Below are 55,646 nucleotides of genomic sequence, written 5' to 3' on the forward strand. Positions count from 1 at the left end.
GTCGGCGGCCCAATTACCCCAGATCGTCCAGCACTCCCGCCAGTTCCTTTTTCACGCACGTAAACATAGGCGTGTCCTGCAAGGTGTACATGCTGGCTTCCGTGTAGCGCAGGCGGTGAACCAGATCCACGAATTCCTGCGGGTAATCGCTGTCAAAGGACACCACGAATTCCTGATCGTCGATGCCGTAGCTGTAAGAGGTATTGATCCGCACGCCCTTGAACGGCACCGAGGCGTGGATATGCTCGTCCATCATGCCCTGGCGGCTGTGGGGTGTCAGGTCATACCACGCCCGCGTCTTCACGAAGGGGTAGATGAACAGGAATTGCCCCTGCCCCGGCAGCACTTCCAGGCCGTGCCCGCTGCCGTCCACGCGGTTGACATACTGGCTGCGTTTGTTCATGGACACGAAGTTGTACGGCTGCGTCAGGTAGCCCATCAATCGGGTGCGGTTCAGGCGGGCCTGCGCCTCGGTGAACTCGCGCACGTCGAAGGCGATGCGCCACAGCATGAAATCCACGTCGCCGCGCACGCCCACCAGCGAGTACGGGCGCAGGATCAGGCCCTTTCTGGCCGGGGCGTCGGCAGCCCAGCCCTCGGCGGCGGCCAGAAACTCGGCTTTCAGCTCGTCGCGCTCGGCCTGCGGCAATCGGCGGAAGGCGGGGTCTAGCTTGAAAAAGGCGTAGTTCATGAACTGGCGGTTGCTGCGGTCCGACTCGCGCCCGGTCACCTGTCCGCTGGGATCCATGTCCACCATCATCTTGGGGCGGCCCCCACCTGCGGGGCGTCCGGCGGGTGGCGTGGCCGGGGTCTGAGGCGTCTGCTGCTCGTCGCTCACCTTATTTTCGCTCACTGGGTTTTCGCTCATTGGGCCACCGCCTGACCGCGCAGATCATGTTCTAAACCGAAGTTGGCGCGGTAGAGGGTCTGGATGGCGTCGTACTCGTCCTGCCCCAGCGGTCTGGCACCGAAGGCGGCGACGTATTCCTTCAGCCCCTTGTCGTCGTAGATGTTGGGCAGGATGCTCGCCATCATCGGGGAATGCAGCGCGAACTGGATGGCAAGCTGGCCGATGGTGCGCCCGTCCACGAAGGATTGCAGGTCCTCCACCTTCTTCAGGCCGTCTTCCATCCACGCCTTCTTCTTCGCGTTGGTGGTCATGCGCCAGTTGCGATGGTCCCCCGGCTCAAATTCGGTGTCTTTCGTCATGAAGCCTTCCATCAGCCCGGAGGCGTGCGGCACGCGGGCCACGATGCTCACGCCCACTTCCTCGGCCACGGGCAGAATCTGTTCGCCCAGCACCTGCTCCAGCAGGTTGTAGATGATCTGGGTGGGGGCGTGGCGGTCCCGCACGGTGGCGATGCCCTCCTCGATCTGCCGCTCGTTCAGGGCCGGACCCAGGGCGGTGCCGTAGGCGCGGATCAGGCCCTCGGACTTCAGCTTGTCCAGTTCGGCCCACAGGTCGTCCAGCGCAATGGCGTCCACGCGCGGGTTGTGAAGCTGGTAAAAGTCGATGTAATCGGTGCCCAGCCGTTTGAGGCTGCCTTCCAGCGCCTTGCGGAGGTAGGCGGGCGTCCAGTCGTGCGGGCGCTCCTGCTGCCCTGGACGGTCCGGGTTGTTGTAGATGTCGTAGCCGAACTTGGTGCCGATCACGATCTTCTCGCGCACGTCGCCCAGTGCCTCGCGCTGCATTTCCTCGGCGCGGCCAGAGGCGTAGGTGTCGGCGTTGTCGAAGTAGGTCACGCCCAGGTCATACGCCTCGCGCAGCAGCCGCTTGCCCATCTGTTCGTCCTTGACGCCCCACCAGGTCGTGCCCACCGTCCACACGCCAAAGCCCACGGCACTCAGCGTCAGATCCGTTCCCTGCAACTTGCGGTATTCCATAGGCTGCACTCTTCCACTGCTGCCGGGGCGGGATGACCCCGAACGAGCGGTCAGGCCGGGACAGGAAAGCGGTCAGGTCTCATGAACCCGGACTCTGGTCTTAAGCATTTCACATGTAAGAAAACTGTCATACTGCGACATCCTTCCCACATCCCTGACCCAAAATCTGCGTACTGCCCGATTGATCTGGAGACCCATGACTGGAAAGTTCGTTCCCTTTGCCCTCGGCTGCACCGCCCTGTTGCTGGCCGCCTGCTCCCAGACGCCCACGCCCATGCCCGCGCCTGAAGGCAATCTGCCCGCTGGCAGCCCCTATGCCGGGGGCAAGCAGTATCCCTGGACAGACCGCCTGGACGCTCCCGGTGCCGATCCCTACGCGAACGGGCGCAATTACGACTGGTCCTCGCCCGTCGCCGCATCCGGCGCGCAGGCGCAGGCGCTCAGCGGTGGCCAGAACTTCCTCTCAGACCTGGACTGGACCTCGGCCACCAGCGGCTGGGGACCCATCGAGCGGGACCGCAGCAACGGCGAGCAGGATGTCCGCGATGGCACCACGCTCCGAATCGGCGGGCGCACCTTCGCCAAGGGCCTGGGCGTCCACGCCGCGTCCGAGATCAAATACGCGCTGGGCGGGCAGTGCAACACCTTCACCGCCTTCGTGGGCATCGATGAAGAGGTGGGCAAGCTGGGCAGCGCGCAGTTCAGGGTCTTCGGTGACGGCAAGATGCTGTTCGACAGCGGCGTTCGGCGCGGCGGGGACCTGAGCCTGCCGGTGGACGTGAGCGTGGCCGGAGTGAAAGAACTGCGACTGGTGGTCAGTGACGGCAGCGACAACAACTTCTACGATCACGCCGACTGGGGCGAGGCGGCGCTGAATTGCGTGGCCGCGCAGCCCACGGGCAACGTCGTGCTGTCTGGGCTGCCGTATGTCTCGGCCACCAACGGCTGGGGTCCGGTGGAATTTGACCGCAGCAACGGCGAGCAGGCCCAGTTCGACGGCAAACCGCTGACCATCGGCGGGCAGGTCTTCGCCGGGGGGCTGGGGATGCACGCCTCGTCCACCATTGCCGCCGGGCTGAACTATGACCTGGGCGGGGCCTGCGCCACCTTCACGGCCAGCATCGGGATCGACGATGAGGTGGGGGACCGGGGCAGCGTGGTCTTTCAGGTCTACGGCGACGGTCAGAAGCTGTTCGACAGCGGCGTGGTGCGCGGCAGCGACGCGGCCCGGAGCATCTCGGTGGACGTGAAGAACGTCGGGGCGCTGCGGCTGGCCCTGACCGACGCGGGCGACACCATGAACTTCGATCACGCCGACTGGGCCGACGCGAAACTGGACTGCGTGAAGCCCGCACAGGCCCAGTCGCCCGGCACCCTTGATCCTGGCTTCGGCAGCGGCGGGCGGGTAGGTGTGGGCGGTGTGGACGTGGTGGCCGAGGATGGCGGCGGGGTGGCCGTACTGGACGCGAACTTCAAGATTACGCGGCTGGCCGCTTCCGGCGCGGTGCTGGCCCAGAGCGCGGCCATGAGTGACGGCGAGGCCAATGCCATCGCCCGTCAGCCCGATGGCAAACTTGTCGTGGCAGGCCAGATGGACGGCGAGATGGTCGCCGTGCGTTACCTGAGCAACCTGACCCTGGACCCCAGCTTCGGCGCTGGCGGTGTAAAGAAGCTGAAAGTGAGCCGGGCAGGCAATCTCAATACCACTTCAACCAGTTCTGTTGCCACCGATGTGGCCGTTCAACCCGACGGCAAGATTGTGCTGGCAGGGTCGGCGGAAGCGCCCAGCAAGGCCCTTGGCGGCGGCGGCTATCAGCCGATTACTTCCGATTTCGCCGTGGTGCGCCTGAATACAGACGGCACCCTTGATCCGGGCTTCGGTGATAGTGGCCAGACCACCACCGATCTGGAGGGAATTGTCCCTAACGATGGTTATGACACCTCGCAGGATTTCATTTATGGCCTGACACTTCAGGGCGACGGCAAAATTCTGGTCGCAGGACAGGCAGGAGAGGCTGGAGGGTCCGCTGCCGTGCTAGCCCGATACCTGACCAGCGGACAACTCGACCCCTCTTTCTCCGGTGGTGCAGTCACGAGCGGAAACGAAATCTACAGTACGTTCAGGGCCGTAACGGTTGGGCCTGATGGGCAGATCACAGTGGGCGGGGGAACGGATCGATTCTTCGTCACTGCCCTTCTCCAGCGTTTCAATCCCGATGGGACTGCGGGGCCGCGCGCAACGTTTCATGTCAGCGATTCCCGTATCCCGCAAACCGTCGTCACGTCGCTGATTTCTGAGAATGATGGCAGTGTGGTGGTGGGCGGTTATGTCAGCGAAAGCACTTACGTCGCCCGTTTCGCGCCTGCACTGACACAGGACGCCTCGTTTGGCAATGTTCCTGGTGGCAATGTTTTTCTGGGTAAAGGCACTCTTCTTTCTGTGGTCAACACCACGGACGGCAAGATCGTCGCAACCACTGCCGCCTACGCATTCGACGCCAATTTGGTAGGTTTCCGTCAGGGTCAGGCAACGTACCGCCTGTTTCGCTGACCGCCCTGTCCGACATCTGTTCGATCTGAATTCACGCCGTCTGGGTTGATGCCCAGGCGGTTTTTGTCGTTCCTGATTGCCGGGAAACCAGAAAGACTCTGCTGTGCCTCGACTTTTTTCTGGGAAGCCGGACCTGAAGCGGGCCGTCGAATCTGTTCTCTCCCCAGCATTCATGAGGGCGACGCGAATCTTTTTGCTGCCCAGAGGAAAGCCCACGGTCAGGAACCTGTGGTCTGATCAGGGGTGCTGCCAGAGTCGCAAACGCCCCATCGGTGGGGCGGTGTCCCCCTGATGAGGCGCATGGAAGCGGGGCCATTCTTCTGCCATTCGCCTGGGATGGGGCGGTGGAACGCGGGCCGCCTCTGCTTCCCCACCTCATCCTCCTTAAGTCTGTATTCAGTCCACTGCCCTGGATGTACCCTTTTTTCTAGACACCCTTACGGGAACGCTTTTCTACGGGAACACTTTTTACGGGAACACTCTCAGACCCATCTGCCGGACGCTTTCCTTTCGTTGACCTGTTCCCTGCTCTGGCTGGAGGCTTTCATGAAGACATCCCTTGCCCCATTGTTTTTTGTCTGTGGCCCCCTGCTGCTGGCGTCCTGTTCGGGCAAGCAGCCGCCTCTGCCCCCTCTGCCTGATCCCGTTCCCCCAGTAGACACCACGCCCGCCGACAACCCCTACGCCGGGGGGAAGCAGTATCCCTGGACGAATCGGCTGGAGCTGGCGGTGGCCGATCCCTACGCGGCGGGGCGCAGCTACCCCTGGGTCTCGCCCACGGCGGCGTCCAGCCTGAAGGCGCAGGGGCCAGCGGACGGTCAGAACTTCCTGTCCGGGGTGCAGTGGACCTCGGCCACCAACACCTGGGGACCCGTGGAGCTGGACCACAGCAACGGCGAGCAGAACGCCGATGACGGCAGCGCCCTCAGCGTCGGGGGCAGCACCTTCGCCAAAGGTCTGGGGGTTCACGCGGCGTCCGAGATCCATTACGCGCTGGGTGGGCAGTGCAACACCTTCACGGCCCGTGTGGGCGTGGATGACGAGGTCGGTGCGCGGGGCAGCGTGCAGTTCAGGGCCTTCGGTGACGGCAGGATGCTGTTCAACAGTGGCGTCCGGCGCGGCGGGGACCCGGCCCTGCCCGTGAACCTGAGTGTGGCGGGCATCCGGGAACTGCGGCTGGTGACGGGGGACGGCGGCGACGGTATCGAATACGATCACGCCGACTGGGGAGACGCCGCCCTGAGCTGCAAGGTGGCCCTGCCCGGCAAGGACGTGTGGCTGAGCGATCTGGCGTATGTCTCGGCGCAGAGTGGCTGGGGTCCGGTGGAGTTCGACCGCAGCAACGGTGAGCAGGGCCTGCGCGACGGCGGGGCGCTGACCATTGCTGGCCGCACCTTTGACCGGGGCATGGGTGTTCACGCGCCCTCGGCCCTGGACTACGATCTTGGGCGCACCTGCACCGCCTTCAGCGCGCAGCTCGGTCTGGATGGGGAGGTGGGGAAGCGGGGCAGCGTGGTCTTCGAGGTCTACGGCGACGGTCAGAAGCTGTACGACAGCGGCCCCCTACGTGGTGGTGACCCGGCCCGGCAGGCCGTGGTGGACCTGCGTGGCGTGCAGACCCTGCGCCTGAGCGCCACCGACGGCGGCGACGGGCTGGCCTACGATCACGCCGACTGGGCCGACGCCCGGCTGCAATGCGGAACGGCAGTGACGGGTCAGCCGGGCACCCTCGATCCCGGTTTCGGGGAGGCGGGCCGCTCCAGCGTGGGCGGCGTGGCCACCGTGACCGAGAACGGCGGCACGCTGGTGGTGCTGGGGGGGCATTTCGGCCTGACCCGGCTGTCGCCCTCCGGCGTGGTGCTGGCGCGTGGTGCGGCCACCCCAAATGGCGCAGCAACCCTGAATGGCGCGGCCAGCGCTCTGGCCCTTCAGCCGGACGGCGCGCTGATCGCCGTGGGCTACCTGGACGGCCAGATGGTGGCGCTGCGCTACCGGCCCGATCTGACATTGGACCCCGGCTTTGGCGTGGGCGGGGTGGTCCGGCTGCGGCTGGGGGTGGCGGCCAGCCAGTACGACAGCGATCCGGTGCGCTCGGCGGCCACCGCCGTGACCGTCGCCCCGGACGGCCAGATCGTGCTGGCGGGTTACGCCTCGCGGCCCTTCTCGCCCGCGCCCGGCGTCACGCTCTCGGACGACGATTTCGCGCTGGTGCGACTGGGCAGCGACGGCAGGCCGGACCTCACCTTCGGCAAGAGTGGCGTCGTGACCACCCCACTCAATGCGCTGCTGGCAGGCGGCGACGCCTCCACCGACAAGCTGTACGGCGTGGCCCTGCAACCGGACGGCAAGATCGTGGTGGCCGGTGAGGCCCAGTACGACGCCAACAATTACAGCTCCGTGGTGGCGCGTTATCTGGGGACGGGCAAGCTGGACCCGTCCTTCTCGGGCGACGGAATTGCGCTGGGCGGTCTGGGCGAGCGCAGCACCTTCCATGCCGTGGCTGTGGAAAAGGGCGGCGCGATCCTGCTGGGCGGCGGCACCGGACGCTTTTTCACCAGCGCCCTGCTCCAGCGCTTCAGCCCGGTGGGAGAGGCTGGGGAAGGCGTGAGGTTCCAGTTCAGGGTGCCGGAAAACGCACAACTGTTCCAGACCGTCGTGACCGCCCTGCGGCCCCAGTCGGATGGCCGCGTCGTTCTGGGCGGCTACGCGGGCGATACCACGTTCGTTTCACGCTTCGGCGCAGACCTGACGCAGGACCTGACCTTCGGGGCCACGTCGGGGGGTGCTGTGTCGGGGGGAAATGTGCCCGTCGGGTCCGGCTCCTTGATCGCCCTGACCCAGGATGCCGAACGCCGGATCATCGCCACGACGGCCCAGTTCACGGCCACGGGCATAGAGGGTGACGGCACCGTCCGCCTGTTCCCCTGACGTCTGGACATTCCCCGACCCGGGTGGTGGCCCTCGTTCAGAGGCGGCCACCTGGATTTATGCAACTCCACCAGATAGCTGCCTGGTAAAAAGTGCCTCCAGGAGAGCTTTTCCAGCTTCCAACGCATGAACTTGACAGCGCCTGCATTTCACGCTATATTTTTCCTATCACCGTCCGAGAGGGCGGGTTTTTCATTTCGACTCCTCCTGTGGGCTGGAGCGTCTGCCCTTTAGCCCCGACTGCTCTAGGCTGTGGACATGCTTAAACACGTCTCGTTTCTCACCGCCGATCTGGACGCCGTGCTGGCTTTTTACGTGCGTCTGGGCGGCGTGACCGAGAAGAACCTGACCACCCCGGAAGGTTATCTGCGCGGTGTGGTTCGCCTGGGCGGGGAAGAGGGGGGCCGCCTCCAGTTCTTCCAGATTCCGGGCGAGTCGCCGCACCCGCACGCGCACTGGGCCGAACACATTGCGCTGCATGTCACGGGCCTGCGCGCCCTGTTGCCGCAGCTCCGGGCGGCGGGTGTGACGGTCAGCCGGGACCTGACCCCCAGCCCCGGCGGGCGCGACATGGCCTTCGTGCTGGACCCGGACGGGCGGCAGGTGGAACTGCTGGAGGCCGGGCCGGGCTGAGCTGGTCTGGTTTCAGCGCACCGCGTTGCGGCCCGCGTTCTTGGCGTCGTACATGGCCTGATCGGCGCGTCCGAACAGTTGGTCGGTGGTGTCCTTGACGCCCCGGTAGGAGGCCACCCCGAAACTGGCGGTGATGTTCAGGTCTGCCAGCGGCTGATCGCAGATTTCCCGGCGCAGCCGCTCGGCGACCACCAGCGCGTCGGGCTTGGCCAGACCGGGCAGCAGCACGATGAATTCCTCGCCGCCCCAGCGGCCCACCATGCCGCCGCCGCCGCCCACCGCGCGCCGCAGCCGCTTGGCCACCGCCCGTAGCACATCGTCGCCTGTGGCGTGGCCGTACTGATCGTTGACGCTCTTGAAGTGGTCGATATCGGTCACGATCACGCTCATGGGCGTGTTGTTCTTCTGGGAGTAGCCCATCGCCCGCTCCAGTTCTTCCTCGATTGCGCCGCGTCCGTAGACCGTGGTCAGGGCGTCCTGCCGGGCGGCGCGCAGTTTGCCCTGATCTTCCTCGTGGGTCAGCAGGTTGCCCTCGATAAAGGTCATGATCAGGTACGAGACGTAGGCGGTGATCGCCAGGGTCAGGCAGACCGTCAGCCAGTCGGCCAGTTGTGCCCCCGTGAACGGCCCCCGCAGCATCAGCGAGACCAGGATGGTCAGCAGGGTCAGCACGTTGGCCCCCAGGCCCCAGCGCGATCCCAGCAGCAGAAAGGAGATCATCACGTTGGCGCTCTGCCACAAGAACAGTTGCATGACGCTCAGATCAGCCGACAGCAGGCGCGGAATTTCCAGCGCCAGCGACAGCAGGCAGCCCACGTAGGCCACCAGATACACCGTGCGGATCCACAGCGGCCACAGGTAGACCGCCAGACAGGTGAGGCCCGTCAATAGCGCAAAACCGTACTTCGGCGTCTGGAAAGCCTCTGGGAAAGAAGCGGGTGGATTGACCAGCGCCCCCAGCAGCACGAACACGACGTAGGTCAGGCTGGCGGCGTACACCACGTATTGCTGGCTTTTAAGAAGACGTTGTTGAAGTGTGCTTTCGCGGCTGACCATGACTTCACAGGAGTTTAAAGCGTGAAGCATGACAGGAAGGTTTCAGAGCGGCCTGCGGCCCTGGCCCCGGCTCTCCCCGCCCTTCCCGTTTTCTCCACAGCCCCCGGATGTGGTCCGCCGGAAATGCCGGAAAATGCATAGACAGCGGTGCTAAGAGGAGGCGGGCGGGCAATCTGTCGCCCCATCGCCACCGACTGCTATCGCCTGCCTTTCCCTGGAATCTTAATGTGGCCTGCTGCTCGAAATGCCTCCTGCTCGCCTAATGGACCCGCTCTCCCGGCAGCTAATCTGGATCATCTCAATAGCAGGAGCCGCCGGAATGCTGTCTTCCCGGCGGCTCCTGCTATTGCGGTCTGGTCAGCTCAGCAGTTCGCCGTCTGCGAAGAACAGGCCCAGTTCGCGCGCAGCACTCTCACTGCTGTCGCTGCCGTGGGTCACGTTCTCGCCGGTGGTGGTGGCGAAGTCGGCGCGGATGGTGCCGGGGGCGGCGTTGGCCGGGTTGGTGGCCCCCATCATGGCCCGCCAGCCCGCGATGGCCTCGTTGCCCTCCAGCGCGATGGCCACCACGGGGCCGCCCGTGATGAAGTCCACCAGTTCACCGAAGAAGGGACGCTCCTTATGTTCGCCGTAATGGTTCTCGGCAGTCTGGCGCGAGATGGTCATCTGCTTGAGGCCCACCACACGGTAGCCCTTGCGGGCGATGCGGGCAAGGATTTCGGGGGTCAGGCCACGGCGCACGCCGTCGGGTTTGATCATTGCAAAAGTTCGTTCCATAGCGTCAGCGAGAATAGCAAAACGGGGACGGTCCGCCGCGCCCCGGGTTTTCGCGGCGCGGGCAGGTCCTGGGCGCGCACGCCGCCAGCCCCGCGCGGGACTGCCCACAACCCTGTTTTTGCCCCGTACAATGGGCCGCGTGACCCACAACACCCACTCTCGTCCATCCGGGGACGCGTCGCGCGTCGCGCTGATCGCCTGCGCGGTGGCCGCCGCCGGTATGCTGCTGTTTCCACTGGCCGCGCTGGGCCGGGGCTTCAGCGCCGACGCCGTGCTGCTGCACCTGAGCGGCAGCGTCCTGAATCTCGCCAGCAACCAGCAGGCCCCGCAGGCCGCGCCCGGCAGCGCCCTGATCCTGGGCTGGGCCACGTTGGCCCTGATCGTCGCCACCCTGATCGGGGCTGTGCGCCGCGCGGGCTGGTTCTGGATCACCGGCCTGCTGGCCACCGTGCTGGCGGTGGCGGCGGTGCTGGTGCTGGACAGCGGTCTGGCCGCCCAGATCGAGCGGGTGGCCGCCGACAGCACTCTGCGCGCCGGGGCCAAGCGGCAACTCCGCAACTTCTACGACGGCGGCGGCATGAACCTGGGCCTGTTTCTGCCCATGCTGGCCGGGCTGATCGCGGCGGGCGCGGGCCTGAGCGCGCGGCCCTGGGTGCTGGACCGCTTCAACCGCATGCGTGGGCTGCTGGTCCCGGTCTCGGCCATCACGCTGGCGGTGCTGGTGGGCGCGGTGGTGGTGCTGGTGGTGCAGCCCATCGTCAATCCCTCGGGCCGTGAATTGACGCTGTGGCAGGGCTGGCTGGCCAAGAGCGACGTGGTGTATTTCGTGTATTCCACGCTGTTCGCGCCGGTCACCCGCCTGTCGCCGCTGCTGTCGAGCCTGAAGCTGGCCACCCCGCTGATCTTCACTGGCCTGAGCGTGGCCTTTGCCTTCCGCACCGGGCTGTTCAACATCGGTGCGCCGGGGCAACTGACCATGGGGGCCATCGGCGCGATGCTGATGGGCGTGTACGGTCCCCCCAGCCTGGGCTGGGCGCTGTTGCCCCTGTCGGTGCTGGCGGCGGCGGCGGGCGGGGCGCTGTGGGGCGCGATTCCAGGCCTGCTCAAGGCCAGATTCGGCTCCAGCGAGGTCATCAACACCATCATGCTCAATTACGTGGCCTCGGCGGTGTTCATCTTCATGATCGGCAGTGACTCCTTTCCCTTTCTGGGCAAAACCTACCCCCTGCCCTTCAAGGCCCCCGGCTTTGAGGCCAAGAGCCAGGAATTGCAGCAGGCGGCCCAGCTTCCCACCCTGCTGGACGTGTTCAACGTCGGCCCGGCGGGCGGCGGCTACGTCCTGAGCATCGGCATCGTGGTGGCGGTCGTCGCCCTGCTGGTCGCGCGGCCCCTGCTGAAAGCCGTTAAAAACGGCGGGCTGATCGCCATCGTGGTTGCGCTGGCGGCGGGCGCGCTGACATGGCGCATCGGGATTCCGGCGAACATCAACGGCAGCCAGCTCAACGCGTCCTTTCTGATCGCGCTGGCCTGCGTGGCGCTGTTCGGCACGTTGATGTGGCGCACGGCCACCGGCTACGCGCTGCGGGCTGTGGGGCTGTCGCCGCGCGCAGCGGAATACGGCGGCATCAGTGTGGCGCGCGGGACCATCCTGGCCATGACGCTGGCGGGGATGTTTGCCGGGCTGGCGGGCACGCATTACGTCAACGGCGGCGCGCTGGACGAGTACCGCCTGAAGGGCAACATGCCGGTCAACGTGGGCTTCGACGGCATCGCCGTGGCCCTGATGGGCCAGAACACGCCCACTGGCGTGGTGCTGGCCAGCCTGCTGTTCGGCACCGTGGACACGGGGGGCGTGGACGTGGACCAGCAACTGGACGGCGTGAACAAGGACATCGTGACCGTATTGAAGGCGCTGATCGTGCTGTTCATCGCGGCGGGGGGCTTCCTGAGCCGCCGTCTGGTGGACCCGCCGCCGCCGCAACTGGTGGCGGCCACCGATAAAACCGGGACCGACGACGGTGGCAAACTCTCGCCCGGCGTGGCCGCGCAACAGGCCAGCACCCCCAGTCCCAATGTCGGACAGAGCAGTGAAGAGAACACCCGCGAAGGGGGCAAATAATGGACGGGCTGTTCGCACAATTGATCACGGCGGCGTTTCTCGCCACCTTTATCCGCAGTCTGGTTCCGCTGCTGCTCACCGCCCTGGGCGGGCTGTTCAGCGAGCGCAGCGGCGTGGTCAATATCGCGCTGGACGGGCTGATCATCTTCGGGGCGCTGGGCGGGGCGGTGACCACCCTGGTGCTACAACCTGTGCTGGGGGACGCCGCGCCGTGGGCAGGCTGGGTCGGCGGGGCGCTGGTGGGCGGGCTGATCGCCTGGATTCACGCGGTCATCAGCATCAAGTACCGCGCCGATCAGGTGATCAGCGGCACGGCCATCAACCTGCTGGCGACGGGCGTGCCCGCCGTGATCCTGACCGCGATGTACGGCAGCTCTACCGAAAGCCCCAAGGTCGCCAACGCGCTGCCGCTGTGGGGCGTCGGTGAACTGCGCTTCTCCCCGCCCGTGTACTTCGCGTTCCTGGCGGTGGCAGTGACGTGGTACGTGCTGTACCGCACGCCGTTTGGCCTGCGTCTGCGCGCCACCGGGGAGCAGCCTGGGGCGGCGGCCAGCATGGGCATCAACGTCAAGCGGATGCGCTACACCGCCGTGATCCTCTCGGGCGTGCTGGCGGGGACGGCAGGGGTGTTCCTGAGCATCGGCAACCTGGATTCCTATGTCCGCAACATCAGCGCGGGGGGCGGCTTCATCGCGCTGGCGGCGCTGATCTTCGGGCAGTGGAAACCGCTGGGGGTGCTGGGGGCCACCATGCTGTTCGGCTTCCTTCAGGCGCTGTCCATCGCGCTGGGGGGCGGAGACCTGCTGCCGCCTACGCTGGTGCAGGCGCTGCCGTACCTGATTACCATCCTGGCCCTGATCTTCACCGGACGCAGCCGCGCCCCCAAAGCGCTGGGCAAACCCTATGAGGGATAGGCGGGAGCTGACGCTTTTCCGTCAGCCTGGATTTTCAGATTGAACACTGGGTTTGGAGACCGTGAGTTGAAGACTGTGAGCTGGCAACCATGACCAGGCCACTGCGCCCAGAAACCACCCTGGGAGGGGACGCTGCGTCCACCGACGCTACATCTGCCAACGCTGCGCCCACAAACACTGCGCCCATAGAGCCCACAAACACTGCGCCCATAGAGACTGTGCCGCCGCGCTTCGGCCCGGTCCTGCGGGAAGCGCGGGAGGCGCGTGGGCTGACCCTGCGCGAGCTGGCGCAGACCACCGCCATCCGCCGCGATTACCTGCAAGCGCTGGAGGACATTCAGCTTGGCAGCCTGCCCGAGGCCACCTTTGCCCGCGCTTACCTGCGAACCTACGCCCGCGAGCTGGGGTTGGACCCCACGCCGCTGCTGGCCGATTTTGACCGATTGATCCGCCCCATCCCTCTGACCACCCCCTCCCCGAAACCCGTGCAGCCGCAAAGGGAGGTCGCCGTGCCCGGTGGGCCACCCTCAGCCGAGGCCCGCGAGCCGACGCTGGGGCCGGTGCGAATCGCCCTGATCGCGGTGCTTCTGCTTCTGCTGGTGGCCGTCGGTGCGGTGCTGCTGAGCCGCCCGGCCCCAGCCGCCGCCGTCCCCCCGTCGCCCGTTCCGGTTCCGGCTCTCCCGACGCCTGCGCCTGCTCCGCCTCCAACGCCGCCCACAGTTTCGCCAGTTGCCCCGCAGGGCACCGTGCGCCTGAGTGTCAAGAGCGTGCCGGACGGCGCGGCTGTTTACCTCGACAACCGCAATCTGGGCCAGACGCCGGTGCTGTCGTTCCCCGTGGATGCCCGTATCAGGGCCGAACTGCGCGTGGAAGCGGCAGGCCGGATGCCTCTGAAACAGACCATCGATCTGAGACAGAGTCGCAATCTGCGCGCCACGTTGCCCGCCAGCATCCTGCCGCCCGGCCGCCGGCAGCCCAGCGTCCTGACCGACCTGAACACCGGAGTCAACACGCTGACGCCGCTACCCCCACTGCCCGCCGCTCCGCCCGCTTCCGCCTCTCCTCCTGCTGCCGCTGGCACTGTCGCCCTCCGCTTCGTGGGCCAGTCGTGGGCGCGCGTGACTGGTGGAGAGGGGAAGGTGCTGTTCGAGGGCATTCCAGCAGTGGGCAGTGTCCAGACCTACCCGCCGGGCGTGAGCGTCCGCGCCGGGAACGCGGGGGCGGTGCGGGTACGGGTGGGCAACACTCCCGAACAGGCGCTGGGTGAGGCCGGGCAGGTGCTGACCCGGCAGTTCTAGTTCTAGCGGGAGTTGATGTGAGCTGACGTGTGGTTCATACCCCGGTGCTGGGTGACGTACAGTGAATGGCAGTGAATCCCAACAATCCTCCCCCTGAATCTTCCGGTTCCAGTCCGTCCAATGCCGGGCAGGCTGCCTCCGCCCCTGGCCCATCCACCACGGGGCCATCGGTGCTGATCTCGCCTGTCGTGGGTCAGGACGCGGCTCCACCTACCAAATTGCCGCCTGCTCTGGTGTCCTCCAGCAGCGGTGGGCCGATCAACCCACCACTGCACGCGTCGCCGCCCAACGCCTTCCAGTACCTGTGGCGCAATCCCTGGGTGCGGGCCGTGGCGTTCGCCGTGGTCGCCTATATGACCTACCTGCTGGCCGGGCAGGTCCATACCGTGATCGTGGATTTCCTGGTGGCGTTTTTGATCGCCTATCTGGCCAATCCGCTCCTGAACTGGCTGCAACGCGGGCGGGTAGCACGGGGGCTGGGCGTGTTCTTTGTGGTGCTGCTGTTCTTCGGGCTGTTCGCGCTGGTGGGGCTGCTGCTGGTCACGGTGTCGGGGCAACTGGTCATGCTGGTGCAGAAGCTGCCGGACCAGATCGGCACGCTCGGCAACATCCTGGACCGCCTGACGGGCTGGCTCACGGACCGGGGCGTGGGCGGCCTGACCAACGCCCGCGAGCAGATCATCACGGCGGCGCAGAGCTACGTGCAGAATCTGGGCGACAACCTCGTGCCGCTGCTGAAAAACGCGCTGAATTCCACTGGAACGCTGTTCAGCAGCCTGATTCAGGTGGGCGGCGTGGTGGGTCAGGTCGTGTTGATCCTGCTGCTCAGCATTTATCTGATGGCCGATTACAGCCGGGTCAATGCCACGCTGCTGGCCATCTTTCCGCGCCCCTGGCAGCCGCGCGCCCTGGAATTCAGCGGTCTGATCGGCACGGCGGTGGGCGGTTACGTGCGCGGGCAACTGCTGATCGCGCTGTTCATCGGCGTGTTCGTGTGGCTGGGCCTGACCCTGATCGGCGTGCCCAGCGCCGCCGCCATCGGCTTTATCGCCGGGGCATTCAACATCGTGCCGTATCTGGGGCCAATCATCGGGGCCACGCCCGCCCTTTTGCTGGGGCTGACCATGCCCAACGTCCTGTTCACTGAGATTGCCGTGGTCGCCGTGTTCGTGATCGCCAACCAGATCGAGGGCAATTTCCTCAGCCCCTACATCCTGAGCCGCACCACCGACCTGCACCCGGTCACGGTACTGGTGGCCATTCTGATCGGCGTCTCCTTGCTGGGTTTCGTGGGTGCGCTGCTGGCCGTGCCCCTGGTGGCCCTGGGCAAACTGACCTTGCAGAAGTACTACTATCCCAGCCGCATCTACACTGAAGGGCCGTAGCGGGAGGGCGAAAAAGAGGGGGAGCGAGGCCAGACAGCCCGCTCCCTCTTTTCGTGCAGACCACGCTCAGCGCGCCGCAAATGCCTTCAGGAGGGCAGGGTCGTTCTGGGTCACGTAGGCGCGGGTCAGAACGCTCATGCTGTCCTGGCCCGTGGGCACGATCAGCACGTCTTCCAGCCGGGTGCCCTTCGCGGGCCGCCAGCCCTGGCCCTGCGGGGTCTGCACCTGCGCCGCGCCCTCGCCTGCCAGCGACTGGGCCGTGAACTGCGCGCCGCTCAGGTTCAGAAACCAGGACAGGGGCCGGGCGTTGCTGTCGTACTGCAACACGATCTTCTGGACGGGCAGGGGCGGTTTCGTGGTCCAGGTGGTGCGGCGCAGGCCCGGAATACGTTCCTTCAGGTCTGCCTGCGCGTCGTAGGAGCCGGTGGCGGTGAACAGCACTTTCGAGACCAGATCCTCGCTGCCGTCTGCCTGTGCGGCTTTGCGGCAGCCCGTCAGCGAACACAGTGCAAATGAACACAGCGCCAGCGCGGCCAGCAGAGGGGGGGCAGGCTTGAGATTCATCATCACAGACCATACGCCCACAATGGCCGGGCCGTGCAGGCGAATATCCTGACTGGGTGAGCCTGTATCACCCTGCCCTGCTGCTGACCGGCGTGTTATTGACCGCGCTCGGCCTGCTGGGCCTGTCGCTGCAACTGGGCTGGCGCAAAAACGCCTCGCGCCGCCCGCACCACATTCTGTTTTTCGCCGTCTGCGCGGGTGTGGTGGTCTGTCTGGCGCTGGCCTTTGCCGTGGGGCAGAGGTGGTGGGCGTTGCTGCCCGCGCTGGCGCTGCTGTTGCTGATGCCGCGCACCCGTCCGGGCCGTGCGGGACACTGGCGGCTGGCACTGGCCTGCGCGTTCGCTTACGGGCTGGGGGCGTGGGGAGCGTGGTGAAAACGTGTCAGTCAAACCAGAGTCGGACCCAGCCTCAGCCTCGGGAAAGTGACGCGGGCGGGCACGAAGTCGGTCCGCCATATGCGCCGGGCATGGGCGTCACGCTGGCGCAGGTGCTGGGGGTCTACACTCGTGGCAGGATCACGTCCGTCAGGCCGACTTCACCCGCCTGGGCGCGGACCCTTCACCACCCAACTCTTCCTGTTGCCGGACATTCCGGTGCGCGGCGCAACCATTGCCAAAACAGTTGTCGCCGAAAGCGAGGCCCCATGACCACACTCCAGAACGATCCCGTGACCCGCAGTAAAGCCTACTTTGACGGCGAGTGGCGCAGCACCCCCCAGACCTTCGAGGTCTTTCACCCCGGTACGGGCGAAAGCATCGGCGCGGTGGCCGACTGCACGGCAGACGACGCCCGGCGGGCCATTGACGCCGCCGAAGTCGCCCTGGAAAGCTGGCGCAAAGTTAATCCCTACCAGCGCGGCCTGATCCTGCGCAAATGGAACGACCTGATGTTCGTCCACAAGGAAGAACTGGCCCGCCTGATGACACTGGAAATGGGCAAGCCGATCACCGAGACGCGCGGCGAGGTGCATTACGCCGCCAGCTTTATCGAGTGGTGTGCCGGGGAAGCCGGGAACATCAGCGGCGAGCGCGTCAACATGCGCTTTGACCACAAGCGTGGCATGACTGCCAGCGGGCCGGTGGGCATCGTCTACGCCGTGACCCCCTGGAATTTTCCCGCCGGAATGATCACCCGCAAGGCCGCCCCCGCGCTGGCCGCAGGCTGCGTGATGGTCCTCAAGCCCGCCGAGCAGAGTCCCATGACCGCGCTGTATCTGGCCGAACTGTGGCTGGAGGCGGGTGGCCCGCCCAACACCTTGCAGGTGCTGCCCACCAATTCCGCCGCCGAATTTTCCGCACCGTTCATGGAGGATGCTCGCGTTAGAAAACTGACCTTTACCGGTTCCACCGCTGTCGGCAGGTTGCTGTACCAGCAGGCGGCGAAGACCATCAAGCGCGTCAGCCTGGAACTCGGCGGCCACGCGCCGTTTCTGGTGTTCGCCGACGCCGATCTGGATAAAGCCGCCCGCGAGGTGGTGGGCAGTAAGTTCCGCAACGCCGGGCAAACGTGCATCAGCACCAACCGCGTGTACGTGCAGCGCGAGGTGGCCGAGGAATTCACCCGCATCCTGACCGAGAAGACGCGGGCGCTGGTGCTGGGCGATCCGCTGCTGGACAGCACGGGTGTTGGCCCGGTGGTGGAGCAGGCCGGGCTGGACAAGGTCAGGGCGCAGGTGGAAGATGCGCTGCGGCTGGGCGCGACGGCCACTGTGGGCGGCGAGGCGGCGGGCGGCCTGTTCTTCCAGCCTACCGTGCTGACGAACGTCCATCCCGATTCCCTGATTCTGCGCGAGGAAACCTTCGGCCCGGTGGCCCCCGTCGTGGTGTTCGACACCGAGGAAGAAGGGCTGCGCCTCGCCAACGACTCGGAATACGGGCTGGCTGCCTATGCCTATACCCGCGATCTGGGCCGCGCCTTCCGGGTGGCCGAGGCGCTGGAGTACGGCATCGTGGGCATCAACGACGGCGTGCCGAGCGCGGGTGCGCCGCATGTGCCCTTCGGCGGCATGAAAAACAGCGGTGTGGGCCGCGAGGGCGGGCACTGGGGCCTGGACGAGTACCTGGAGACGAAGTTCATCAGCTTCGGCGTGGAGTAGGCGGGAGGCTGGGCTGCTAAGCCCCCGAAGGCGAATGCAGTCCGAAGCGTTGCCTCAGCAGGTTGATCACCAAATAGCCCGGATGCGCCGTTTCCCGCGACTGGAAAACCAATTTTCTGAAGTGTCAGGTGCGGGGCTTCGAACGGAAAAAATGCCGTTCAGGACTCCGCCCATTTCCATTCGTCCAACTCTGGAGTTCTCAAGGTGCATCGGCGCGGCGATCACTGGCTGATCTGGCTCCAGTCGCCACCGCCTCGCGGGGACAGGCCAATTTGCCTGCAACGGTTCAGCTCCCCTGCTAGCCTGCCTCCATGACCTCTCTGCCCGTTGCCCCTCCATCCACCGTTCCGCCCCCAGTGATTGAGGGGATGCTGCGGCGGCGCACCACCAACGGCCCCTTTCGCCCCGATCCGGTCAGCCGCGAACACCAGCACGCGCTGATGCGGGTGGCGCAGGCCGCGCCCAGCCATTTCAACTCCCAGCCGTGGCGTTTCGTGCTGATCGAAAGCCCCCAGACCATCGGGCGGGTGGCCGAACTGTCGGGCCAAAGCATGACCGAATTGATCGACGCGGGCCTGTTCTTCGAGCGCTACCGCCGCTATTTCCGCTTCTCGCAGGCCGAGATGGAGGCCAAGCGCGACGGCATCCACATCGATCATCTGCCCGGACCGCTCAAACCCTTTACGCGGCAGGTGTTCAGCGACGCGGGCCTCAAAGTGATGCGCCAACTGGGCGTTCCCAAGAAACTGGGTGAGGACAACCGTCAACTGGTGGCCGGAAGCCCGTTGCTGCTGGCCGCGCTGCTAGACAAAACCGAGTACCGCCCCGGCGAACTGTCGGGCTTTTACAGCGTGTTCGGGCTGGGCGCGGCGGTGGAAAACATCTGGAACGCGGTGGGGGCGCTGGGTATGGGCATCCAGTTCGTCAGCACCCCCGCCGAGATTCCGCGCCACTGGCAGGAGGTCAAGGAACTGCTGGCTGTCCCCGACGATCTGGAATTGATGGCTCTGTTTCGCCTGGGCTACCTGCCCGCAGACCAGAGCCGCCCCACCATCGACTGGAGCAGCCGCCACCGCAAACGCCTGGAACAGTTTGTGTACCGTGAGACCTGCGCCGTGTCGGAGGCCGACTGACCGCTCCAAACCTCTGGACACGCTCAACCCTCACCTCTCCCCGCCTGTTTTCAAAAAGGCGCATATTCACAGATGGAGGCACCACCCATGACCGACAAATCAACGACAACCCAACAGTCCAACGCTGACCAACCGAATGCGGCCCAACCAAATGCGGCCCAACCGAATGCAGCACAGAGCGGCACTTTCAAGATCGGCGGAGACCTGAGCGTCAATCGCCTGGGCTTCGGTGCCATGCGGATCACGGGCGACGGCATCTGGGGCGATCCGGCTGACCCAGAGGGCGCGCTGGAAACCCTGCGCCGCCTGCCTGAGCTGGGCGTCAACCTGATCGACACCGCCGACAGCTACGGCCCCGCCGTCAGCGAGGAACTGATCCGCGAGGCGCTGCACCCCTACGACACCGTGGTCATCGCCACCAAGGCCGGCCTGACCCGCACTGGCCCCAATGTCTGGACGCCTGTGGGCCGTCCCGAGTACCTCAAGCAGCAGGCGTACATCTCACGCCGCCGCCTGGGCGTGGACCGGATTGACCTGTGGCAACTGCACCGCATTGATCCCAATGTGCCGAGAGACGAGCAGTTCGGGGCCATCCGCGAGCTGATCGAGGAGGGCGTCATTCGTCACGCCGGACTCTCGGAGGTCAACGTGGAAGAAATCGAGGCCGCCCGCGAGGTGTTCCCGGTGTCCACGGTTCAGAACCTCTACAACCTCGTGAACCGCAAGTCCGAGGACGTGCTGGACTACTGCGAGAAGGAGAACATCGGGTTTCTGCCGTGGTTCCCCCTGGCGGCGGGCAGCCTGGCAAAGGACGGCAGTGTGCTGGACGAAGTGGCAAAGCGCCTGAATGCCAGCCCCTCGCAGGTGGCCCTGGCCTGGGTCCTGAAGCGCAGCCCGGTGATGCTCCCCATTCCCGGTACGGGTAAGGTGCGTCACCTGGAAGAAAACGTGGCCGCCGCCAGCCTGACCCTGACCGACGAGGATTTCAAGAAACTCGACGAGGTGGGCAAGCAGGAGTGGGAAAAGAACCAGAAATAAGTTGCAGGTTGTAACGGGGGGGCGGGTGCGATTCAGCCCGCCCGTTTCCTGTTTTTCCCCACCACTTCGCGCCACAATGGCCGAATGAGTTCAGCCGTTTCATGTCCCGTCCTGCGTTCCCTGGTCACCGGATCGCCGCCCTATCAGGTGGCCCAGTCCGAGATCAGGGAGGCAGCCCGCACGCTGTTTCCCCGCATGGCTGCGCGCCCGCATCTTCTGGACGTGTTCAGCAATGCCCAGATCGAGTCGCGTGCCTTATCACGCCCGCTGGACTGGTATCTGGAGCCGCGCGGCTTTGGCGAGAAGAATGCTGTCTTTATCGAGCAGGCCCGCGCCTTGATTACCCGGCTGAGCGCGGAAGCCTTGGCCCGCGCCGAGCTTCGCCCCACCGAGATCGATGCGGTGATCGTGGTCAATACCAGCGGCCTCAGCACGCCCAGCCTGGACGCATGGCTGATCGAGTCGCTGGGCATGGGCCGTCATGCCGCGCGGCTGCCCATCTGGGGTCTGGGCTGTGCGGGCGGCGCGGCGGGGCTGGCGCGGGCCGCCGATCTGGTGCGCGCAGGCTTCAAGCGCGTGCTGTACGTGGCGGTGGAACTGTGCAGTCTGACGCTGGTCAAGGGCGACGAATCCAAGAGCAACTTCGTGGGCACGGCCCTCTTTTCCGATGGCGGCGCGGCCCTGGTGGTCACGTCGCTTGACGTTCCCGGCCCGCCGCCCCTGCTGTCCCTCCACGGCGCGTACAGCACGCTGATCGAGAACAGCGAGGACATCATGGGCTGGGATGTGGTGGACGACGGCCTGAAAGTGCGCTTCAGCCGCGATATTCCAGCCCTGGTGCGCGGCATGATGCACGGCAATGTCGCTGAGGCGCTGGCCGCCCACGGCTGGACTCAGGAGGAGATCAGCACATTCATCGTCCATCCCGGCGGCGTCAAGGTGCTGAGCGCCTACGAGGAAGCGCTGGACCTGCCGTCAGGCGCACTGGACAGCAGCCGCACAATCTTGCGCGCCCACGGCAATATGAGCAGCGCCACCGTCCTGTTCGTGCTGGAAGAAGCGTTGAAAGCCGGGCCGCAGGGCAAGGCGCTCCTGAGCGCGATGGGACCGGGCTTCAGCGCCGAGCATGTGCTGCTGGAAATCTGAAAGATGGACCGGGGAATGCTATCCCCGGTCCATCTCTATTTTTCGGTAGTCTAGATTTTCTCGTCTGCGTCCACGGTCTTGTCCGGGTCCGCCGGAGCGCCGCTGGCAGGCAGGCCATCTTTCAGGCCGCCGAAGCTGGACGGGTTGATCGCGTCGCCGCCCTGCTCCTCCGCGCGGGGGTCCAGGGTGCTGGACACCTGCTGCGCGGTGGAGGTGGTGGACCCGTCCCCGGCGTGCCTGTCGCTTATGGCGTCCACCACGGCCTGCGCCTCGGCGTCGCTGGGGGTCTTGGGGGTGCCGGTCTCCCACTTGTCGGTGGTCTGCACATCGGTCTGTGCAACATTCGTTTCGGCCTGTGACTGCGGTTTACCTTCTCCCATATAGACTCCTTTTCTGGCTTGCGGTTTACGAGCGCTGGTTGGGGTTTTTCAGGGTATCGGTGCCGATGACGCTCTCGGGCAGGTTCTCGGCCTGCTTGGCCTTTTCCTGCATCCCGGTCTTCTGGACGCCCTTGATGTCATGCAGATCGTTGGTGTCCTTGCTGCCGCCCTGTGGGCTGTGGCCTTCCTGGGCGGGGTGGTTGGCCTGGTTCTGGGTGGTGTCTGGTTTGCCTTCTCCCATGATTGGAACCTCCTGAATTTGAGTGGCTTCAGGGTAGAGGAGGCGGGGTGGGCGGTGGTGCGGGGCGGGTTTACAGAGCTTTGGGGCTTGGGCGCAGGTTCGTCCCTTGACGACGCCTGACATAAACTGCGGCGAATGCAAACGTGGATGGCCGTGGTTCAGGTGGCGCTGCTTGTGCTGGGGGTTCCACTCTGTGCCGGGGCTGTTGTCCTGGCCCTTTTTGCCGGCGGCGAGGGAAGCCCGGCAGGTCAGCATCTGCTCGTGACCCTGATGGCTGTTCCGGTGGTTTACCTGATGTGTCTGCTTGTCTCGGTATGGCTGTTTGCAAGGGAAAGGTACGGTCATGCTCTGATGGCGGCAGTGATTCCGTTTCTCTATTTCATGCTCGCATTTGTCGCGGCTGCTGTCTGGACTGGCCTCACCTCATCCTGATGGGCTAATACGGACTCCGAATAAAAAGCGCAGACTGGCGCATCGCTGAATTCTATTCAGCCATCATTTTTCGCCACAGTGCCGCCGACAACCCGATCTCCTCACCCAGCACACCCTGTTCCACTGGTGGCCTCTATACGGTAATTAAGCGGAATCCGTATAACCAATGGTTCGGACAGTTTTCAGCAGGTACGCTGCCAGCAGAACGGTGTTTTTCAACCGTTGCCCGAATTAAACTCAATCCGACACCGATACCTGGATTGATATTATTTATTTGCCCTGCCAGACAGCCCTGTTGATCAATCGGAGACACATCACCTGAATACAGAGCATTCTGTGTCCAGCAGAGCCTTGGACGTCTCGCGACACCCTACTTTTTCTCCTCTCCATCCAGCACGCGACGCCACCCAAAACTGTCCGAACCATTGATAACCCGGCCAGTGGTCCAGGACTACCTCCTTTATAGTGGTTGCAACGATGAAACTCTGGTCCATCCTCGGCCTGATCGCCCTGTTGCTGCTGGGGGCGGTGATGAGCTTCTTTACCCTCGTGGCATCACTGTTTGCCAGCGACAGCGGCGCGCAGGACCCGATAGGCGCGCATTTTTCGGAGACCATGTTCACCATGCTTTACGTCTATCCCGTCTGCGTGATCGCCACGGTGGTGCTGATGATCCTGCGGCGGGGCAGGCTGGCGTTGCTGGCAGCCGTCTTTCCGTTCATCTACGTTTTCGGAGCGTTCATCTACACCGCTGTAGCTACGAGAAATCTCTGATACGGGTTCCGTCTGTTTCGCGCAGAAATCGGGACAGCGCCGATTCCCGCACTCCACGCCCGGAACCCGTTTTTCTCCTTCTCGCTCCGCTCGGATTACGGGTGTTTTCAACACCCTCTAATCGAAGTTCGTATGATTTCATCTGCATCGGTGGGAACGCCCCGATCCGAAAGGAAAAGACCCTCTCCACGGTGAAGAGGGCCAGAGGTGGACTGGACCGTTCTACAGCCGGTGCCCCAGCAGGCGCAGCCCCATGAACACCACTAACACGGTGCCGCCCTCGTGTGCGATGACGCCCAGCGGCAGCGGAATGTGCCCGGCCACGGCCAGCGGCGCGATGATCAGGATGACCCCGAAGGCGAAGGCCAGATTCAGGATCACGGTGCGGCGGGCATCTTTGGCCAGTTTCACGGCTCCGGCCAGCTTGCCCAGATCGTTTTTCATCAGGACCACGTCGGCGCTCTCGATGGCCACGTCGGTGCCGCTGGCGACGGCAATGCCCAGATCGGCGCGGGCCAGGGCCGGGGCGTCGTTCACGCCGTCGCCCACCATTGCCAGTGGGCCGGGCAACTCGCCCATGATCCGCAGCTTGTCCTCGGGCAGCAGTTCGGCGCGGTACTCACTCAGGCCGATCTGGGCGGCCACGGCCTGGGCCACCTCCATTTTATCGCCGGTCAGCATCACCTGATGTTCCACGCCTGCCGTCTTCAGACTGGCGATGGCTTCAGCGATGCCGGGGCGCAGCGTGTCGGCCACGCCCATCACAGCCAGCACGCGGCTGCCCACGCCCACGATCACGGTGCTGCTGCCCTCGGCATTCAGCTCGCGCAGGGCGGCGTCCTGAACGGCATTCAGGCTGGCTCTCTCCCGCTCCATCAGGCGAAGGTTTCCGGCCCAAGCTCGCTCACCGCTGTCCAGCATGGCCTCGATGCCCATTCCGGGTACGGCCTGAGCATTTCGCACGGGGATAAAGGAAACATCCTGCGCCCGTGCCGCCGTCACCACCGCCTGTGCAATGGGGTGTTCGCTGTGGCTTTCCAGTCCGGCGGCCAGGGCCAGCGCCCCCGCCTCGTCGTCGGCCACCACGCGGGCCACTTTCATTTTCGCCTGGGTCAGTGTGCCGGTCTTGTCGAAGGCGATGGTGTTCACACGGGCCAAGGCGTCCATCGCCGCGCTGCTCTTGAATAGCACGCCGCCGCGCGCCGCCGCCGCCATCGCGCTGAGCATCACAGCGGGCGTGCTGATGACCACCGCGCAGGGACTGGCCACCACCATGAAGGTCATGGCGCGGTACCACGAGGTATCGATGGACAGCTTGAAGCCGTAGTGCAGCAGCGCGAACACCAGCGGCACGGCCACGATCACCACCGTCGCGTAGGGACTTTCCCAGCGCTCGGTCAGGGTCTCGGTGCGGCTCTTGGCGGTCTGGGCCTGTTCCATCAGCGCCACCAGGCGGGCCAGGGTGCTGTCGCCTGCCGGGCGAATGACCTCGGCCTCCACACTGCCGTTCAGGTTGACGGTGCCGGAGGCCAGTTCCGCGCCCGCCGCCTTATCAATCGGCAAGCTTTCCCCGGTGATCGGCGACTCGTCTACCGCCGTATGCCCCAGCGTCACGCGGGCGTCGGCGGCAATGCGCTCGCCGGGCTTGATGACCAGCAGGTCCCCGATGCGGATGTCATTCAGTTCACACCAGCGTTCGCGCCCGTCGCGGCGCACGGTGGCCCCCGCTGGATTCAGGTCCATCAGGGCGCTGATTGCATGCTTGGTGCGGCCCATCGCCCAGTCCTGGAGGGTGTTGCTGAGGCTGAACAGGAACAGCAGAATCGCGCCGTCCGCCGCCTGCCCGATGCTCGCCGCACCTAGGGCGGCCACCACCATCAGCAAATCGACGTCCAGCTTCCTTTCCACGAACAGGCTGTGCAGCGCCTCACGCCCGGCAGGAATGCCCCCCGCCAGATACGCGACGAGATAGCCACCCCACATGATGGCAGGCACTTTCAGCAGGTACTGGCCTGCTGCACCGACCAGCAGGCCGAGCAGGGTCAGGCCAGTCAGGAGGACAGCGGAGCGCAGTTCGGGCGAGAGGTTAAAGCGGGGTTGGCGTGTCGGCGCGGCAAAACTTGTTGGTGTGGCTGTATTGGGGGTGGTCATGGAGCCTCCTGGCAGAGAATCCTTAATGGGAATAATTCTCAATAAGCCCATTCTATCTTCCCGCTATTACAAACTCAACGCCCCATCCTGAGCGGAGAAGTCAGGATGGAGCGGGGTTTTTCGGAGGGGGTGTTCTGTCGCTTTCCCCAGGGTGTACGCTCAGTCATGAGACATCTGCTGACGCTGACCCTGGCCGCCACCGTCACCCTTGCTGCGGCGAACGAGCGTATTCCGGTCGATCAGGTGCGCTTTTCTTCCACCTCGGCGCGGGTGATGGTCCTGAGTTCGGGGGTGCAGGACGGCTCTGGCTTTGGCACGGCCAGCCTCAAGGTGTTCAGCACGGCGACGGGGGCGCAGCTCTACAGCCGCCAGAAAACGGCAGACGCCCTGCCCAACACGTTGCGCTGGAATCTGTTGACCACGCCGCCCACCCCGGCCACGCTGTCTGCTTACGGCCTGACGCCGGGGGCCGTGTCCGCCGCGAAATACAACCGCGTGTATCCGCAGCCGTTTCCGCAGTGGAGCGACGGTCTGGGCGCGGGGCAGACTGGAATCACCAACGTGGCCCTGTGGTCCATGCCCGTCCCGATCAAGCTGAGCGTGTATGCCCTGCCCTCGGCTTGCCCCTACGGTGATCTGCTGGGGCCGGGGAATGCGCCCACCGGATTCAGCCTGACCGTCAACACGCAGACCATCCACCAGGATCTGAGCCTGCCCGCAGACCGCAAGTGCGCCGCCCGTTACTCGCTGGAGCGGGTGGACGTGCGCGGCAACCGCGTGCTGGTGACCGTGCGCGCCTACGGGCCGGGCTTCGAGGGGCTGGATGCCACCCCGGTTTTTATCGCGGCCACACTCCGTTAAGACCCCTACGCCTGCCCCACCACCGCCTGCATCAGCGCCCGCATGGCGTCCAGTTCCTCGGCGTTGATGGCGTGGCCCAGTCCCGGAAACACGCGGGCGTCCACCGATGCGCCGCGTGACCGTAGCAGTTCCTCGCTGGCCTGGAAGCGGTCCAGCGGAATATGCGCGTCGTCCGGGGCATTGCCCATGAACACGGGCAGGCCGTCCAGATCGCCCGTCTCGTCCAGCGTGATCAGTGCGCCGCTCAGCGCCACCACGCCGCCCAGTCTGACCCCGCTGCGGCTGGCATATTCCAGCGCCAGACACGCGCCCTGGCTGAAGCCGCCCAGCACCACGTTCTGCGGCCCGATGCCCTGCGCTTCCAGTTCAGCCAGAAGGGCGTCCACCGTGGCAAGCGCGGCGTCCAGATGCGGCTGATTCTGTTCCAGCGGGGCCAGGAACGACTGCGGATACCAACTGTTGCCGTCCGCTTGCGGGGCCAGATAGGTGAAGGCGCTCAGATTCAAGTCTCCCTCCAGCGAGAGGATGTCCTGCGCTGTTCCGCCGCGCCCGTGCAGCAAAATAGCCGCCACCCGCGCCTCGCCCAGCGGGCGTCCAGCGGTGAGAACCTGAATGCCGGAGGGTGCGGTTTCCTCCTGAATGGCCGGAGCCGTTCCCAGTTCCCGCGTTCCCAGCGTCACGCCGTATTCGGGACTGACGATGCGCGGCAGGTGCGCCTCGATGGTAGGGCGGCGGGCCTCGTACCATTCGGGCAGCTTGAGGTGCTTGCCCAGCTCATCTACCGCCTCGTCGTCGGGAAAGCCGGGGGCGTCGGTGGCGATCTCGAACAGGATGCCGTTGCTCTCGCGGAAATAGATGCTGTGGAAGTACTGGCGGTCCTGCACGGGCGTGGGCCGGAAGCCCGCCGCTGTCAGTTGCCCCATGTACGCGGTCTGCTGCTCGTCGTCGCGGGTCCGCAGCGCGACGTGATGCACGCTGCCCGCCCCAAAGGAGCCGCGCGCCCCGCCGGGCCGTTCCACCACATCCACGAACAGGCCCACGCCCGCGCCCCCATCGTCATCGCCGCTGCCCCGGAAGCGGGTGCGCTGGCCCTCGGCGTCGTCCTCGGTGCCCACTTCGGTAAAGCCCAGTTGGCCCACCAGCAGATCGCGCACGGCCCCGGTCTCCCTGACCCAGCCGGTGACCGAGTGAAAGCCGCGCAGGGCGTGTTCGGGCGGGATGGGCGAGGCGGGCCACTCCTCCACAGGTGCGCCGTCCTCGAAGACCAGTTCCACCCACGTTCCGTCCGGGTCATCCACCGTCAGCGTGGGCTGGCCGAAGCGCTGGTCCCCGCGCACCTCCAGCCCCAGCCCGGTCAGGCGGCCCAGCCAGTAGTCGTACGAGGCCGCCGGGGCGCTGTAGGCCGTCGCCACGATCTCGCCGTTGCCGCGCACGCCGCGCGCCGCAGCGGGCCAGGGAAAGTGGGTCATGATCGTGCCCGGCTGCCCGGTGCAGTCCCCGTAGTACAGGTGATAGGTGCCGGGATCGTCAAAGTTCACCGTCACCTTGACCATGCGCTGCCCCAGAACGTTGGTGTAAAAGTCGATGTTGCGCTGCGGATCACTGGCCATCACCGTGATGTGGTGCAGACCCTGGACGGGGGAAATCTGGCTGGAAGGGGAGGAAGTCATGCTGCAATAATAGCTTAACATTAAGCGGTTTTCAAGCGGAGTCTGGATAGAGGCTGCTCTTCGGAAGACCAGAGACTATTTTCTCTGGGGGTGCGTTTTCTTTGTGCCAGAGAGCAGTTCTGTCTGTCTGAAAAACAGGGTGAGCGCTTTCTAAACCTTTGCTCTCCGTGTCGGTGCGGCCTCGCCCCGCTCCGCATCCCGGCGCTGGGCTTCCAGTCCAATCTTGCGGGTCAGGACGCTGAGCTGCTGCAATTCTTCCGGTTCCAGCACGCCGAACAGTTCCCGAATGCCGCCCACATGGCCGGGCAGAATCCGCTCGATCAGGCCGCGTCCTTCCTCTGTTAAAGAAATCTGGAAGGCGCGGCGGTCTGCGGGATTGCGCTCCCGGCTGACCTGTCCGTCTCGCTCCAGATTGTCGATGACCATCGTCAGGTTGCCGCTGGAACGCAGGATCTTGTCGGCCAGTTGGCGCTGGCTCAGCGGTCCCAGGTGGAACAGCGCCTCCAGCACCGCGAACTGGCTGAGGGTCAGGCCGTGGTCTGCCAGATGCCGGTTGGCCGTGACTTCCACGGCGTGAGCGCCCCGCCACAGCTTGATATAGGCGTCCAGTGCGGCGCGCTCGTCGGCGTTGCCCGCGAAGTGGTTAGGCATGACGGGCATCCTGGGCCACAGGGCGCAGGGAAATCAAGCTGTGAATTGAAAGGTTCAGGAATTGCCCTGCGCCCGCTGCCCTGCGCGATATTCCTCGGTGGCCAGGCGGATGCACGCGGCGACGGCGCTCATGGCGATATAGACCTCGCCCACGGGCGGGCGCGTCGGCGCGATGCGGATGTTGCGGTTGCCGGGGTCCTTGCCGTCCGGGTAGGTGGCCCCGGCGGGAGTCAGGCTCACGCCCGCCGCGTCGGCCAGTTCCACTACGCGGGCCGCGACGGGGGCGGTGGTGTCCAGGCTGATGAAATAGCCGCCCTGCGGATTGGCCCAGGTGGCGAAGTCATCGCCCTCGCCCAGTTCGGCGCGCAGGGTCTCGCCCACCGCGCGGAACTTGGGAGCGATCAGGGCGGCGTGGTCGCGCATCAGTCCATCGATGCCGCCGGGATAACTGCCCAGAAACTTGACGTGCCGCGCCTGCTCCGGCTTGTTGGGGCCGATGCTCTGGGCGTTCAGATACTTGGACATCCACTTGATGTTGTCCTCGCTGGTGGCCACGAACCCCAGCCCAGCCCCCGCCAGCGTGATCTTGCTGGTGCTGGCAAACACGAAAGCCCGGTCCGGGTGCCCCGCGTCCCGGCACAGCGTCACGAAGTTGACCGTTTCGGGCGGCGTGCCCAGATGGTGTGCGCGGTAGGCGTCGTCGGCCAGGATGGTGAAATCGGGGGCGGCGGCCTGGAGCGCGGCCAGCCGCTGCGCCTTCGCGGCGCTGATCGTCTCGCCGCCGGGATTGCTGTAGGTGGGCACGAACAGGACGCCCTTGATGTTCGCGTCCTCTGCCGCCAGCCGCTCGATGGCGTCCACATCCGGCCCGTCGTGCTGCATGTCTACCGTCACCAGATCAAAACCCAGCGTCTGGAGCAGCAGAAAGTGCCGGTCATAGCCGGGGATGGTCACGATGAATTTCGGCTTGCTCTCGCCCCCCACCCACGGCCCTTTGCTGCCGCGTACACCGTGCAGCAGCGCGAAGGTCAGCACGAAGCCCTGCAATTCCAAAGAGGCGTTGTTCCACACGATCACGTTCTCGGCCTTCACGTCCAGATAATCCGCGAACATCTTGCGTGCGCTGGGCAGCCCGGCAATCCCGCCCGGATAGTTCCGCAGGTCGATGCCGTCCATGCTCAGGTCCGTTTCGCCCAGCGTACTGAGCAGCCCATTGGACAGGTCAAAATCCGCGTCGGAAGGCTGGCCGCGCTGCATGTTCAGCTTCAGCCCCCTGGCGCGAATGGCGTCGTAGGCGGTCTGGGCGGCGCTCAGGGCATCGGCGGCGGCAGGTGCGGAACCATCACGGGTCATGCCTGTACGTTACCCGTTTGGCGGGGCCGGGGGGGTGAGGTTGTTTGGCGGGGCCGCTCCTTTCGGGAAATCGGGGAGAACGGCGGAGTCAGTCCGTGTTTCAGGTAGGTGCCGAAGGCATCAGGCGTTAGCAATGGAAAAACCCTCGTCCTGCGAAACGGGGAGTGGGGCCAGTGTGCGCCGCGTGGCATTGCCCTCTATGGCCTGACCGTCTGAATCTGCCCGATGATCCGGTCCATCAGCCCGTCCAGTTCCTCATCCACCACCTGCCGCGCCGGGTCCGCGTCGTACCACGCCAGCACTTCCTGCACGCCGCGCGCAAAGGGGATGGTGGCGTTGAATTCCGGCACCAGACGCTTGATCTTGGTGTTGTCGAAAACGGCGCTGTGGGCCTTGTCGCCCAGCAGACCCGCGCCCCAGTCGGGGGCAAAGGCGGCAATGACCTCGGATGGAACGTGGACAAGCTGGGCCTTGACGCCTGCTGCCCCGGCCACCAGCTCGAAAATCTGGTTCCAGGTCAGCCATTCGTCACCCGTGATCTGCACCGCCTCGCCGATCACCGCTGGGCGGCCCAGCAGACCCACAAATCCCACGGCAAAGTCGCGGTGGTGGGTCAGGGTCCACAGCGAGGTGCCGTCGCCGTGAACGATCACGGGTTTGCCCCGGCGCATGCGGTCCACCACGGTCCAGCCACCGTCCATTGGCAGCAGCGTGCGGTCATAGGTGTGCGAGGGCCGCACGACAGTCACTGGAAAGCCGTCCTCGCGGTAGGCGCGGGTCAGGCGGTCCTCGCAGGCGATCTTGTCGCGCGAGTACTGCCAGAACGGGTTGTGCAGCGGCGTGGATTCCGTGATCGGCAGGTGCCCCAGCGGCTTCTGGTACGCGGAGGCCGAACTGATGAACACATACTGCTTGGTCCGGCCCGCGAACAATTCCAGATCGGTCTCGATGTTTTCGGGCGTGAAGGCCACCCAGTCCACCACCACGTCGAATTCCAGATTGCCCAGCGCCTGCCGGACACTGGCCGGATCGCGGATATCGCCTCTCAAGACCTTCGCGCCGTCTGGCACGGGCCGCGAGGACTTGCCCCGGTTGAGCAGGTACAACTCCATCCCCTGCGCCAGAGCCAGTTCCGAACACGCCGAACTGATGATGCCGGTGCCGCCGATAAACAGAACCTTCATGCCTGTCCTCCCTGGTGGGTTGCGCCGTCCTCGCCCAGCGTGTCTCGCCAGCGGTGCTGTGGCTCGAACCCCAGTTTCTCGCGGGCGTGGTCGATGCTCAGCAGCGTTTCAAAGTCCTTCAACGATTCCCGGAGGGGCACGCCCGGAAACACCTGCGCCATCAGCGTGCGCGAGGGCTGCGGCATGACGGTGTCGGCGGCGGCGATGATGAAGCTGCTGGCCCCCTGGAGCGGCGCGCTCAGCGCCAGACGGCAGGCCAGCGCGGCGTCCCGCTCGTCGATGTAGCCCCACAGATTCCACTTGCGCGCGTGGGGATCGGGCCAGGCCAGCTCCGGGAAACGGCGGTACTCCTCCGGCCCCAGGATGTTGGAGAAGCGCAGGGCCACGAAGGGAATACCCGAGTGACGCGCAAAATCCTCTGCCATCGTCTCGGTGACCACTTTACTCAGGGCATACGACGACTCGGGGTGTGGGTAATGCGCCTCGTCCACCGGGGCGTAGTGGGGCGGCACGTCGAAGGGCAGGCCCAGCGTGGTTTCACTGGACGCCCAGACCACCCGGCCCAGACCGAGCATGGTGGCCGCCGTAAAGACGCTGTGGTTCATGGTCACGTTCTGCACGAAGGTGTGATGCGGGGCCTGAAGGTCCGGGGCGGGAATATTGGCCAGATGAACCACGCTGCCCGCACTGTGCATGACCTCCAGCGTCTGGCCCAGATCAGTCAGATCGGCGCGCAGAACGGCTTTCAAGGAGCCGGGGAATTCGCCCTCCGGTCTTGGGATTGGCTGGGTATCAACGGCGATAACCTCATAACCGTATTCCAGCAGATGTTTCAGGGCCGCGCGTCCGGCCCGGCCCGCCGCCCCCGTCAGGACCACTGGCCCCGCCGGAAGGGTCTGGGAGACGGCGCTCACCACGCGTAGGCTTCAGGGGCCTGTCCGCCGGGGCCGGGCCAGATGTCGTCCAGCTTTTTCAGGGTTTCGTCGCTCAGCTTGATGTCCAGCGCTCTGAGTGCGCCGTCCAGTTGCTCTGCCGTGCGCGGGCCGATGATCGGGGCGGTCACGGCGGGCTGGTGCAGCAGCCACGCCAGTGCCACGTCCGCCGGGGACTCTCCCAGCTCCCCACACAGCGCCTCGTACTGCTCCAGTTGTGGGCGGTGCTTGTCGATCTGCTTTTGCATGTTCTCGCCCGCGCGGCGGCCCTCGCTGGCCTTTTGCAAGGCACCGCCCAGCAGGCCGCCGCCCAGTGGACTCCAGGGAATCAGGCCCAGCCCCAGCGCCTGACAGGCCGGGATGACCTCCAGCTCGATGGTGCGCGCCGACAGGTTGTACAGGCTCTGCTCGGACACCAGACCCATGAAGTGGCGCTGGGCCGCCAGCGTGTTGGCTTGCGCGATGTTCCAGCCCGCAAAGTTGCTGCTGCCCACGTACAGCACCTTGCCCTCGCGCACCAGTTGTTCCATGGCCTGCCAGACCTCTTCCCAGGGCGTCGCGCGGTCAATGTGATGCATCTGGTACAGATCGATGTGATCGGTCTTCAGGCGGCGCAGGCTGTCCTCGCACGCCTTGCGGATGTGGTACGCCGAGAGTTTCTGATCGTTGGGGCCGTCGCCCATCTTGCCGTAGACCTTGGTGGCCAGCACGATTTTATCGCGGTTGCCGGGGTTGCTTTCCAGCCAGCGTCCGACGATCTGCTCGGTCACGCCCTCGCCGGGCTGACGGCCATACACGTTGGCGGTGTCGAAGAAATTGACGCCCCGGTCCAGCGCCGCGTCCATGATGGCGTGGCTGTCCTGCTCGGTGGTTTCGGGGCCGAAGTTCATGGTGCCCAGACACAGGGGACTGACTTTCAGGCCGGTGCGGCCCAGATGACGGTAATCCATAGTTGACGCCTCCTTGGGTTTTGCTCTGCCTCCGACGCTACACCCGCAGGCGCGGCGGCGTCATCTTGGCGCGGCCTTCATCTTTTTTGTGGGTTTTTGGTGGGACTGAAAGGTGAGGGATCAAACCGAGGCAGCCACCCCAGCATCCTGCAAAAAATACAGACGGCCACCGAACTGAGTGGGCCGTCTGTCGAAAGAGATCATCCGCTCAACCCAGCTTCAGTTGCTGTTTCCCGATCCGTCCGGTCCCGGTTCTGGCCGCACTTCCGATGCTCCGGGCGGTGTTTCGTGCGTGATCGTGCCCGCCTCATCGCTCCCAGTGGGCTGGCCGCCGATCAACTGGCGCAATTCCTCGATCACGGCGCGTTCCTTATCGTTGACCTGCTCGCCGCCGAAGCCCAGGAATCCGCCTTCCTTGGCGGCCTCTGCGGTGCGCTGCGCCACCAGCATCAGCATCTCGCGGTAGGCGGAAGCGTCTTCTGCGCTGGTCTTGGCATTGACCAGCCACATGGCCTGACGCACACCTTCCAGGCTCTGGTTTTTCACGTCCTCGACATTGCGGGCGCGTTCCTGCTCCGGCGCTCTGGCGGCGGGCTGGCCCAGCAGATCGGCGGCCATCGCCTCCATCAGCGGGGTGCGGCTGTCCCTGCTCACGCTCTCGCGCACCGCGTTGGCAATGGCCTGCGCCTCGGCCAGCAGGCCCGTCAATCCGCTGGGACTGGCGGCCACCACTGCCGCGCCCGCCCGTCCGGGGCCAGTCATGACCTTGAACCACTCGTCTGCCGTGAAGTTGTCTTTAAGGCTCATGCGCCCAGCTTAGAGCAGCGGCGTTTGGACCGGGAATGGGGCTTTACTCACGGGCCTTTACCTGATCCAGATTCAGGCGTATCCGCTCGGTGTCTTCGCGCACGCTGCGCTCGTCGGGCGCGAGGCCGTGGCTGCCAAACAGACCGCCAGCCGCGCGCATCCCGCCCAGCGCGTCGCCGCGCGGCTGGTCCGTGTCCACCAGCGGCCTGATCTTGAAGGCCAACACGATCAGGGCCACTGGCAGCACGATGAAGATCAGGACGGCGGTCCACATAACTGGCTCAGCAGCCCTGCGCCATTAACAACGAGGGGCCATTAACAACCCTGCGCCGAGACGACGCCCGGATGCCCTTCTTGCAGGTGGGCGCGGCCCCAGGTGTCGATGGCGTCGATGACGCTCTGCAACTCGCGGCCCACCGGGGTCAGGGTGTAGACACTGCGGGCCAGTTTGCCGTGCGTGTCCTCGGTGCGCTTGTCAATGATCTTCAGTGTTTCCAGGTGTTCCAGGCGCTGGGTCAGCGTGGCGCTGTTGCAGCCGCCCACCGCGCGGGCCAGCTCATTGAAGCCCTTCTCGCCGTCCAGCAGCGCGCGGACGATGTGCAGCACCCACTTCTCCTGCAACACGCCGATGGCCCGGTAGACCGGGCAAAAGCCCTTCTCGACTGCCGTGGCAGAGGGTCCGGGAGCGGAAAGTTCCGTGTTCATGGTAGGATTCTACACCTAAACGCAAAATCAATTAAGCAGAGGATTACACCGCTTGACATTTTAAACCGGTGGGCGTAATGTTCCAGACATGACCGCTACCCTGACCCAGCCCCAGACCGTCGCCCCCCTCACCGTTGCCGAGGCCATCGAAACCCGCCGCAGCATCCGCAAGTTCGTGCAGGAACCCATGAATCAGGGCGATCTGCACGAGATCCTGCGCCTCGCCAGCCTGGCCCCCAGCGCCTGGAACGCCCAGACCTGGCGCTTCGCCGTGGTCCAGACCGCCGAGATCAAGGAACAGCTCCAGGCTGCCGCCTACGGTCAGCCCCAGATCGGCAGCGCGCCCGCCGTGATCGTGGTCTACAGCGACATGGAAGACACCCTGAACACCGTGGAAGAGACCGCTCACCCCGGCATGGGTGACGAGGGCCGCGCCGGACAGCGCAAGACCTTCGACGGCGCTTTCGGCGGTCAGGACGTGGCCCAGCGCGGCCAGTGGGGCTTATCGCAGGCCAACATCGCCTTCGGCTTCCTGATGCTGGCGGCGCGCGGCCTGGGCTACGACACCGTCCCCATGCTGGGCTTCGATCCCGCCAAGGTGCGCGAGGTGCTGGGCCTGCCCGAACACGTCCAGTTCGCCGGATTGCTGCCCATCGGCAAGCGCGCCGAGGACGGCTTCCCGCACCACCGCCACGGCGTCGAGCGCGTCACCAAGTTCTACTGAAGTCCTGAAGTCTGATACGGACTCCGATTGAAAGGTGTTGAAACGCCTGGAAATCCGAGCAGAGCGAGAAGGAGAAAAACGGGTTCCGGGCGTGGAGTGCAGGAATCGGCGCTGTCCCGATTTCTGCGCGAAACAGACGGAATCCGTATGAGCCGCCCTCCGAAGTGGGGGCGGTTTTTGTGGGCTGTGGGTTTGATGGAGGCTGACTACATCCGCCTCTTTGCCTATTGACGTAATTTGTTCTGGGAATTACATTCAACCCGAAACTCTGCGTGAGTCGCGTCCAATCTCATGCCTGCTCTCCTGTCATAAGAAGCCCTCCTCCCCCAAGAAGGTCATGTCATGTCCAAACGCCCCGCCGCCCTGATTTTTATTCTCATCACCGCACTGATCGACATCATGGGCATCGGGCTGATCATCCCGGTGCTGCCGGGGCTGGTCAAGGAACTGGCCGGATCGGAGGCGGCAGGGGCGCGCGACATCGGCCTGCTGACGGCGGCCTATGCGCTGATGCAGTTCGTGTTCGCCCCGATTCTGGGCACGCTGAGTGACCGTTACGGGCGGCGGCCCGTGCTGCTGCTGAGTCTGCTGGGTATGGCGCTGGATTACCTGCTGCTGTTCTTTGCGCCCAGCCTGTGGTGGCTGCTGATTGGCCGCCTGATCGCCGGGGTCACCGGGGCCAGCCTGACCGTGGCCAATGCCTACATTGCCGACGTGACGCCTCCTGCGGACCGGGCCAAGAACTTCGGGCTGCTGGGCGCGACGTTTGGCCTGGGCTTCATCCTGGGGCCAGCGCTGGGCGGGCTGCTGGGCGAGTATGGGCTGCGGGTGCCGTTCCTGGCGGCGGCGGCCCTGAGCGGGCTGAATCTGCTGTACGGCTACTTCGTGCTGCCCGAATCGCTGCCCGCCTCGGCGCGCGGCAAGCGGCTCAACCGCAGGGACCTCAATCCCCTCACTCCGCTCAAGGCGCTGGGCGAATACGCACTGCTGCGAAGCCTCGCCCTGACATTCGTGCTGCTGGGGCTGGCCGGGCAGGTCATCTTCAGCACCTGGGTTCTGTACACCGAGGGCGTGCTGAGCTGGACGCCGCTGCAAAACGGAATCGCGCTGGCCTTCTTCGGCCTGCTGACGGCGGTGGTGCAGGGCGGGCTGATCGGCGTATCCATCAAGAAACTGGGCGAGCGGCGCACCATCTTGCTGGGGCTGGCGCTGTCCACCGCCGAATTCCTGATCCTGAGCGTGGCGCGCAGTTCCCCGGTGCTGTACGCCTCGCTGGTGGTGGGCGCGGGCGGCGGCTTGGCGCAACCCGCCATTCAGGGCCTGATCAGCCGTCAGGTCAGCGAGACCGAGCAGGGCCGCGTGCAGGGCGCGATCACCAGCCTGACCAGTCTGGTGGGCGTGGTGGGGCCGATTGTCGCCACCGCCGTCTTCGCCTATTTCAACGGCGGCGGCGCGTCCGTGCGGGTGCCGGGGGCAGCGTTCATCATGGGGGCGGCGCTGTCGCTGGCGGGCCTGTTCATGATCTGGTCCGTGCTGCGCCGCACGCCGGAAGAGGCGACGCTGGGCGGCGTGGGCGACTGAGATTTGCCTGTAACTGAGTCTTGCCTACAGATGAAGAGAGCCTCCCCATTCCTCTTGTCTATGCGCGGCCCGGCTGCGACAGACTGAGGGCGATGTGGCGGCAAGCAAAGTGAGACTGATCTTGATGGGCGTGTCCGGCAGTGGCAAAACTACGCTGGGGCAGGACTTGGCGGCCCGCACCGGCTGGCCGTTTTTGGACGGCGACGACTTCCATACCCCGGAGGCCAGGGCAAAAATGGCCGCCGGGCTGGGCCTGAGTGACGAGGACCGTCAGCCGTGGCTGGAACGGTTGCGTGGCGCTTTGCTGGCACGCCCTGAGGTGATCCTGGCGTGTTCCTCGCTGCGCCACAGCTACCGCGACGTGCTGCGCGTGCCGGACGCCCGTTTCGTGTTTCTGAACGTGCCACCGTCGCTGCTGCTTTCGCGCCTGCAAGAGCGTGGCAACCACTACGCGCACGCCGATCTGCTGCCCTCGCAGTTGCAGACGCTGGAGCCGCCGGACCGGGCAGAAGCCGATGTGCTGACCCTGCACGTCACGGCCCAGGACTCGTCCGCCGATCTGACGCGCCTGACGCTGTCCGCCCTGGGAATTGCCGATGCCCGCTAAGGCCGCGAAGAAAGCGTTTGGCGGGGGCCGCAAACCTTCCGAACGGCCCAGCAAGATTTGCCCGGTGTGCGGGTTGCCTTTTTCCTGGCGCAAGAAGTGGGAGCGCGACTGGGACAGCGTCAAATACTGTTCGGATAAATGCCGTGCGGCGGCAAAGGGGGCATCGTGACCGCCCCCGCTTACGGTCTGGTCTGCATGACCGTGGGGCCAGAGGTTCGATTCCGCACCGTGACCCTCAGCCGCTACCGGGCGCTGTCGCCCTCCGAGCGCGAGGCCAAGCTGCTGGACCTCTACACCGACAACATCTCCAGATTGCGCGGCGCTGCCGACTTCTGCGCGGCGCGCGGCATCCGCCTGTACCGCATGAGCGCCAGCCTCTTTCCCATGCTGGACCTGATCGGCGACGAGACCGGAGAGGCAGTGCTGACCTCGCTGGCTGGGCAATTGCGAGAGGCTGGGCAGGCGTTCGTGGACCGGAAAATTCGCGTACTGATGCACCCCGAACAGTTCATCGTCCTGAACAGCGACACCCCGGATGTGCGCGTCCGCAGCGTTCACGCCCTGAACTCACACGCCCGCGTCATGGACGGCATGGGGCTGGAGCGCAGTCCCTGGAATCTGCTGCTGCTGCACGGCGGTAAGGGGGGCCGCGCCGCCGAATTGCAGGCGGTCATTCCCGATCTGCCCGACGCTGCCCGCCTGCGCCTGGGCCTGGAAAACGACGAGTACGCCTACGGCCCCGCCGACCTGTTGCCCGTCTGCGAGGCCACGGGCGTGCCGCTGGTCTACGACGGCCACCATCACGTCATCCACGACAGGCTGCCCGATCAGGACGATCCCGCCGTGCGCGAATGGGTGCTGAAAGCCCGCGCCACCTGGACCCCGCCCGACTGGCAGGTGGTCCACCTGTCCAACGGCATCGACAGTCCGCAGGACCGCCGCCACAGTCACCTGATCACGCACCTGCCCGCCGCCTTTGCCGATGTGCCCTGGATCGAGGTGGAGGCCAAGGGCAAGGAGGAGGCGGTGGGGGGGCTGATGGGAGGAGCTTGAAGGGTTGGAATTTCCCCTCCCATTCCCCGTCCTACGGTCACTTCCTGTCCCACGCGCTAGCCTACGCGGCGTGAACGTCGTCGTCTTCGATCTGGAAACCACGGGCCTCTCGCCGGAGCGCGACGCCATCGTGGAAATCGGCGCGGTGCGGGTGGTGGATGGCCGCATCGAGGAAACGCAGAAATATGAAACGCTCGTCAAGCCCGTCGGCGACTTCGGCCAGCCGCTGCTGATTCCCTGGCGCGTGGAGCGCATTCACGGCATCAGCAACGAGATGGTCCGCCACGCCCCCACCATGACCGAGGTGCTGCCCGAATTTCTGGAGTTCGTGGGAGATTCCGCCGTGGTGGCGCACAACATCGGTTTCGACAGCGGCTTTATGCGGGCCAACGCCCAGCGCCAGGGTCTGGTCTGGAAACCGGCGGCGGAACACTGCACCGTGCAGCTTTCCCGCCGCGCTTTCCCGCGCGAACGCGCCCACAACCTGACCGTGCTGGCCGAGAGGCTGGGCCTGAGCTTTGCCCCCGGCGGACGCCACCGCAGCTACGGCGACGTGCAGGTAACGGCGCAGGCATATCTGCGCCTGCTGGAAATGCTGAAGGTGGGGGCGTAGGGGCAAAGGAACGCTCTGCCCCCTCCCGTCTATTGCGGAGCCTGCACCAGTCCCAGCCCCACATCCAGTTTGTCCACGCCCGCGATCAGCGGCCTGCGCGTGGCGCTGCCCTTCAGAGCGGTTTCGATGGTGTTGCGGGTCAGATCACCCGAATCGATCAGCGACTGGAACCACAGCGCGGCCACCCCAGCGACATGCGGCGTCGCCATGCTGGTGCCGCTGTAGGCCACCAGCCCCCCGCCCAGTTTGGCCGAGGTCACATTCACGCCGGGGCCGCTCAGGGTTGCTCCGGTATTGGAAAATGGCGCGACGGTCAGGCCCGCGTCTGGTTTGTTTCCGCTTCCCAGTCCCACTGCCGCCACCGAGATAAAGCCGTCGGAGGTTGCGGGCGGCGCGACGCCCACCTCCCAGTCGGGGTTCTGCTGGCGGCGGCTCTCGTTGCCTGCTGCGGCGATCAGCAGCGTGGGCGTGGTGTCTCCGCCGTAGCTGCGGGCGTAGGCGGCCAGCGCGCCAAACAGGTTGAGGTTGGCCCGGTAGTCCAGCAGCGCCTGAGAGGTGGCCAGTTCGGCGGGCAGGCCGCGCTTGATCAGCTCGGCCACCAGCCCCGGAAAGTCCATGCCCAGCGACATGCTGACCACATGCGCGCCCTCCTGCACCGCCCAGGCCAGCGCCCGCGCGATACCCTCGCTGCTGCCGCTGCCGTCTGCGCCCAGCACCCGCCCGATCAGCGCGCGTTCCACGCCGGGGGCCACGCCGATACGCTGGCCTGCCACATCCCGTCCAAAAACTGTTCCGGCGCAGTGGGTGCCGTGGCCCTCGGCATCCACGCCACCGTCGGCGTCACCCTCTGCCAGCGTGAAGTCGCGCCGCACCAGATTCACGCCCGCGAAGGCCGGATGCTCCGGGTCGATGCCGGTGTCCAGAATGGCGACGGTCACACCCTTGCCATTCTGCGGGCTGCTGTCAGCCCTAACCGCCTGCACGCCCCAGGTGGGTCCAGTGGCGCTCGCATCGGCCTCCGCACGACTGACCGGGCGGATCAGGCGCATGGGAATGCTGGGGGCGGCCATCTGCACGCCCCTTTCCTGAAGCAGATCAGGGAGTTCGCGGTGATCCAGGGTTGCCACTTCCAGGGTCATGGCGGGCGCATGAGCCGACTCCGCATTTGCCCCCGCACGCGGCGCGAGCGCGCTGCTTTCCCCGGCCCTGACCTGGCCCTGACCCTCGCCGCCCTGCCGCCACACGATGAACCGGTCTTTCTTCATGCCGCCCTCCCCAGAACCGCGAATGGCGGTCTGAGGAACAGTTTAAACCCAGAAATATAATTCTGTCATGAGCTTTTCTATGCGGGTATATTCTGTTTTTGGCGAATCATTTAGCATCTTCTGCCTTCAGGCTTTCAGACCCTTCCTACTTCTTCCCAGCCACTTCACGCGGCACGAAGACAATCGCGTTCGGCACTGGCTGACTCCAGACCGTGTTCAGGTAGCCGCCCAGACCCCCATAGCCGCCCTGTAGGTAGGCGGTGGCGCTGCTGCCGCTGTCCATCCGCACGGCGTCGCGCACGCCTGCCCCGGCCAGGGCGGCGGCGAAGGCTTCAGGGGTGCCGTACTCGAAATAGGCGATGGTGGGTTGGCCGCCCAGCGTGCCCAGCGCGGATTGCCGGGTGGAGCGCCACACGCCAGCGGCAGTGTTGAAGCCCTCGCGGCGCGGGTCGATCACCACCTTGCCGCCCTGCACCAGCAGTGGCCCGGCGCTCAGGGCGTCCACGGCGCTGCCCCAGGGGGCGTCGGTGGCCTGCCAGTTGAGGGCGACATTCAGCGGTGCGCCCGCCGCCACTGGCAATGCCGGAAAGCGGGCCGGATCGAAGGTGAAGGCCAGCGTCCGGGGGGGCGGGGTGATCTGCCCGGTCACGGCGCGGGTGACGCTGACACTGCCGGGAGCCAGCAGCAGGGTGGTCAGCCCTGTGCCGCCCACCGACGTTTTTCCGTCCCCCACGAAGGCGGTCAGCAGCGCGGCACTGGGCGTGGCGCGCACGCTGTTCACGGTGACGCTGCCGAATGGTCCGCTGAGGACATAGCGCGGGCGCGGGTAGCCGAACAGCGCCTCGCCCGTGTTAGTGAAGCCCACGGTGGCGCGTTTTTCCAGACTGGCCGCCGTCATCAGGCCGCCCACCGCCACCAGATCGACGGGCAGGCTGCTGCGTGGGTCAAAGTAGCCGCCGTTGACCCCGGCCACCCCTCCCGCCGATTTCACGAGATCCAGCACCGACAGCGAGCGCCCCAGCGGCGCACTGACCACGCGCGGCTGGAACAGCGCCGGATCGAAGCTCAGCAGGTGCAGCAACCCCTTGTTGCGGTAACTCACCCCGGCGGGCAGGGCGTCGGGGTCAATCGGCGGCGGCACGCTGGAATCGGTGTAGGTGGTGGTGTCGATGACCACCCGGAAGGGGTCTTCCAGCGTGAAGATCTCGCTGCGCCCGCCCCCGGTTCCCAGCCGGATCGACGCGCCCGCCCCGGTCTGGGCCAGCGTCAGGGTGTCGCCCCCCGGCAGCGTCTGCTGGCTGCCCTGCACGGTGACCCCCGGCAGCAGCACGCTCAGCCCACCCGCCTCGCGCGAGATGACCTGCGACGCTGGGGCGCTCAGGTCCATCACCACCCGCTGAACTTCCACCGTGCGGTACAGCGTCCGGCTGATCCGCACCGTGTCCAGATTCGCCACCTTCGGCACGCTCAGGCTGGGCATCAGTGGCGGAGGCGTCGGCGCGGGCAGTGCCGGGATGGGCTGAATGTTGGGCAAAGCTTCGGAGGTGGCTGGAGATGGAGTGATGGCGGGTGGGGGAGAGGCTGGCGCTGCTGGCGCGGGTTGAGCTGCGGTGGGCGCTGGCGCTGAGGGTGTCGCGCTTACAGGCGGTCTGATCACCGGGCGTTCCGGTCCCCCGTCCGAGGGCAGCAGCGTCGCTGTCGGTACGCTGGTGGGCGTGGCAAACCCCAGCAGGCCGAGGGTATCGGTCAGCACCCGGACGCCCAGCAGCTCCAGCGCCCGCAGCGGCACATGCATGCTGCCATTGGTGATCATGGGGGTGGGCAGCGTGCCGCTCAGGGTGAAGCCCAGCGCCGTCCAGCCCTTGCCGGGCGCGTAGCGCAGTTCCCTCTTGCCCAGCAGCAACCGCAGGTCCTGCGGATCATTGCGGACCGACACGCCCAGGCGCGGCAGGGTCCAGACCGCCAGCATCTCGGTGCCGCCCAGCACTCTGGAATCCACCCCGGCGCTCTGCGGGACCCCCCCGATGGCGGTGGGCCGTGCCAGCGCGCTCCCGGCCAGCAGGCCCGCCCCGATCAGCAGCCATAGCCCCGGGGTGCGCCGCCGTCTGTTGTTGTCACCACTCTGCCCACCGTTCTGACCAAACTTCACGCGGCGGAGTCTAGCGCCTGCGTGCCTGACCGGATGAGCCGCAAACCAGACCAATGCGGCATTTTCGCCACTCATTTCCAGCGCCGTCAGGTTCTTGTGCTGGCCTCTGTTCATACTGCATTTCATGATCGAACCCTCACTCGCGCTCTACGGGGAAGCCTATGCCCGCGTGGACGCGCTTATTCAGGAGCTTCTGGACGCCGCTGGCGTGCGTTACGGTCTGCTGGTGGACCGCAAGGGCTTTGTGCTGTCGCACAAGGAGGCGCTGTGGGCACCGCGCCCGCCCGCGCTGGACAGCGTGGCGACGCTGGTGGCCAGCAACGCCGCCGCCACCGCCGCCCTGGCAAACATGCTGGGCGAGCGGACGTTTAGCGAGCAGATTCACCAGGGCGAGAACGGAACCCTGTACGTGGAATCGGTGGGAGCGGACGCGCTGCTCACGCTGATCTTCGATTCCAGCGTGCCGCTGGGCCGGGTCAAGGTCTATTCCAAGAAGACCGTGCCTCAGCTCGCCGCCATTCTGGACGAACTCAAGGACATCCCCGAAATCCAGCTCGGCGGGGATTTCAGCGAGGGGGCCACGGCCCTGCTCGACGATCTGCTGGGCTAAGCCTCAGCCCGGTTGACCTGACTTTCTTTTCACGTCTGAATTTGCCCACAGGAGGCACCAGCGCATGAGTACCATTAACTTCGCCGCCCGCGAAATCAACTGCAAGATCGTGTACTACGGCCCCGGCATGAGCGGCAAGACCACCAACCTCAAGCAGGTGTTCGCCAAGGTGCCCGGCCACCTGCGCGGTGAGATGGTCTCACTGGCCACCGAGGACGAGCGCACGCTGTTCTTCGACTTCCTGCCCCTGGACCTCGGATCCGTGCAGGGCTTCAAGACCCGCTTTCACCTGTACACCGTGCCGGGTCAGGTGTTCTACAACGCCAGCCGCAAGCTGATCCTGCGCGGCGTGGACGGCATCGTCTTTGTGGCCGACAGCGCCCCCAACCGCCTGCGCGCCAATGCCGAGAGCATGCGCAACCTGCGCGAGAACCTCGCTGAACACGGCATCAACGTGCGCGACGTGCCGATTGTCTTGCAGGTCAACAAGCGCGATCTGCCCGACGCCCTGCCCACCAGCATGATCCGCGCAGTGATCGATCCCCGCAATGAATTGCAACTGTTCGAGGCCATGTCCGACAAGGGCGTGGGCGTGTTCGAGACCCTCAAGACGGTCAGCCGTCTGGTGCTGGAACGGCTGTCTCAGACGAAATAAAGCAGAGTTGGGCCAGAGCCGGAGAGGTGGGGATTCCCATTTCTCCGGCTCTGGCGTTGCTATGCCCGCTTAACCCCTCTGCTCCGCAGCTCTGCGAGTCCGCTCCTTCGGGGGACCTCCCCTCAAAAGGGAGGCAAGAGTCCTGGGATTGCCTGGCCAGCAGCGCACTCCTGGCTTGCAAAGCTCCGCAGGAGAGGGGTTCGCCTTTCAGCGCGACTCTCAACTCAGCCCCGTAAAGCCGCGTCCGCCTCCAGCAGCAGTGCCTCGGTTTCGGCCCAGCCCACACAAGCATCGGTGACACTGACGCCGTATTTCAGGTCATTGGGATTGGCGGGGACACTCTGCTTGCCCTCCTCCAGATTGCTTTCCAGCATCAGGCCCCGGATGGCATGCTGGCCGCCCAGGCGCTGCTGCACCACGTCGCGCCAGATCAGCCCCTGACGGCGGAAATCGCTGCCACTGTTGGCGTGGGAGCAGTCCACCATGACTGCCGGGGACAGGCCCGCCGCCGTGATCAGGTCCGCGCCTTCCTTCACGAACTGCGGTGCGTAATTCGGCCCGCTCTTGCCGCCGCGCAGGATCAGGTGGCCGTTGGGGTTGCCCTGCGTCTGCACGATGCACGCGCGCCCGTCGTCGTCCACGGTGAAAAAGACGTGCGGATGTGCGGCGGCCACCATCGCGTCCACTGCCAGTTTCAGGCCGCCCCCGGTGCCGTTCTTGAAGCCCATCGGGGCGCTGACGGCGCTCGCCATGACCCGGTGCGTCTGCGATTCGGTGGTGCGTGCGCCCAGGCAGGCCCAGGCCACCGCGTCAAACAGGTACTGCGGCGCGAAGGGGTCCAGCAGCTCGGTGGCGACGGGCAGGCCCAGCTCGCCCACCTCCAGCATCAGTTGGCGGGTCAGGGCCAGACCCCGGCCCACGTCATTTGCGCCGGTCATGTCGGGGTCCATCAGAAAGCCGCGCCAGCCCACCGTCGTGCGGGGTTTATCCACGTAGACGCGCATCTGCACTTCCAGCGTGCCTTTGACCTGTTCCCGCAGCGCGGCCAGACGGCGGGCGTACTCCAGTGCCGCGCCGGAGTCGTGGACGCTGCATGGCCCCACCACCACCAGCAGGCGGGCGTCCTCGCCACGCAAGATGGCCTGCGCCGCCTGACGCCCGGCCAGCACGGTGCGCTCGGCCCCTGGCGTCAGCGGAAGCGCACTTTTCAGTTCGCGGGGCGTGGGCAGCGGCGTGAAGCTGGACACATTCAGATTCTCGGTGCGGCTGGGCGCGGGCGTCTGTGTTTCGGGCGTGGGCAGTTCAACTTCTGAGAGCTGGGTCATGTGCGGTTCTCCTTTTGGCTGTGTGTCTGAGCAGGGGCAAAAAACGCCGCCCGGTGGCCTTTGTGGGGCGTCTACCGGGCGGTCAGGGGATTGAAACAGCGCGATGCTAGGCCCGGTGGAAACGGAACCAATAAAAAAATGCGCTGCTGAAAAGCATGGGGAAAGTGTAGAGGGGCGGGGGAGAGGCTGAGGGCGGGCGGTCTAGGCGGGGGAACGAAGAAGGCCCCCCAAGCCGCGCACCGTGTAGCCCCCAGCGGTGCGCCTTTCATCCGGGTGTGATTTGATAGGTAGCGCATGATCGCCCTTTTGCCCACTTCTGACCCCAGCCTGTGACCCTCGCCGTCCTGTTCCCGCTGCTGATGGCCGCCGTGTGCGCGCTGCTGGCCCGCCCGCTGGGCCGCCGCACCGGGTATCTGGCCGCCCTGGGCTTTGTGCCCGCCCTGCTGCTGGCCGTGCCGCTGGCCGGAAGCAGCGTGGAGGTGGGCGGCACTCCCCTGAGTCAGGTGACAGGCTGGGTGCCAGAACTGGGGCTGAATTTCGCTTTCCGGGGCGACGGCTTCTCGCTGCTGTTCGCGGTCCTGATCGGCGTGATCGGCGCGCTGGCCTCGCTGTACTCGGTGGCGTACCTGTCGGAGCGCGAACGCTTCGGGCGCTTTTATCCGTACCTGCTGCTGTTCGGTGGCTCCATGCTGGGGCTGGTTCTCAGCGACAACATGATCGCTCTGTTCGCCTTCTGGGAGATGACCAGCGTGACCAGTTTCCTGCTGATCGGCCTGTGGCACACCCGCAGCGAGGCGCGCGACGGCGCGATCAAGGCGTTTCTGGTCAGTGCATTGGGCGGGCTGGGGTTGCTGGCGGCGGTGGCGTTGCTGTCGGTGGCCGGGAGCAGCACCACCCTCTCGGGACTGGATCTGGAGGCGGTGCGGACCTCGCCCATGTTCATTCCGGCGCTGCTGCTGACGCTGCTGGCGGCCTTTACCAAGAGCGCGCAGCTTCCGTTTCATTTGTGGCTGCCCACGGCGATGGAAGCGCCCACCCCGGTCTCCGCCTTCCTGCACTCGGCCACGATGGTCAAGGCCGGGGTGGTGCTGGTGGCGAAGTTCGGGCTGATCTTCGGCACCAGTGCGCTGTGGGGCGGGATCATCGTGCCGCTGGGGCTGGCGACGATGTTCTGGGGATCGTGGCGGGCGCTGAAGCAGACCGATCTGAAGGCGCTGCTGGCTTTCTCCACCGTGTCGCAACTGGGCCTGCTGATGGCCCTGTACGGTCTGGCCGACGCGGAGGGCCGGTTTGCTGCCACCGCGCATCTGCTGAACCACGCAGCCTTTAAAGCGGCGCTGTTTTTCGTGGTGGGCATCATTGACCACGAGACCGGCACGCGCGAGACCTTCCGGCTGTCGGGACTGCGGGGCAAGTTGCCGCTGACCTTCGCCGTCGCCCTGCTCGCCACCCTGAGCATGGCCGGGCTGCCGCCGCTGGGGGGCTTTATCTCCAAGGAATTGTTCTACGAGGCGATGCTGCACGCCGGGCCAGGGTTTATCGCCGTGGCCGTGATCGGCAGCGCCTTCACGCTGGCGTACTGCGCGCGGCTGATCGGCATTTTCTTCGGCGACTTCCGCGCCCCCGAGGACGACGGTGGGCAGCCCCTCAAGTCCCAGATTCACGAGGCGGGTCCTGGCCTGCTGTTGCCGCCTGCGCTGCTGGCGGGGGCGGCACTGCTCTTCGGCGTGCTGCCCGCCAGCGCCGAGTGGCTGACCCGCCGGGCTGGGGCGGCGTTGGATTTTGCGGGCTACGAGGGGCACCTCTATTTGTGGCACGGTGTCACGCCTGCCCTGCTCCTCACCCTGCTGACCTGGGGGCTGGCGGCGCTGCTGGTATGGCAGGCGGCGCGGGTGTACTTCCTGCAAGTTCACATGGAATTTCCGCTCAGCTCCAACCGGATTTACCGGGGGCTGCTGATCGGTCTGGAAACCCTGGCCTCGCGCGTGATCGCCGGGACGCAGGGGCTGGCGCTGCCGGACCAGTTGAGGATCACGCTGGCCGCCGCCGGACTGATGGGCGGTTACGCCGTGTGGCGTGCGCCGCAGGTGTTCCAGCCGCTGGAGCCGCTCCCGCTCAGCACGCTGCCCATCGCCGTGCTGCTGGTGGCCGGGGCGCTGGGCGTGCTGCTGTCCCGCAACCGCCTGACCGCTGTGGTCCTGACTGGGTTAACTGGTTTCGGCAGTGCGGTGGCCTTTCTGACCATGCGCGCCCCCGATCTGGCGCTCACGCAACTGCTGATTGAGGCCGTGACCGTGATCCTGTTTCTGCTGGTCTTCCGCTCTCTGCCAGGCTTCCGCAGCCTGCCGCGTGGGCGGGTGCGGCAGGTGATCGACGTGGTGCTGGCCGGATCGGCGGGCATCGGGGCCACCTTGCTGGTCCTGGCGAGCCTGCGTTTCCTGTCGCCGCCGATCTCGCCGTATTACCTGGAAAACGCTTACAAGGAGGGTGGCGGCAAGAACGTGGTCAACGTGATTCTGGTGGATTTCCGGGGCTGGGATACGCTGGGCGAGATCATGGTGGTGGCGATGGTGGCGCTGGCCGTGGGCAGTCTGGTCCGGCTGGGCCGCCGGGGACAGGCCCGCAGCGAGAAGGACACCGCGCCCGCGTCACAGGACATGCTGGACCTTCAGAAGAGGCGTTCATGAGTCCTAAGCGCACGCCAAAGAAGGCGGTCAAAGTGGCGGCAGACCAGCCCCGGCCCGGCGATCTGCTGATCAACGATCCGATCCTGACGACCATCAGCCGGGCCGCTTTCGCGCTGGTGATGCTGTTCGCGCTGCTGCTGCTGTGGCGCGGGCACAATGCCCCCGGCGGCGGCTTCATCGCGGGCCTGATGACGGTGTGCGCCCTGATCCTGCACCGCATCGCCAACGGTGACAGCGCCCTGCGTCTGGACCCCGTGAAATTCATTCCGTGGGGACTGGCCCTCTCCTTCACCACCGGACTGGTGCCGTACCTGCTGGGCCGCCCCTTCCTGAAATCCGACTACGGCTACCTCACCACGGCCCTGACTGGGGAATTTGAGTGGGCCACCGCCCTGCTGTTTGACCTGGGCGTGTTTCTGGTGGTGGTGGGCGCGGGGCTGGCCCTGGCCTACGCCCTGATTGAAGTTGAGCCGAATGAACTGGTAGAGGGGGATTCGTGAGACTTAAGGGTTTAAGAGAGGTGGACTTTTTCCCCTCTCCACTCGTGGCAGAGGGACGCCGCGACTGCGGCGGGGGTGAGGGGGCCACCGGGCAGGCCGCCACGCAATCCACTTGTAAAATCTTTTCCCACACCCCACACCCCACATCCCACAACCCCTCCCAGGCGGCCCGCTGATGGAAACCCTCTTTGCCGTTCTGATCGGTCTGCTGGTGGCGGCGGGCGTTTTCCTGCTGCTGTCGCGTACCATTATCCGGGTGGTGCTGGGGCTGGCCTTTATCGCCTACGGGGTCAATCTGGCGATTCTGACCGTGTCGGGTCTGCGGCAGGAATCCCCGCCGCTCCTGACATTGGAAGGACCGTATGTGGACCCGCTGCCGCAGGCGCTGGTGCTGACCGCCATCGTGATCGGCTTTGGCACCACGGCGCTGCTGCTGACCGTGGCGCTGCGGGCCTATCAGGTGGCTGGACACGATGACGTGGCGGCCTTCGGAGACAATCTGGCCCGCAATCCCGACGCCCCGGACGGCCAGCACGCCGATCCCGAACACCTCAGCCCCGACCTGCCGGAGGCCGACCATACCGACGAGATCAATGCACAGAGAGCCGAGCTTGAGCGGCTACGAAGGATCATGAGATGACCCCTGAATTTGGCGAGGTCGTGACCTCCGCTTTGCCCCTCGCGCCGATTCTGACGCCGCTGGGGCTGGGGCTGCTGTTGCTGATCCCCATGCGGCGCAGGTGGCGGGTGGCGCTGGCCCTGGCCTCGGCCCTGCTCACCCTGATTTTCTCGTTGTTGCTGATGAATGCCACGCTGGGCGGCGTGCTGGTCAGCGAACTGGGCGGCTGGAAAGCACCGTTCGGGATCGTGATGGCTGCGGACCGTCTGGGATCGTTCATGAGCGCCCTGGCTGCACTCTGCGGTGTGTTCACCGTCTGGCTGATGGCCGCGCAGCCGGACCCGGTGCGAGAAAGGCATCATTCGTTTGCCCTGACCTCTTTCCTGTTCACGGGCGTGCAACTGTCCTTTTTGACGGGCGATCTGTTCAACCTGTTCGTGGCCTTTGAGGTCATGCTGGTGGCCAGTTACGCCCTGACCGTGCTGGGGTCCACCCGCGAGCAACTGCGCGAGGGCTTCCGCTACATCGTCATGAACCTGTCGGCCTCCGCGCTGCTGGTGGTGGCCTGCGGGCTGGCCTACGGCACGCTGGGCACACTGAATTTCGCGCATCTGGCGCAGCGCAGCGCCGCGCTGGGGCCGAACACCACCGTCACCGCCGTGGGCGTGCTGCTGCTGATCGTGTTCGCGGCCAAGGGCGCACTCTTCCCGCTGGGTTTCTGGCTTCCCGGCACGTATCCAGCGGTGCCCCACGCCACGGGCGCATTCTTCGGGGCGGTGCTGACCAAGGTGGGGCTGTACGCCCTGATCCGCGTCTTTACCACAGTGTTCAATCAGGACCCGCAACTGCCCGACACCCTGCTGCTGGTGCTGGGGGCCGTGACCATGCTGTACGGCGCGCTGGGCGCGGTCAGTCAACGTGAGTGGCGGCGCATCCTGTCGTTCACGGTGGTGGGTTCGGTGGGCTATCTGGCTTTCGGGCTGGGCCTGGACTCGCCGGACGCCCTGCGCGCCAGTCTGGCGTATCTGGCGGTCAGCGTGGTGGTGACCCTGGCGATGTTCCTGATTGCCGCCGTCGCGGAACGGGCCAGTGGCACCCGGCTGGTGCGGGCGCGCGGCTTTATTGAATTCCTGCCGCTGTTGGCCGCCTGCTTCCTGTTCTGCGCGCTGACGGTGGCGGGCCTGCCCCCCAGCGCGGGCTTCGTGGTGAAGTTTGACCTGATCCGCGCCGGGCTGGAAGGTGGCACCGTGCTGGCCTACATCGCTACGGCCAGTGCCCTGCTGAGTAGCCTGCTCACCCTGTACGCGCTACTGCGGGTCTGGAGCGGCTTCTTCTGGGGGCGTCACCCACGGGAAGAGCCGGTACGCCGCGTCCGCTGGCCCGAACGCCTGCCCGCCTATCTGGCCTCAGCGCTGGTGGTGGCGCTGGCGGTGTTTGCCGGGCCGCTGCTGGGCTACGCGCGCGGCACTGCCGACGAACTGGGCAGCAACGGCTCCTACATCCTGGGCGTGCTGGGCGATCAGCCGCTGGACCTCCACGCCCGTCCCAAGGGTGACGACGTGCAGCAGCCGGAGGGAACGCCATGAGGGGCGTCTCTCTCAATATCCTGCTCGCCATCGTCTGGACCCTGTTCGTGGGCGAATTCAGCCTGCGCGAACTGGCCATCGGGATGCTGCTGGGCTTTGCTATCCTGAGCATCTTTCCGCTGTCTCTGGGCACGGGCGGCTACGTGCGGCGCACGCTGGCCTTCGTGCGCTTCGCCTTCTTCTTTGCCCGCGAGCTGACGGTGGCAAATATTCAGGTGGCGCTGTGGGCCTTGCGTCCGCACCCGCCGCTGCATCCCATGATCATCGCCTACCCGCTGCGCCTGCGCGGCGACAACGGGCAAACCGTCCTGGCGGCCACGATTACCCTGATGCCCGGCTCGGTGGCGATGGGCTTTAACCCCGAGCGCAGCGTGCTATATGCCCATGTCATCGGTGCAGAGAATCCACGGGCGGCTCGCGCCAGCCTCAAGAAGGTGGAGGACGCCCTGCTGCCGCTGTACGGTCAGGACGCCACAACGACACCATTGGAGAACACCGCATGATCATCAATCTGGCCCTGGGCATCGTCACGCTTTCCGTTCTGCTGGTCACGGTGCGCGTGCTGCGTGGCCCCAGTTGGGGGGATCGGATCATGGCCTTCGACTTCCTGAGCGTCAATCTGGTGGTGCTGATCGCGTTGATCGCCGTCAAAACAAAACTGATCGTGATGCTGGACGCCGCGCTGGTGCTGAGCTTGCTGGGCTTTCTCAGCACCGTGGCCCTGACCCGTTATCTGCTGCTGGGCCGGGTGATGAAGTGATGGGGGGTAGTGGGCTGTGGGCTGTGGGTTGTGGGAAAAGATGGGGGCGGTATGCGGGACACGGTACGCAGCGCGCAGTGTCTTCTGGCGGTTTGACCGTTAGATGGTTTGACCATCGGCCTCTCTCCATCAACCATCAACCATCCTCGCCGCAGGTCAGCCATGAATGACTTCAACGCCGCCCGTGACATTCCCATTCTGCTGGGAGCCTTCTTCGTGCTGACGGCGGCGATTGGCCTGATCCGTTTCCCCGATCTGTACTCGCGGCTGCATGCCAGCAGCAAGCTGATCACGCTGGGTTCGGCGGGCATCTTTATCGGCGTGGGTCTGGAATTTGCCCAGACGGAGGCGCTGACCCGGCTGGCGGCGGTCCTCCTGTTTCAATTTCTGACCACGCCCCTCAGCGCCTATCTGATCGCCCAGGCCGCCTACCTGCGCGGGCTGGAGCCGCTGCTGGAGGGACCGGACGAATGGAACGCGCTCGGCAAGGCCGCGCTGCTGGACGAGCATCTGGAGGAAAGGGGAGGAGGCTAGAGCGGTGAATCTTTTTCCATCAACCGTCAACCATCTACTGTTCTACTCCGTCCCCACCCCATGCCCGTCCTCGCGTTCCTCCAGCCTGAAGCCGTGGGGCAGGAAGTCGCGCACCAGACCGCTCAGCACCTCGCCCTCGGCGTTCACGCAGACCACGCGGGCGTCGGGGGCGAACTCGTACAGCACCTGACGGCATGCGCCACACGGGCTGGCGGGCGGGCTGGACTCGGCGTAGACCACCAGATCGGTAAAGGTCCGTGCGCCTGTCGTCGCCATCGCCTGCACTGCCGACTGCTCGGCGCAGCGGCCCAGGCCGTAGCTGGCGTTTTCCACGTTCGCGCCGCTGAAAACCTGCCCGTCCGGCGTTCTTAAAGCCGCGCCGACATGGAATTTGCTGTAGGGGGCGTAAGCCTGGGCGAAGGCAGCCTTCGCGGCGGCCAGCAATTGTGGGTCTGGGGTCAGGCCCAGGGCATTGGGATTATTTTCTGTCACTTTCGACCTCCTCGGTCAGGACCAGTGGAGCGGGGTCGGCAGCACGTTCTACCCGCACGCGGCTGACGCGGCGCTCGTCGGCTTCCTCGACGGTAAAGGCCCAGCCCTCATGGATAAAGGTGTAACCCACTTCAGGAATGTCGCCGAAGCGGTCCGTCATGAAGCCGCCCAGGGTGTCGAACTCGCCCTCGCCGTCTTCCAGGTTGCTGCCCAGAATCTGCTCGACCTCATGCACGATCATGCCGCCGTCGATCAGGTACACGCCCTCGCCCACCAACTGATACAGCGGCAACTCTTCCTCGTCGGTCTCGTCGTAGATCTCGCCCACGATCTCTTCCAGGGCGTCTTCCAGCGTGACCAGCCCCGCCGTGCCGCCGAATTCGTCCACCACCACGCTCAGGTGCGACTTCTTCTCGCGCATCTTGGTCAGCAGGTCCCTGATCTTCATGCTTTCGGGCACAAAGAAAACCTTACGCATGATGTCGGAGACCGTCAGGGTGTCCAGATCGTTCAGGTGGCGCAGCACGTCGCCGCTGTGGACGACGCCCACGATGTTGTCGGGGGTGTCCTGATAGACCGGTACGCGCGAGTAGCTGTGTTCGGCGTTCAGCTCCAGCATGCGGCGCAGGGGCGAGGCACCGTCCACCACGATCATGTCCACACGCGGCGTCATGATCTCGCGCACGGTGGTGTCCGACAAGTCGAAGACGTTGTAGACCAGTTCACGCTCGCCGTCCTCCAGCACGCCCTCCTGGCTGGACGCGCCGACGATCATGCGGATTTCCTCTTCCGAGTAGGCGGTGTGATGTCCAGCCACGCCGCGCAGGCCAAACAGCCGCACCACGCCGTTGCCCATCGCATTCAGCACGATGATGGCCCACTTGAAAACGAAGGTGAAGACCAGCAGCGGGCGGGTGACCGTCATCGCCACCTGCTCGCTACGTTGTAAAGCCCAGGTCTTGGGGGCGAGTTCGCCGAAGACGATGTGCAGGATCGTGCTGATGGCAAAGGCCAGACCGAAGGAAATGCCCCGAATCTGACCCTCGGTCAGTGCTGTGCCTGCCAGCAGCGGCGCAACCAGATGCTCGATGGCCGGTTCGGCCACAAAGCCAATCGCCAGACTGGCCATCGTAATCCCGAGCTGCGTGGCGGCGATGTACAGGTCCAGATTTTTCAGCGCGCCCTGGGTGGCCTTGGCGGTGGCGCTGCCCTCTTCGGCCAGTTGATCGATGCGGGTGCGGCGCACGCTGACCAGCGAGAATTCCGCTGCCACAAAAAAACCGTTCATCAGGACCAGAGCGACCAGCGCGAGTAAACCGAGAATGTCATTCATGTGTGGGCGCGCTCCATAACCGCGCCCCGGTCATCCGCGTGGCACATGCTGCCCGTCCGCTCCGCGTGGAGGGATCGTCGTCGACCGGTGGTGTTGCGTCAAACCAAAGCTGAAGCGCCACAGCAAAAACGCCGCCCTTGGGCGGGTTTCACCGGGCACTGGGGAAGAGCCGAAACTGGGAGGCTCCATAGCAGCGCAGAGTTTAACACATCCGCTTCCGGCCCGGTGGCTGAATATTTCGTTATGACTGTCGGGCAGCCGTTCAGACGCTAGCCTGCCCTTCGTCAGACGCCCTCACCTTCCCCCCGATCTCTTGGAGGTTCCACCCATGACCACATCCACCCTGCCCGACACCTACCGCGCCCTGCGGGTCATCCAGGACGGCGACGAGCGCCGCGCCGAATTTCAGACCCTGCCCCTCTCCGAGTTGCCTGACGGCGAGGTGCTGATCGAGGTGTCCCACTCCAGCCTGAATTACAAGGACGGGCTGGCCGTGACCGGCAAGGGCATCCTGCGCCAGTTGCCCATGACCCCCGGCATTGATCTGGCCGGAACCGTGCTGGAGGACCGCAGCGGCACCTACGTTCCCGGCGACGCCGTGATCCTGACCGGCTGGGGCATCGGCGAGCAACAGGACGGCGGCTACGCCACGCACGCCCGCGTGAAGGCCGACTGGCTGGTCCGCCAGCCTGCGGGCACCGACGCGAGCTGGGCCATGAGCGTGGGCACGGCGGGTTTCACGGCCATGCTGGCGGTCATGGCGCTGGAGGACGCGGGCGTGCGCCCCGAACACGGTGACGTGCTGGTCACGGGTGCGGCGGGCGGCGTGGGCAGCACCGCGATTGCCCTGCTGGCCCACGCGGGATTCACCGTTACCGCCAGCACCGGGCGCACCGAGGAAGAGACGTACCTGCGGGAGCTGGGGGCCACCAATATTATTCCCCGTGACGAACTGCCAGCCCTGACGCGTCCGCTGGAGAAGGAGCGCTGGGGAGGCGTGGTGGACACGGTGGCGGGCGAAACGCTGGCGGGTGCCTACGCTTCTACCCGCACGCACGGGGCCGTGGCCGTTTGCGGGATTGCCAGCGGGATCGGCCTGAAGACCACCGTTTTCCCACTGATCCTGCGGGGCGTGTCGCTGCTGGGCATCGACAGCGTGACCTGCCCTCAGCCCCGCCGTCAGGCCGCCTGGAAGCGGCTGGCCCTTGATCTACCCGCCTCCAGACTGGCCAGCGTGACCCAGACGCGCGGGCTGTCCGAGGTGACCGAACTGGCCCCACAGATTCTGGCCGGGCAGGTGCGGGGACGCACCGTGATCGACGTGAACGCGTAAGGCGGGATCGACTGGAAGATATTGACAACATCCGGAAATCCGAGCGGGACTCGCAGAGTTGCGGTGCAGAGAAAGAGGCCCTCTCTCCGAGTTGTCGCAGTCATGGGCGTCTGTTCATGACGGGTGTGAGCAGGAGAAAGACAGGTTCCGGGCGTGGAGTGCAGGCATCGGCATTGTCTCGATTTCTGCCGCGTGACAAACCGAATTCGTATGGGGCGGGATCGGGGGCACTTCCGGCCCACTACTGGGCAGGAGGATAGGGCAGCGTCAGTTGGTTGCCCCCTCTCTTCCCTTTACCTCCGCCCGTCTTTGCTAGGCTGCCGCGCGTGACCTCCCGCGACGCCCAGCCCCCTACCGGACGCCCACCCCTGCCGCCCCCGGCGGGCCTGCCGCTGCTGATGGCCTTCGATCTGGACGGCACCCTGATCACCGAACAGGGCCGCGAGCCGGACGCTGCCACGGCCCGCGCGCTGGCCCGGCTGCGCGCGGTGGGCGTGAAACTGGCGATCATCACCGGGCGCGATCTGGCCCCCGACGCCGTGCTGGAGGCCATGCAGCCCGACGCGGTGGCCACCAACAACGGTGGCCGGATCGTGGTGAACGGCGAACTG

General features: G+C 65.7%; 54 protein-coding genes (1 of these 54 cut by a window edge). 32 read left to right on the top strand and 22 right to left on the bottom strand.

The genetic code is table 11. The features are described from left to right. Positions 1–13: 13 nt before the first annotated feature. Together BOO71_RS16990 and BOO71_RS16995 are read right to left on the bottom strand one after the other, a co-directional pair. The gene (locus BOO71_RS16990; RefSeq protein WP_075834454.1) at positions 14–760 is read right to left on the bottom strand and encodes a chlorite dismutase family protein; all 747 of its coding nucleotides are present in this window, start codon (positions 758–760) and stop codon (positions 14–16) included. 104 nt (positions 761–864) lie between these two features. Continuing rightward, positions 865–1,884: an aldo/keto reductase gene (locus BOO71_RS16995; protein WP_075834318.1), complete on the bottom strand. Its 1,020-nt coding sequence runs from the start codon at positions 1,882–1,884 to the stop codon at positions 865–867. A gap of 196 nt (positions 1,885–2,080) precedes the next feature. On the opposite strand from BOO71_RS16995, the gene BOO71_RS17000 reads away from it, so the two are divergent. The 3 genes from BOO71_RS17000 (at position 2,081) to BOO71_RS17010 (ending at position 7,996) form a co-directional block, all read left to right on the top strand. Beyond that, complete coding sequence (locus BOO71_RS17000; RefSeq protein WP_075834320.1) at positions 2,081–4,435, top strand: NPCBM/NEW2 domain-containing protein; 2,355 nt, start codon at positions 2,081–2,083, stop codon at positions 4,433–4,435. A 546-nt stretch (positions 4,436–4,981) separates the two neighbouring features. Further along, positions 4,982–7,363 carry an NPCBM/NEW2 domain-containing protein gene (locus BOO71_RS17005; protein WP_175607466.1) on the top strand — a complete coding sequence of 794 codons (2,382 nt, stop codon included), beginning with the start codon at positions 4,982–4,984 and terminating at the stop codon, positions 7,361–7,363. A 258-nt stretch (positions 7,364–7,621) separates the two neighbouring features. After that, positions 7,622–7,996, top strand: coding sequence for a VOC family protein (locus BOO71_RS17010; RefSeq protein WP_075834324.1), 375 nt, complete (start codon positions 7,622–7,624; stop codon positions 7,994–7,996). Between the two features lie 12 nt (positions 7,997–8,008). On the opposite strand, the gene BOO71_RS17015 is transcribed toward BOO71_RS17010, so the two are convergent. Further along, positions 8,009–9,052: a GGDEF domain-containing protein gene (locus BOO71_RS17015; RefSeq protein WP_254843197.1), complete on the bottom strand. Its 1,044-nt coding sequence runs from the start codon at positions 9,050–9,052 to the stop codon at positions 8,009–8,011. A gap of 357 nt (positions 9,053–9,409) precedes the next feature. Then, entirely contained in the window at positions 9,410–9,826 is a 417-nt protein-coding gene (gene ndk / locus BOO71_RS17020; protein WP_029479986.1) for a nucleoside-diphosphate kinase, read from the bottom strand. A gap of 130 nt (positions 9,827–9,956) precedes the next feature. Here ndk and BOO71_RS17025 point away from each other — a divergent pair, with 130 nt between their 5' ends. The 4 genes from BOO71_RS17025 (at position 9,957) to BOO71_RS17040 (ending at position 15,542) form a co-directional block, all read left to right on the top strand. Beyond that, complete coding sequence (locus tag BOO71_RS17025; RefSeq protein ID WP_139322999.1) at positions 9,957–11,945, top strand: ABC transporter permease; 1,989 nt, start codon at positions 9,957–9,959, stop codon at positions 11,943–11,945. After that, a complete protein-coding gene (locus BOO71_RS17030) occupies positions 11,945–12,859 on the top strand; it encodes an ABC transporter permease (protein WP_075834326.1) in 915 nt (304 codons plus the stop codon). Before BOO71_RS17025 ends, BOO71_RS17030 begins: the two co-directional genes overlap by 1 nt. 89 nt (positions 12,860–12,948) lie before the next feature. Then, positions 12,949–14,157: a helix-turn-helix domain-containing protein gene (locus tag BOO71_RS17035; protein ID WP_083653549.1), complete on the top strand. Its 1,209-nt coding sequence runs from the start codon at positions 12,949–12,951 to the stop codon at positions 14,155–14,157. A 269-nt stretch (positions 14,158–14,426) separates the two neighbouring features. Then, positions 14,427–15,542 carry an AI-2E family transporter gene (locus BOO71_RS17040; RefSeq protein ID WP_075834460.1) on the top strand — a complete coding sequence of 372 codons (1,116 nt, stop codon included), beginning with the start codon at positions 14,427–14,429 and terminating at the stop codon, positions 15,540–15,542. 66 nt (positions 15,543–15,608) lie between these two features. Here BOO71_RS17040 and BOO71_RS17045 read toward each other — a convergent pair whose 3' ends face one another. Further along, positions 15,609–16,106: a hypothetical protein gene (locus tag BOO71_RS17045; protein ID WP_254843198.1), complete on the bottom strand. Its 498-nt coding sequence runs from the start codon at positions 16,104–16,106 to the stop codon at positions 15,609–15,611. Positions 16,107–16,162: 56 nt separating this feature from the next. On the opposite strand from BOO71_RS17045, the gene BOO71_RS17050 reads away from it, so the two are divergent. From BOO71_RS17050 to BOO71_RS17070, 5 genes are all read left to right on the top strand, one after another. Next, positions 16,163–16,480, top strand: a complete 318-nt coding sequence (locus BOO71_RS17050) for a hypothetical protein (RefSeq protein ID WP_075834329.1) — start codon at positions 16,163–16,165, stop codon at positions 16,478–16,480. A gap of 269 nt (positions 16,481–16,749) precedes the next feature. Beyond that, positions 16,750–18,201 (top strand): NAD-dependent succinate-semialdehyde dehydrogenase, encoded by a 1,452-nt coding sequence (locus BOO71_RS17055; protein ID WP_075834331.1) that lies wholly within the window; start codon positions 16,750–16,752, stop codon positions 18,199–18,201. A gap of 311 nt (positions 18,202–18,512) precedes the next feature. Then, positions 18,513–19,334 carry a nitroreductase family protein gene (locus BOO71_RS17060; protein ID WP_075834333.1) on the top strand — a complete coding sequence of 274 codons (822 nt, stop codon included), beginning with the start codon at positions 18,513–18,515 and terminating at the stop codon, positions 19,332–19,334. Positions 19,335–19,421: 87 nt separating this feature from the next. Next, positions 19,422–20,372: an aldo/keto reductase gene (locus tag BOO71_RS17065; protein ID WP_083653553.1), complete on the top strand. Its 951-nt coding sequence runs from the start codon at positions 19,422–19,424 to the stop codon at positions 20,370–20,372. Between the two features lie 84 nt (positions 20,373–20,456). Beyond that, positions 20,457–21,518 carry a type III polyketide synthase gene (locus tag BOO71_RS17070; protein ID WP_075834334.1) on the top strand — a complete coding sequence of 354 codons (1,062 nt, stop codon included), beginning with the start codon at positions 20,457–20,459 and terminating at the stop codon, positions 21,516–21,518. 50 nt (positions 21,519–21,568) lie between these two features. On the opposite strand, the gene BOO71_RS17075 is transcribed toward BOO71_RS17070, so the two are convergent. Both BOO71_RS17075 and BOO71_RS17080 read right to left on the bottom strand, forming a co-directional pair. Next, the gene (locus BOO71_RS17075; RefSeq protein ID WP_075834336.1) at positions 21,569–21,898 is read right to left on the bottom strand and encodes a hypothetical protein; all 330 of its coding nucleotides are present in this window, start codon (positions 21,896–21,898) and stop codon (positions 21,569–21,571) included. Positions 21,899–21,923: 25 nt separating this feature from the next. Beyond that, positions 21,924–22,139 (bottom strand): hypothetical protein, encoded by a 216-nt coding sequence (locus BOO71_RS17080; protein WP_075834337.1) that lies wholly within the window; start codon positions 22,137–22,139, stop codon positions 21,924–21,926. Positions 22,140–22,274: 135 nt separating this feature from the next. Here BOO71_RS17080 and BOO71_RS17085 point away from each other — a divergent pair, with 135 nt between their 5' ends. Both BOO71_RS17085 and BOO71_RS17090 read left to right on the top strand, forming a co-directional pair. Next, entirely contained in the window at positions 22,275–22,571 is a 297-nt protein-coding gene (locus BOO71_RS17085; protein ID WP_075834339.1) for a hypothetical protein, read from the top strand. 477 nt (positions 22,572–23,048) lie between these two features. Next, the gene (locus BOO71_RS17090) at positions 23,049–23,345 is read left to right on the top strand and encodes a hypothetical protein (RefSeq protein ID WP_075834340.1); all 297 of its coding nucleotides are present in this window, start codon (positions 23,049–23,051) and stop codon (positions 23,343–23,345) included. A gap of 222 nt (positions 23,346–23,567) precedes the next feature. On the opposite strand, the gene BOO71_RS17095 is transcribed toward BOO71_RS17090, so the two are convergent. Next, the gene (locus BOO71_RS17095) at positions 23,568–25,496 is read right to left on the bottom strand and encodes a heavy metal translocating P-type ATPase (RefSeq protein WP_083653555.1); all 1,929 of its coding nucleotides are present in this window, start codon (positions 25,494–25,496) and stop codon (positions 23,568–23,570) included. Between the two features lie 165 nt (positions 25,497–25,661). Here BOO71_RS17095 and BOO71_RS17100 point away from each other — a divergent pair, with 165 nt between their 5' ends. Then, complete coding sequence (locus BOO71_RS17100) at positions 25,662–26,357, top strand: DUF2259 domain-containing protein (protein WP_075834468.1); 696 nt, start codon at positions 25,662–25,664, stop codon at positions 26,355–26,357. Between the two features lie 5 nt (positions 26,358–26,362). Here BOO71_RS17100 and BOO71_RS17105 read toward each other — a convergent pair whose 3' ends face one another. The 9 genes from BOO71_RS17105 to BOO71_RS17145 all read right to left on the bottom strand — a co-directional run bounded on the left by BOO71_RS17105 (position 26,363) and on the right by BOO71_RS17145 (position 34,609). After that, positions 26,363–28,027: a VOC family protein gene (locus BOO71_RS17105; protein ID WP_075834342.1), complete on the bottom strand. Its 1,665-nt coding sequence runs from the start codon at positions 28,025–28,027 to the stop codon at positions 26,363–26,365. 150 nt (positions 28,028–28,177) lie between these two features. Further along, positions 28,178–28,678, bottom strand: a complete 501-nt coding sequence (locus BOO71_RS17110; protein WP_075834344.1) for a MarR family winged helix-turn-helix transcriptional regulator — start codon at positions 28,676–28,678, stop codon at positions 28,178–28,180. A 54-nt stretch (positions 28,679–28,732) separates the two neighbouring features. Next, positions 28,733–30,031 (bottom strand): aminotransferase class I/II-fold pyridoxal phosphate-dependent enzyme, encoded by a 1,299-nt coding sequence (locus BOO71_RS17115; RefSeq protein WP_075834345.1) that lies wholly within the window; start codon positions 30,029–30,031, stop codon positions 28,733–28,735. A 197-nt stretch (positions 30,032–30,228) separates the two neighbouring features. Next, the gene (locus BOO71_RS17120) at positions 30,229–31,215 is read right to left on the bottom strand and encodes an SDR family oxidoreductase (RefSeq protein WP_075834347.1); all 987 of its coding nucleotides are present in this window, start codon (positions 31,213–31,215) and stop codon (positions 30,229–30,231) included. Beyond that, positions 31,212–32,129: an NAD-dependent epimerase/dehydratase family protein gene (locus BOO71_RS17125; RefSeq protein WP_254843199.1), complete on the bottom strand. Its 918-nt coding sequence runs from the start codon at positions 32,127–32,129 to the stop codon at positions 31,212–31,214. The genes BOO71_RS17120 and BOO71_RS17125 overlap by 4 nt, the downstream gene beginning before the upstream one ends. After that, the gene (locus BOO71_RS17130; RefSeq protein WP_075834348.1) at positions 32,126–33,097 is read right to left on the bottom strand and encodes an aldo/keto reductase; all 972 of its coding nucleotides are present in this window, start codon (positions 33,095–33,097) and stop codon (positions 32,126–32,128) included. Before BOO71_RS17130 ends, BOO71_RS17125 begins: the two co-directional genes overlap by 4 nt. A gap of 219 nt (positions 33,098–33,316) precedes the next feature. Further along, positions 33,317–33,904: a hypothetical protein gene (locus tag BOO71_RS17135; protein WP_075834350.1), complete on the bottom strand. Its 588-nt coding sequence runs from the start codon at positions 33,902–33,904 to the stop codon at positions 33,317–33,319. Positions 33,905–33,947: 43 nt separating this feature from the next. After that, entirely contained in the window at positions 33,948–34,178 is a 231-nt protein-coding gene (locus BOO71_RS17140) for a hypothetical protein (protein ID WP_075834352.1), read from the bottom strand. 41 nt (positions 34,179–34,219) lie between these two features. After that, positions 34,220–34,609 carry a winged helix-turn-helix transcriptional regulator gene (locus BOO71_RS17145; protein WP_075834354.1) on the bottom strand — a complete coding sequence of 130 codons (390 nt, stop codon included), beginning with the start codon at positions 34,607–34,609 and terminating at the stop codon, positions 34,220–34,222. An 88-nt stretch (positions 34,610–34,697) separates the two neighbouring features. Here BOO71_RS17145 and BOO71_RS17150 point away from each other — a divergent pair, with 88 nt between their 5' ends. The 6 genes from BOO71_RS17150 (at position 34,698) to BOO71_RS17175 (ending at position 39,187) form a co-directional block, all read left to right on the top strand. Continuing rightward, on the top strand, positions 34,698–35,333 hold the full coding sequence (locus BOO71_RS17150) for a nitroreductase family protein (RefSeq protein ID WP_075834355.1): 636 nt from the start codon (positions 34,698–34,700) through the stop codon (positions 35,331–35,333). Between the two features lie 342 nt (positions 35,334–35,675). Further along, positions 35,676–36,914, top strand: coding sequence for a TCR/Tet family MFS transporter (locus tag BOO71_RS17155; protein ID WP_075834357.1), 1,239 nt, complete (start codon positions 35,676–35,678; stop codon positions 36,912–36,914). A gap of 109 nt (positions 36,915–37,023) precedes the next feature. After that, the gene (locus tag BOO71_RS17160) at positions 37,024–37,521 is read left to right on the top strand and encodes a gluconokinase (protein WP_254843200.1); all 498 of its coding nucleotides are present in this window, start codon (positions 37,024–37,026) and stop codon (positions 37,519–37,521) included. Further along, complete coding sequence (locus BOO71_RS17165; RefSeq protein WP_075834359.1) at positions 37,511–37,690, top strand: DUF2256 domain-containing protein; 180 nt, start codon at positions 37,511–37,513, stop codon at positions 37,688–37,690. The genes BOO71_RS17160 and BOO71_RS17165 overlap by 11 nt, the downstream gene beginning before the upstream one ends. Further along, positions 37,660–38,574, top strand: coding sequence for a UV DNA damage repair endonuclease UvsE (uvsE, locus tag BOO71_RS17170; RefSeq protein WP_075834360.1), 915 nt, complete (start codon positions 37,660–37,662; stop codon positions 38,572–38,574). Before BOO71_RS17165 ends, uvsE begins: the two co-directional genes overlap by 31 nt. A gap of 70 nt (positions 38,575–38,644) precedes the next feature. Next, positions 38,645–39,187, top strand: coding sequence for a 3'-5' exonuclease (locus BOO71_RS17175; protein ID WP_075834362.1), 543 nt, complete (start codon positions 38,645–38,647; stop codon positions 39,185–39,187). A gap of 29 nt (positions 39,188–39,216) precedes the next feature. Here BOO71_RS17175 and BOO71_RS17180 read toward each other — a convergent pair whose 3' ends face one another. Both BOO71_RS17180 and BOO71_RS17185 read right to left on the bottom strand, forming a co-directional pair. Then, the gene (locus BOO71_RS17180) at positions 39,217–40,452 is read right to left on the bottom strand and encodes a S8 family peptidase (protein ID WP_075834363.1); all 1,236 of its coding nucleotides are present in this window, start codon (positions 40,450–40,452) and stop codon (positions 39,217–39,219) included. 145 nt (positions 40,453–40,597) lie between these two features. Then, positions 40,598–42,601, bottom strand: a complete 2,004-nt coding sequence (locus BOO71_RS17185) for a phosphodiester glycosidase family protein (protein ID WP_368482882.1) — start codon at positions 42,599–42,601, stop codon at positions 40,598–40,600. A gap of 124 nt (positions 42,602–42,725) precedes the next feature. Here BOO71_RS17185 and mglB point away from each other — a divergent pair, with 124 nt between their 5' ends. Then, positions 42,726–43,211, top strand: a complete 486-nt coding sequence (mglB, locus tag BOO71_RS17190; protein ID WP_075834365.1) for a GTPase-activating protein MglB — start codon at positions 42,726–42,728, stop codon at positions 43,209–43,211. Positions 43,212–43,275: 64 nt separating this feature from the next. Beyond that, a complete protein-coding gene (mglA, locus tag BOO71_RS17195) occupies positions 43,276–43,866 on the top strand; it encodes a GTPase MglA (RefSeq protein WP_029479937.1) in 591 nt (196 codons plus the stop codon). A 224-nt stretch (positions 43,867–44,090) separates the two neighbouring features. Here the strand turns inward: mglA and BOO71_RS17200 are convergent, their stop codons facing one another. Then, positions 44,091–45,191 (bottom strand): 3-deoxy-7-phosphoheptulonate synthase, encoded by a 1,101-nt coding sequence (locus BOO71_RS17200; protein WP_075834366.1) that lies wholly within the window; start codon positions 45,189–45,191, stop codon positions 44,091–44,093. A 329-nt stretch (positions 45,192–45,520) separates the two neighbouring features. Between BOO71_RS17200 and mbhE the strand changes: the two genes are divergently transcribed. The 7 genes from mbhE to mnhG all read left to right on the top strand — a co-directional run bounded on the left by mbhE (position 45,521) and on the right by mnhG (position 51,877). Further along, positions 45,521–47,878: a hydrogen gas-evolving membrane-bound hydrogenase subunit E gene (gene mbhE / locus BOO71_RS17205; RefSeq protein WP_075834368.1), complete on the top strand. Its 2,358-nt coding sequence runs from the start codon at positions 45,521–45,523 to the stop codon at positions 47,876–47,878. After that, positions 47,875–48,378 carry a Na(+)/H(+) antiporter subunit B gene (locus BOO71_RS17210; RefSeq protein ID WP_075834369.1) on the top strand — a complete coding sequence of 168 codons (504 nt, stop codon included), beginning with the start codon at positions 47,875–47,877 and terminating at the stop codon, positions 48,376–48,378. The genes mbhE and BOO71_RS17210 overlap by 4 nt, the downstream gene beginning before the upstream one ends. 175 nt (positions 48,379–48,553) lie before the next feature. Further along, positions 48,554–49,018: a Na+/H+ antiporter subunit C gene (locus BOO71_RS17215; protein WP_083653559.1), complete on the top strand. Its 465-nt coding sequence runs from the start codon at positions 48,554–48,556 to the stop codon at positions 49,016–49,018. Next, complete coding sequence (locus BOO71_RS17220) at positions 49,015–50,583, top strand: proton-conducting transporter transmembrane domain-containing protein (protein ID WP_075834371.1); 1,569 nt, start codon at positions 49,015–49,017, stop codon at positions 50,581–50,583. Before BOO71_RS17215 ends, BOO71_RS17220 begins: the two co-directional genes overlap by 4 nt. After that, a complete protein-coding gene (locus BOO71_RS17225) occupies positions 50,580–51,086 on the top strand; it encodes a Na+/H+ antiporter subunit E (RefSeq protein WP_075834373.1) in 507 nt (168 codons plus the stop codon). The genes BOO71_RS17220 and BOO71_RS17225 overlap by 4 nt, the downstream gene beginning before the upstream one ends. Further along, positions 51,083–51,343 (top strand): monovalent cation/H+ antiporter complex subunit F, encoded by a 261-nt coding sequence (locus tag BOO71_RS17230; protein ID WP_075834375.1) that lies wholly within the window; start codon positions 51,083–51,085, stop codon positions 51,341–51,343. Before BOO71_RS17225 ends, BOO71_RS17230 begins: the two co-directional genes overlap by 4 nt. Positions 51,344–51,505: 162 nt before the next feature. Beyond that, positions 51,506–51,877: a monovalent cation/H(+) antiporter subunit G gene (gene mnhG / locus BOO71_RS17235; protein WP_075834377.1), complete on the top strand. Its 372-nt coding sequence runs from the start codon at positions 51,506–51,508 to the stop codon at positions 51,875–51,877. Positions 51,878–51,919: 42 nt separating this feature from the next. Here mnhG and cdd read toward each other — a convergent pair whose 3' ends face one another. Beyond that, positions 51,920–52,369 carry a cytidine deaminase gene (gene cdd / locus BOO71_RS17240; protein ID WP_083653561.1) on the bottom strand — a complete coding sequence of 150 codons (450 nt, stop codon included), beginning with the start codon at positions 52,367–52,369 and terminating at the stop codon, positions 51,920–51,922. Further along, positions 52,356–53,702, bottom strand: coding sequence for a hemolysin family protein (locus BOO71_RS17245; protein WP_075834379.1), 1,347 nt, complete (start codon positions 53,700–53,702; stop codon positions 52,356–52,358). The genes cdd and BOO71_RS17245 overlap by 14 nt, the downstream gene beginning before the upstream one ends. Positions 53,703–54,030: 328 nt before the next feature. Between BOO71_RS17245 and BOO71_RS17250 the strand changes: the two genes are divergently transcribed. Continuing rightward, on the top strand, positions 54,031–55,035 hold the full coding sequence (locus BOO71_RS17250; RefSeq protein ID WP_075834382.1) for an MDR family oxidoreductase: 1,005 nt from the start codon (positions 54,031–54,033) through the stop codon (positions 55,033–55,035). A gap of 326 nt (positions 55,036–55,361) precedes the next feature. Beyond that, positions 55,362–55,646, top strand: the 5' portion of a protein-coding gene (locus BOO71_RS17255; RefSeq protein ID WP_368482883.1) for an HAD-IIB family hydrolase. The gene runs 549 nt beyond the window's last position; the window shows 285 of its 834 coding nt (coding positions 1–285); it begins with the start codon at positions 55,362–55,364; its stop codon lies beyond the right edge, outside the window.

Source organism: Deinococcus marmoris (assembly GCF_001949125.1).
In the GTDB taxonomy this organism is placed as follows: domain Bacteria; phylum Deinococcota; class Deinococci; order Deinococcales; family Deinococcaceae; genus Deinococcus; species Deinococcus marmoris_A.

Excerpts from the sequence above, each read along its gene's own strand:
- BOO71_RS16990 (WP_075834454.1), bottom strand. The coding sequence starts at position 760 with ATGATGGTGGACATGGATCCCAGCGGACAGGTGACCGGGCGCGAGTCG.
- BOO71_RS16995 (WP_075834318.1), bottom strand. The coding sequence starts at position 1,884 with ATGGAATACCGCAAGTTGCAGGGAACGGATCTGACGCTGAGTGCCGTG.
- BOO71_RS17000 (WP_075834320.1), top strand. The coding sequence starts at position 2,081 with ATGACTGGAAAGTTCGTTCCCTTTGCCCTCGGCTGCACCGCCCTGTTG.
- BOO71_RS17005 (WP_175607466.1), top strand. The coding sequence starts at position 4,982 with ATGAAGACATCCCTTGCCCCATTGTTTTTTGTCTGTGGCCCCCTGCTG.
- BOO71_RS17010 (WP_075834324.1), top strand. The coding sequence starts at position 7,622 with ATGCTTAAACACGTCTCGTTTCTCACCGCCGATCTGGACGCCGTGCTG.
- BOO71_RS17015 (WP_254843197.1), bottom strand. The coding sequence starts at position 9,052 with ATGGTCAGCCGCGAAAGCACACTTCAACAACGTCTTCTTAAAAGCCAG.
- ndk (WP_029479986.1), bottom strand. The coding sequence starts at position 9,826 with ATGGAACGAACTTTTGCAATGATCAAACCCGACGGCGTGCGCCGTGGC.
- BOO71_RS17025 (WP_139322999.1), top strand. The coding sequence starts at position 9,957 with ATGGGCCGCGTGACCCACAACACCCACTCTCGTCCATCCGGGGACGCG.
- BOO71_RS17030 (WP_075834326.1), top strand. The coding sequence starts at position 11,945 with ATGGACGGGCTGTTCGCACAATTGATCACGGCGGCGTTTCTCGCCACC.
- BOO71_RS17035 (WP_083653549.1), top strand. The coding sequence starts at position 12,949 with ATGACCAGGCCACTGCGCCCAGAAACCACCCTGGGAGGGGACGCTGCG.
- BOO71_RS17045 (WP_254843198.1), bottom strand. The coding sequence starts at position 16,106 with ATGAATCTCAAGCCTGCCCCCCCTCTGCTGGCCGCGCTGGCGCTGTGT.
- BOO71_RS17055 (WP_075834331.1), top strand. The coding sequence starts at position 16,750 with ATGACCACACTCCAGAACGATCCCGTGACCCGCAGTAAAGCCTACTTT.
- BOO71_RS17060 (WP_075834333.1), top strand. The coding sequence starts at position 18,513 with ATGACCTCTCTGCCCGTTGCCCCTCCATCCACCGTTCCGCCCCCAGTG.
- BOO71_RS17065 (WP_083653553.1), top strand. The coding sequence starts at position 19,422 with ATGACCGACAAATCAACGACAACCCAACAGTCCAACGCTGACCAACCG.
- BOO71_RS17070 (WP_075834334.1), top strand. The coding sequence starts at position 20,457 with ATGAGTTCAGCCGTTTCATGTCCCGTCCTGCGTTCCCTGGTCACCGGA.
- BOO71_RS17075 (WP_075834336.1), bottom strand. The coding sequence starts at position 21,898 with ATGGGAGAAGGTAAACCGCAGTCACAGGCCGAAACGAATGTTGCACAG.
- BOO71_RS17080 (WP_075834337.1), bottom strand. The coding sequence starts at position 22,139 with ATGGGAGAAGGCAAACCAGACACCACCCAGAACCAGGCCAACCACCCC.
- BOO71_RS17085 (WP_075834339.1), top strand. The coding sequence starts at position 22,275 with ATGCAAACGTGGATGGCCGTGGTTCAGGTGGCGCTGCTTGTGCTGGGG.
- BOO71_RS17090 (WP_075834340.1), top strand. The coding sequence starts at position 23,049 with ATGAAACTCTGGTCCATCCTCGGCCTGATCGCCCTGTTGCTGCTGGGG.
- BOO71_RS17095 (WP_083653555.1), bottom strand. The coding sequence starts at position 25,496 with ATGACCACCCCCAATACAGCCACACCAACAAGTTTTGCCGCGCCGACA.
- BOO71_RS17100 (WP_075834468.1), top strand. The coding sequence starts at position 25,662 with ATGAGACATCTGCTGACGCTGACCCTGGCCGCCACCGTCACCCTTGCT.
- BOO71_RS17105 (WP_075834342.1), bottom strand. The coding sequence starts at position 28,027 with ATGACTTCCTCCCCTTCCAGCCAGATTTCCCCCGTCCAGGGTCTGCAC.
- BOO71_RS17110 (WP_075834344.1), bottom strand. The coding sequence starts at position 28,678 with ATGCCTAACCACTTCGCGGGCAACGCCGACGAGCGCGCCGCACTGGAC.
- BOO71_RS17115 (WP_075834345.1), bottom strand. The coding sequence starts at position 30,031 with ATGACCCGTGATGGTTCCGCACCTGCCGCCGCCGATGCCCTGAGCGCC.
- BOO71_RS17120 (WP_075834347.1), bottom strand. The coding sequence starts at position 31,215 with ATGAAGGTTCTGTTTATCGGCGGCACCGGCATCATCAGTTCGGCGTGT.
- BOO71_RS17130 (WP_075834348.1), bottom strand. The coding sequence starts at position 33,097 with ATGGATTACCGTCATCTGGGCCGCACCGGCCTGAAAGTCAGTCCCCTG.
- BOO71_RS17135 (WP_075834350.1), bottom strand. The coding sequence starts at position 33,904 with ATGAGCCTTAAAGACAACTTCACGGCAGACGAGTGGTTCAAGGTCATG.
- BOO71_RS17140 (WP_075834352.1), bottom strand. The coding sequence starts at position 34,178 with ATGTGGACCGCCGTCCTGATCTTCATCGTGCTGCCAGTGGCCCTGATC.
- BOO71_RS17145 (WP_075834354.1), bottom strand. The coding sequence starts at position 34,609 with ATGAACACGGAACTTTCCGCTCCCGGACCCTCTGCCACGGCAGTCGAG.
- BOO71_RS17150 (WP_075834355.1), top strand. The coding sequence starts at position 34,698 with ATGACCGCTACCCTGACCCAGCCCCAGACCGTCGCCCCCCTCACCGTT.
- BOO71_RS17155 (WP_075834357.1), top strand. The coding sequence starts at position 35,676 with ATGTCCAAACGCCCCGCCGCCCTGATTTTTATTCTCATCACCGCACTG.
- BOO71_RS17165 (WP_075834359.1), top strand. The coding sequence starts at position 37,511 with ATGCCCGCTAAGGCCGCGAAGAAAGCGTTTGGCGGGGGCCGCAAACCT.
- uvsE (WP_075834360.1), top strand. The coding sequence starts at position 37,660 with ATGCCGTGCGGCGGCAAAGGGGGCATCGTGACCGCCCCCGCTTACGGT.
- BOO71_RS17180 (WP_075834363.1), bottom strand. The coding sequence starts at position 40,452 with ATGAAGAAAGACCGGTTCATCGTGTGGCGGCAGGGCGGCGAGGGTCAG.
- mglB (WP_075834365.1), top strand. The coding sequence starts at position 42,726 with ATGATCGAACCCTCACTCGCGCTCTACGGGGAAGCCTATGCCCGCGTG.
- mglA (WP_029479937.1), top strand. The coding sequence starts at position 43,276 with ATGAGTACCATTAACTTCGCCGCCCGCGAAATCAACTGCAAGATCGTG.
- BOO71_RS17200 (WP_075834366.1), bottom strand. The coding sequence starts at position 45,191 with ATGACCCAGCTCTCAGAAGTTGAACTGCCCACGCCCGAAACACAGACG.
- BOO71_RS17210 (WP_075834369.1), top strand. The coding sequence starts at position 47,875 with ATGAGTCCTAAGCGCACGCCAAAGAAGGCGGTCAAAGTGGCGGCAGAC.
- BOO71_RS17215 (WP_083653559.1), top strand. The coding sequence starts at position 48,554 with ATGGAAACCCTCTTTGCCGTTCTGATCGGTCTGCTGGTGGCGGCGGGC.
- BOO71_RS17220 (WP_075834371.1), top strand. The coding sequence starts at position 49,015 with ATGACCCCTGAATTTGGCGAGGTCGTGACCTCCGCTTTGCCCCTCGCG.
- BOO71_RS17225 (WP_075834373.1), top strand. The coding sequence starts at position 50,580 with ATGAGGGGCGTCTCTCTCAATATCCTGCTCGCCATCGTCTGGACCCTG.
- BOO71_RS17230 (WP_075834375.1), top strand. The coding sequence starts at position 51,083 with ATGATCATCAATCTGGCCCTGGGCATCGTCACGCTTTCCGTTCTGCTG.
- mnhG (WP_075834377.1), top strand. The coding sequence starts at position 51,506 with ATGAATGACTTCAACGCCGCCCGTGACATTCCCATTCTGCTGGGAGCC.
- BOO71_RS17245 (WP_075834379.1), bottom strand. The coding sequence starts at position 53,702 with ATGAATGACATTCTCGGTTTACTCGCGCTGGTCGCTCTGGTCCTGATG.
- BOO71_RS17250 (WP_075834382.1), top strand. The coding sequence starts at position 54,031 with ATGACCACATCCACCCTGCCCGACACCTACCGCGCCCTGCGGGTCATC.